Genomic DNA, 57,671 nt, shown 5'->3' with positions numbered 1-57,671 from the left:
CGGCGTGCGAAGTTCATGACTGATGTTGGTAAAGAATACCAAACGGGAATTAGTTAATTCCATAACTTCATCATTCAAGCGCTTTAGCTCATCATTTTTCTGTCCCAATTCGCCATTAACCCTTTTCAGTTCATCGTTCGTATTTGCCAGTTTTTCGTTCAACTTTACTTTAACAACATAACCTCTGAATATCAGCGCTGCACCAGCAATACAGATAAAAAGAAACAGACATAAGCCTATCAGCATGACTTGCTGAGAATTATAATCAGCAAGATACTGATCGACTTGCTTATGCAAAGTTTTCAGATTCCGAGCCTGACGCTCAGCATCTCTTGCTTCCATCAAAGTAAGCTCTGCATTAGCCTTGGTGATGATGGAAGTACTCAAGAAATTATCGCGTTTGTAAGGTTGATGCTTTAATATCTTCATTGCTAAGGCAATAACCTCATCGCCTTTAGTAGGATAAAGATAGGAAGCATCAAACACTCCATCACGCACGAGTTCCAGGCCCCCACCCTCGGTTGCCATACCATCCACACCGGTATATTTATAATTGCGGTTTACGCCCATCTGCTTAGCAGCCACGTATGCACCCCAAGCCAAGCGGTCGTTATGAGCAAAGACGAAATCAAAATCCTGCGTCTTTTTCAGTATTTTCTTCATTGCACGAATACCGCTTTCCTCCTTCCAATCTCCACCAGCAGAAGCTACTACTTGAACATCCGGATAGGATTTAAGCGCATCCATAAAACCACGATGACGCTCCAAAGCAGGGGAAGACCCTTCAAGTCCGCAAATCTCAACAACACGTCCCTTACCCTGCAGTTGCTGAGCTATATATTTGCCCATAGAGTTACCTATCTTATAATTGTCACAACCTATGAAAGCTGTATATTTATCAGTATTGGACATACGGTCATACAAAATCACAGGGATTCCCTTGTCATAGGCACGCTCAACAGCCTTGGAAATGGCACTCATCTGATTAGGAGAAATAATCAGCAAATCTACACCTTCATCTACAAACTGGTTGACCTGCTTGTTCTGCAACACATTATCATCATTCGAAGAAGCAAGTTTCACAATAATAGAATCATTGAGGTATTCTCCCATTTTCAACTCATCATTGAGTTTATCGCGCCAAATATCCTCAGAGCATTGGGATACTCCGATGACATATTTCTTTGGATGCTTCACGCAGCCAACAGTAAGTAAACAGCCAACAAATCCAATTAATACAATTATTATAAAATGGAATAGTCTGGTATTATAACACTTCATAAACTTTGAAATTTAAATAACCATATTGCAGTTTATCCCTCAAAAGGCATTTTTACTAATATTGAAATTCGTGACAAATATACGATTATTTTTTGAAATATCAAACAAGAATGCAATATTTTTTAATAATTTTCAAAATTAGAGCCTATAAACCTGGTTTGGAGAAAAAGAAAAAAGGAAGATAAAAAGCGGTATAATCCAAAATCCAATGAAGATACCAACACCTTAAACTACAAGAATAAACATTTCATATTCAGATATATACAACAGTTATCAACAATAAATAGAAAGATGTGGATAACTTTATAAAACCTTGTGGATAAAATCGGGAAAGTTTTGAGCATAAAAAAACACTAACTTTTCAGTTAGTGTTTTTTTTGTAGCGGGGGTGGGACCCGAACCCACGACCTCCGGATTATGAATCCGACGCTCTAACCAGCTGAGCTATCCCGCCATCACAGCAAATCGTTTTCTCGATTGCGGGTGCAAAGGTAATACATTATTTTGAATTGAACAAATTTTTCTGCATTTTTTTTCGAAAAAAGTGCATTTTTTTATTTTCACCCTATTTGCAGCCTATTTTACACCTTAATAAATATATAAAATCTGCAAAAATGAAGGATATTCTATTTTTTTGTGTTACCTTTGCAGACTGAAAATGAATAAACGGAATATACCGACTTGTTCAATAGACATAAATAAGATGCTTCGAATTAAAAAATTAGACATATTTATCGCCAAACAGTTTGGCTTACTCTTCATAGGAACATTTTTCATCTGCCAGTTTGTGCTGATGATGCAATTCTTGTGGAGATACATTGACGAACTCATCGGAAAAGGACTGACCATGGAAGTGATGGCCCAATTTTTCTGGTATATGGGATTAATGCTTGTTCCCCAAGCATTACCACTTGCTATTCTTCTTTCCTCACTGATCACGTTTGGTAATCTCGGTGAAAGTTCAGAGCTTACAGCCATCAAGGCTGCGGGTATTTCCCTGATGCAATCCTTCCGGTCTCTGATCATCATCACCATCATCATCATGTTTGGTTCCTTCTACTTCCAAAACAACATTGGTCCAAGGTCCAACATGAAACTTACCCAACTCCTCATCTCCATGAAACAGAAGAGTCCGGAACTGGAAATCCCGGAAGGCATTTTCTATGATGGTATTCCAAACTGCAACCTGTATGTGCAGAAGAAAGATATCAAAACCGGTAAGCTCTATGGAGTAATGATCTACCGCATGACAGACAGCTACGAAGATGCCGCCATCATTCTTGCCGACTCTGCCATGCTCCAGAGTACTGCCGAAAAGAAGCACCTCCTGCTCACCCTCTGGAGCGGCGAATGGTTTGAGAACATGCAAAGTAGCGAAATGGCGAACAGTGCTTCCGTGCCATACCGAAGAGAGTCGTTTATCAGCAAAAGAATTGTCCTGGACTTCGATGCTGATTTCAATATGACAGACGCAGCATCACTATCCAACAACGCCAAGGGCAAGAGTTTGGAACAGATTTATCATACCATCGACTCGCTGAATGCGAGATATGACTCTGTAGGAAGAAGCTATCTGGCAGATGCAAGTGTCAGATATTACCGAATCCCATCTGTCAGCAAAGCAGACTCTGCCAATGCCATCAAGAAGGCCGAAGCAAAGGGATATGAGATAGATACCCTATTCAACAGACTCCCGCAAGACCAGAAGATCAGAGTTATCAACAGCGCTTTGTCGGATATCCGTCAAGCATCGAGCGACCTGGATTTCAAGAGCATGATGACCGGTGATGCAGATCAGATTATCAGATTACACAAAATCGAAGCCATCAGCAAGTTCATGCTAGCCCTATCGTGCCTGATATTCTTCTTCATCGGCGCACCACTCGGTGCCATCATCCGAAAAGGAGGACTCGGTTTTCCTGTCGTGATATCCGTACTGATTTTCATCATCTACTTCATCTTGGATAATTCCGGATACAGAATGGCAAGAAGCGGAATGTGGGCCATCTGGTTTGGTAAGGGTTTGGCATCAGCGGTCATGATTCCACTGGCTATCTTCGTCACCAGGAAAGCCACCAACGACTCTGCCGTGTTCAATATCGATGCCTATAAGGAATTCTTTGCAAAACTGCTGGGCATCCGACTGAAACGCCACATTTTCGGCAAGGAAGTCATCATCAACAACCCGGATTACACGGCAGATGCAGAAAAACTGGAAAAGATTACAGAAGATATATATATATATAATAAGGTGCAGCACCTCAAAAGACTGCCTAATTTCATCAATGTATTCTTCAGATATCAGCCTGACCACGAGATAGAACGCATCAGCGAGGAGTTGGAGAACGTGATAGAAGACCTGACAAATACAAAGAACAAGTTCATTCTGCACGATTTGAACAAATATCCGATTCTGACCACCAAGGCACATACAAGACCATTCGAAAGGAAATGGCTGAATATCGCTGCGGCTATCATCGTACCACTCGGCATCGTATTATACCTGCGTATGTGGAGATTCAGAATGCGTCTGTACAGAGACCTGCGTATCATCTCTCAGACCAACACCGATATCATCGGCAGAATAAAAGATATACAAACACGTAATAATCAAAATGTAACTATAAAATAAAGTATCAAAATGGCAGATTTAAGATTAAACAACATTGAAGATGCTGTAAAAGACTTCAAAGAAGGAAAATTCGTAATTGTTGTAGATGATGAAGATCGCGAGAACGAAGGCGATCTCATTATTGCAGCAGAGAAGATAGATGCAGAAAAGGTAAACTTCATGCTCAAACACGCAAGAGGCGTACTTTGCGCTCCTATCACCATCAGCAGATGTGATGAATTGGACCTTCCTCATCAGGTATCTGATAACACCTCTATGTTGGGCACTCCTTTTACGGTAACGATTGACAAACTGGAAGGATGCACCACTGGTGTTTCTGCACACGACAGAGCTGAGACCATCAAGGCGTTGGCTGATCCAAACTCCACCGCTCAGACATTCGGACGTCCGGGTCACATCAACCCACTCTATGCACAAGATAATGGCGTACTCCGTCGCAGTGGTCATACCGAGGCAGCTATCGACCTTTGCAGAATGGCAGGTCTCTACCCTGCAGGTGCGCTCATGGAAATCATGAATGAGGACGGAACGATGGCTCGCCTTCCAGAACTCCTTGAATTTGCCAAGGAATGGGGCTTGAAAGTCATCTCTATCAAAGATATGATTACCTACCGACTGAAGAAGGAATCACTCATCGAAGTGGGCGAAGAAGTTGACATGCCTACAGAATATGGTCATTTCCGACTGATTCCTTTCCGTCAGGCCAGCAACGGACTGGAACACATGGCTCTCATCAAGGGCGAATGGAATGAAGATGAACCTATTCTGGTACGTGTTCATTCTTCATGTGCTACAGGCGACATCTTGGGAAGCATGCGCTGCGACTGCGGACAGCAGTTGCACAGAGCTATGGAAATGATAGAAAAAGAAGGAAAAGGTGTAGTCATATACATGCAACAGGAAGGTAGAGGCATCGGTCTGATGAACAAGATTGCTGCATACAAGTTGCAGGAAGAAGGCTATGACACAGTGGATGCCAACACACATCTCGGCTTCAAGCCAGATGAGCGCGACTATGGATGCGGTGCACAGATGCTGCGCCAGTTGGGAGTTCACAAGATGCGTTTGCTCACTAACAACCCAGTCAAGCGAGTTGGCCTGGAAGCTTATGGTCTCGAAATTGTAGAAAATGTACCTATCGAAGTTGTACCTAATAAATACAACGAACGGTATCTCAAGACCAAAAGAGACAGGATGGGTCATACCTTGCACCTTTAAAAAGAGAGAAAAAAGAAAAAAGATGTTATTATTTTATTGCAAAAATAGAATTAATGACACTTTTTCTTCTCTAAAAGAAATAAAATGATTAATTTTGCAGTCAAAACATTAATATAAATTGAATTATGGCACAATTATCTGATCGTCTAAACAGATTGGCACCTTCAGCAACGCTGGCGATGTCACAGAAGAGTAGTGAAATGAAAGCTCAAGGAATTGATGTAATCAACATGAGCGTAGGAGAACCAGACTTCAACACTCCGGAGAATATCAAAGAGGCAGCAAAGAAAGCTATTGATGATAACTTCTCCAGATATTCACCAGTTCCTGGCTATCCAGATTTGCGAAAAGCGATTGTTGCCAAACTAAAAAATGAGAACGGACTTGACTATACCGTCAATGAAGTAATCGTAGGCACAGGTGGCAAGCAGGGTATCTGCAACGTAATCCTCGCACTTGTCAACCCAGGCGATGAAGTGATTATCCCTGCACCATACTGGGTAAGTTATCCACAGATGGCAAAGTTGGCAGGCGGTGTACCTGTCATCGTCAACGCAGGTTTCGACCAGGACTTCAAGATGACTCCAGAGCAATTGGAGGCAGCAATCACTCCTAAGACCAAGATGCTTATCCTCTGCTCACCAAGCAACCCAACAGGTAGCGTCTATTCTAAGGAAGAGTTAGCAGCATTAGCTGATGTCCTCAGAAAGCATCCAGATGTATTCGTACTTGCAGATGAAATCTACGAGCACATCAACTACATCGGCAAGCATCACAGCATTGCCCAGGAACCAGGTCTCAAGGAGCAGGTCATCATCGCAAACGGTGTATCAAAAGCATACGCTATGACAGGATGGAGAATCGGTTTCCTGGCAGGTCCAGAGTGGATTATCAAGGGCTGCAACAAATTGCAGGGACAATATACAAGCGGTACATGCTCTGTTAGCCAGAAAGCAGCAGAAGCAGCCTACACACTCGACCAGAGTGCAGTAGAAGAAATGCGTCAGGCATTCGAGCGCCGCAGAGACCTGATTGTCAAACTCGCCAAGGAAGTTCCTGGCTTGGAAGTCAACATTCCTCAAGGAGCCTTCTATCTCTTCCCAAAATGCAACTCTTACTTTGGCAAGAGCAATGGAGACAAGACCATCAACAACTCAACAGACTTCGCCATGTACCTCTTGGAGGAAGCCCATGTAGCGACAGTAGGTGGTGATGCCTTCGGTGATCCTGATTGCTTCAGAATGAGCTACGCAACAAGCGACGAGAACATCAAGGAAGCAATCCGCAGAATCAAAGAAGCCCTGAGCAAACTCAAGTAAAAAAGAGCCTCCCCCAAAAGAGGCTTTTTATATCGGAATGCTTTAAGGGTAAAAATTTGACGAGAAAAGGATAAAAGACGAGAAAAAGTAAAAATTAACGAGATATTTTGACCAAATATAAGAAATATCTCGTTAAAACTTCTTAATTACGTTCGTAGTTCTTATTTAATTATTATCTTTGCCAAAGGATTGACCAAAAACGATAACCTGAAAGTGTCAACAACACCAAAAGGCAACAAAAACATATAAAAAGAAACAATAAATAAATTTATTAACTAATAATTTAAAAAGTAAAATTATGGCAACTACAAAACAAGCAGCCCCAGCTAAAAAGTCTGAGGGCTTTCAGGGAGTAAGAGGCGCATTCTGGATCATCGTGGTATGTGCTATCATCGCATTCACATTGTTCTTCACATGGTTCGGAAACGACATGCACTTCCAGGATCCAGGTGTACAGGATCACCCAGCAGACATTTGGGGTACAATCTACAAAGGTGGTGTTATCGTACCTGTTATCCACACTTTATTGCTCACTGTATTGGCAATGACAATCGAGCGTTGGTTGGCTCTTAAGACCGCTACTGGTACAGGTGCACTTCCTAAGTTCGTTGCAAACATCAAGACAGCTTTGAACGCAAACGACTTCGCTAAGGCTGAGCAGCTCTGCAACAAGCAGCGCGGTACTGTAGCTAACGTTGTTATGGCTTCTTTGAACGCTTACAAGTCAATGGAGTCTGGCGCTAATGCATCTTTGAAGAAGGCACAGAAGGTAGCTAAGATTCAGCAGGCTCACGAGGAGGCAACACAGTTGGAGATGCCTACTTTGACAATGAACTTGCCTATCATCGCTACAATCGTAACACTTGGTACATTGACCGGTCTTCTCGGTACTGTAACCGGTATGATCAAGTCATTCCAGGCCATGGGTGAAGGTGGTGGCGCTGACTCAGCAGCACTTTCTGTAGGTATTTCTGAGGCTTTGATCAACACCGCATTCGGTATCTTGACTTCATGGTGTGCCGTTGTATCTTACAACACATTCACCAACAAGGTAGATAAGTTGACATACGCACTCGACGAGGTAGGTTACTCAATTGCTCAGACATACGAAGCTAACCACGCAGACGAGGCTTAATTTTTGCTAACCCTTTAAAATTTTATCGCTATGGGTAAAGTAAAAATTAAGAAGAGTGACGTCTGGATCGACATGACGCCTATGTCAGACGTTATGACCCTGTTGCTTACCTTCTTCATGCTCACCTCTACTTTCGTAAAGAATGAGCCTGTCAAGGTAAATACTCCAGGATCTGTGTCTGAGATTAAGGTGCCTGAGAACGGCGTTCTGACCATCTTGGTAAGTCCTGAAAAGGACGCTGCTGGTAGACCTACCGGCGAAGGCCAAGTATTTATGAGTATTGACAATACTGATCAACTGGGAAGCACTTTGAGTTCAATGACAAGCAACTTCGGTGTTGAATTGACTCCAAAGATGCAAGAGACATTCAAGAGTGAGGGTACATTCGGTGTTCCAATGGGCGACTTGAAGACATACCTCTCATTGAACGCTTCTAAGCGTCCTGAGTATCTCCAGAAGAAAGGTATTCCTCTCGACAGTATCAATGGTGGTATGAGTGAGTTCCAGCAGTGGGTACAAGCAGCTCGTACAGTAAACGAAGAAATCAAGATTGCCCTCAAGGCAGATGCTTCTACACCATACAAGACAGTTAAGAGAGTGATGAACGAACTCCAGGATATGGACGAGAGTCATTACTATATGATTACACAGTTAAAACAACAGGGGGACGAATAAATGGCAAAGAAAGAAAGCAAACAAAAGAAAATGAATGTCCGCGTTGACTTTACGCCAATGGTGGATATGCTCATGCTTCTTATCACGTTCTTCATGCTGTGTACTTCCTTGAGCAAACCTCAGACAATGGAGCTGACTATGCCAAGTAATGATGAGAACCAGGATCAAAACAACCAGAACGAAGCTAAGGAGTCTGGTACTGTAACACTCTACGTTACAGCAGACAACAAGATTTATTATGGTGCAGGTATCCCTAAGTACGATGATCCTAACTGGATTAAGGAAACTACATGGGGTAGCAATGGTATCCGTAAAGTCTTGCGCGAGCATACTACTGGTGAGGGTTTGCGTCCTGTGGAGCAAATCATGGTAGCTGTAAAGACATTGAACGCTGAACGTGCAAAGAACCCAGCCATGCCAGATAGCGTATATCAGAAGAAGTTGAGCAAGATTAAGGGTGGTGAGTTGGATGGTCGCAAGATCGAGACTCTTACTATCGTCATCAAGCCTACTGATAACGCATCATATAAGAATATGGTTGACGCACTCGATGAAATGCAGATTTTGAACATTGGTACGTATGTCATCGACAAAATTAGCCCAGACGATGAGAAACTTCTCAAGTCAAAAGGCGTGAAGATGTAAGATGAATACTAACAATTAAAACAAGAAAGAAATGGCAAAAATTGATCTTTACGATCCTAAATGGGTCGATATGGTTTTCGCCGGAAAGAACAAGGAGTATGGTGCATACCAGCTCCGTAAGGGTACTTCCGGTCGAAACATCAAGTCTCTTCTGATCTTGGTCATTGCTGCAGCTCTCGTAGGCGGATTCTTGGCTTGGAAAGTTATCGAACAGAAACAAGCAGAAGAACAGCAAGCTTATATGGAAGCTATGGAGTTGGCTAAACTCCAGAAGCAGGCTGAAAAGGAAAAGAAGAAGCCTGAGAAAGTACAGCCTAAGGTTGAAATGAAAAAAGAGATTCCTGTGGCTCGTGAAACTCAGAAGTTTACTGCACCTGTCATCAAGAAGGATGAACTCGTAAAAGAGGAAAACCAGGTTAAGCAGATGGATCAACTCGACGCTAAGGTAGCTGTCGGTACAAAGGACGAGGAAGGTGTGAAAGACCGTAACATCGAGGCTGTGAGAAGTGATATCGCAGTCGCTACTCCACCACCTCCACCACCAGCACCAAAGCCTGAGGTTTCTAACAAGGTCTTCGACGTTGTAGAGGAGATGCCTTCATTCCCTGGTGGTCAGGGTGCCTTGATGTCCTTCCTCAACAGCAACATCAAATACCCAGTTGTAGCTCAGGAAAACGGCGTACAGGGTCGTGTTATCGTTGGTTTCGTCGTTGAAAGAGACGGTTCTATCACAGATGTGAAGGTTATGCGTTCAGTTGACCCTTCACTCGACCGTGAGGCTCAGCGAGTTGTTAAGGCAATGCCTAGATGGAAACCAGGTAAGCAGAACGGTTCTGCTGTACGTGTAAAATATACCGTACCTGTTGTATTTAGATTGCAGTAATATATTTGCAGTAAATTTGAATATGAAAAAGACATCTTATATTTTTATAGGATTAACTATTATGTTGTCTTTGGCTTTCTTCGGCTCTTGTGGCCAGAAGAAAGCCAAAGATGGCAGAACAGATACACCAACTTCAGGTACAATCCAGTTTGTAGCTGACGAAAGTTTAAGTCCTATCATCGAAGAAGAAAGAAGCCAGTTTGAGTTTGAATATCCTAAGGCTCACCTTAAACCCCTCTATTCTGATGAGGTTACAGGACTCCAAATGATAAAGGATTTCAAAACCACTCTCTTGTTTACCACAAGAGCGCTGAAAGATAGTGAAATCGCTTATCTCAAATCTAAAAGTAATGTTATTCCTTCCGTCTTCCCTATCGGATATGATGGTTTGGCATTTATTGTAAACAAGAACAATAATGATACTTGTATTACCGTAAATGACATTAAGCGCATATTGACTGGTAAGGCTAATAAATGGAGTGACGTAGTCCCTGGTTCTAAGAGAGGAGACATAGAAGTAGTTTTCGATAATACTCGTTCTGCTACTACCAACTATGTTGTTGACTCTGTTCTCCATGGAGAAAAATTTGGTGCTAAAATCATGGCTGCTCAAACCAGTAAGCAGGTCATCGATTTTGTTGATAAAAATCCAAATGCTATCGGTGTGATTGGATCTAACTGGTTAAACGACAGAAGAGATTCCACAAACACCACATTCAAAAAGAATATTCATGTAATGCGAGTTTCTGTAAAGGATAAAGCCACACCAAGCAACAGTTGGCAACCTTATCAGGCATACTTGCTCGATGGAAGATATCCATTCGTTAGAACACTATATGCTATAGTTGTCGATCCTCATAAGGCTTTGCCATGGAGCTTCGCCAATTATATAACCAACCCTCGTGGACAACTCATAGTATTCAAAACAGGATTACTGCCTTATAGAGGAGATATCACCTATAAGAAAGTAAACATAAAAAACTAAAAATCGTGTAGAGGCGTTAAAATAAATAAGATTGAATAAACGAAAGCGACAGGCAAACGTCAACTACATAAAATAAGGACAGAATTAAAGTTTAGAATTATGAAAGCAATTAAATATTTAATAGCAGGAGCACTGATAATGGGATTATCAGCTCCAGCAATGGCTCAGGAGGTTAATTACAAGGACATGCTGAAGCCTATCGAGACAACATTGAAGTCTGGTAACTCTGCTACTAAAGAATTTGAAAAGGAGATCAAAGAGTATCAGAAAGAGTTCAAGAAAGATCCTAAGGCATTAATCGCATTGGGTAATATCCTCGCAATGCATAAGGACTATGATAAGGCTAACTTGGTTGCTGACGCAGTCATTGCAAAATTCAAGAACTATGGTGATGCATATATCTTGAAGGGTGATATCTACGCTATGCAGGATAACGGTGGTGAAGCTGCTACCTGGTACAACCAGTGTATGACAATGGATCCTAAGAATCCTCAGGGATACATTAGCTATTCTAACGTATATCGTAAGATTGACCCAGCTGCCAGTGCAGAAGCTTTGAACAAACTGAGAGAAATCAACCCAGACTACCCTATTGAGGCAGAAGCTGGTCACAATTTCTTCAGCGCAGGTAACTACGAGAAGGCATACGACTATTTCTCTAAGGCAAAGCCATCTACATTGGAAGAGTACCTCTACTATGAGTATGCATTCACAGCATATGTCCTCGATAAGAAAGAGGAGAGTTTGAACCTCTGCCAGGCTGGTATTCAGAAATTCCCTAAGGATGCTGCTATGCAGGTTTTGGCTATGCGCGCTGCTGTTGATTTGAGAAAGTATGATGTAGCTCTTGAGCACTCAAACATCGTTATGAATACAGACTCTATCAAGAAGAATTCAAGCATCATCAGCTACTATGGTTTGGCTTTAGCTGGTAACAAGCAATACAACGAAGCTATCGCTCAGTACCAGAAGGCATTGGAGATGAAGGCTGAGGATCCAAAACCATTATTGTATATCTCTGAGGCATACAAGGAAATGGGCAATGAGGACAAGGCTTTGGAATACAACCAGCAATACATGGATAAGAATCCTGATGCTGCTCCAACAGACTTCATGAAGCTTGCTGAGATTTATATCAACAAGGCTAAGAAGGCTGCAGAAAACAAGGATGCTGCTAAGAAGGTTGAGAATATCGACAAGGCTATCGGCGTGTATGCTAAGTTGGCAGAGAAGTATCCTACACTGAAGGCATTTGCTAAGTTGCAGGAGGGTAATACTGCTTTCCAGAACGAGTTGGACGACAAAGCTATTCCTGCTTACCAGGAAGTAATTACAGAACTTGAGGCTAAGCAGTGTGATGCAGACGAAATCGGCTACTTGAAGCAGGCTTATCAGTACATGGGCTTCATCTACAACTATGACAAGCAGGACTTTAATCTCGCTAAGCCATATTGGGAGAAACTCTTGAAATTGGATCCAGACAACAAGTATGCTAAGGACGCTATTGAGAAGGGTTTGAAAGCTGCTGAATAAAAATAAAAACATACATACAAAAAAGGATGAACTGAGATGCAGTTCATCCTTTTTTTGCATCTTTAAAAGAAATCACAAACATCAAGAAAGAAACCATCCAAAACACAGTACGTATTCATCGGTAGCCTCTTACTTAAAACATCAACAGATTGGCGTCTAATATAGAAAAATCAGCAAGAAAATCCTGATGCGAATCACCGTACCCTAACGAAGCGCATCATTAGCACCTAAGAAAGCGCATCGTTAACACCTAAGAAAGCACATCATTAGACCTCAATAAAACGCATCATGAGAATGACCAAAAACGAGCCCAGTAAAAAGGCAATATAAAGGATAAAAAAGAGCGACTCATAGAGCCGCTCTCAAGTTTTATGTAACTAAAGTATCATCCTTAAAAATTAAGGAAGACTGATTGCCTCGTTAGGACAAACATCAGCACAAGTACCGCACTCAGTGCAGATATCTGGGTTGATAGAATACTTGTCGCCCTCAGAAATAGCACCTGATGGACACTCGTCAATACATGTACCGCATGCGATACAATCGTCACCAATTACGTAAGCCATAATAATAATGTTTTATAATGTTAATAATGTTTTTAAGCATCATATGCAACAGCCGATTTTCGACTGCCGTGTCGGCTATACCAACAATTAATGATGCAAAGATAGGAAATATTTTTCATACTACCTACAATTAGGTACTACTTTTTTTGTAATTTATACGATGTCGAAATAAACTTAAACACAATAAGATGAAAAGAATAACGTTATAAAAGTATATGAGAAGAATAATACTTAGCATCATGATGGGGCTTATTGCCACAATAGCAATAGCCCAGGAAAGGACGGTAGAGAATCGTCCTTATACAGACCTGCGCCCATTTCATTTTGGAGTAATGGTGGGTACTCACCTGCAAGACCTGGAATTCATCAACGCAGGACCTGTCACCTATACAGATGAGAATGGAGCGGAAGTCAACTCCAACGTTACCATCGATCAAGACAGATGGGACCCAGGATTTACGGTCGGAGTATTAGGAGAATTCAGATTGAGCACCCATTTCCAATTTAGAATAGCTCCTGCCATGTATTTTGGAACAAGACACCTTACCTTCCACAATATCATGCAAGACGCCAATGAAGACGGAAACACAAAACAGGAAGATAAAAAACAAGAACTGAAGACGGCATACATCTCCTCTGCCTTCGACATCATCTTCTCTGCTCCAAGATTCAACAATCATCGCCCTTATATCATGGCAGGTATCAATCCGATGATGAACCTCAGCGGTAATAAAAGCGACTACATCCAATTAAAGAAAACAGATATTTTTCTTGAACTTGGACTTGGTTGCGACTTTTATCTTCCATTCTTCAAACTGCGACCTGAATTGAAATTCATGTATGGACTCATGAATATATACGATAAAGATCATGTGAAGAACGTGAAAGATAAAAGTATGCTACCATATACTTTGGCAGCCAAGGAAGCCCATAGTAAAATGATAGCATTGACATTCTATTTCGAGTAGCCTACTCTACCACTTCCCAAGAGAAGACACAGCCATTCTTCATACCGGCATCAGCGCCCTGGAAATCAGCAGAATAAGGACTTCCGTCGGTAGGATGCTTGCCTATATACCGCTGGGTCTTCAGTGAAAGAAGCATACAGCGGTTGTAAAGCATATCCTGCCATACAAACTCCTCTGCATGAGAGGCATCAGAAGTAAGACGCACATCGCCCGACAAGCCAGCACCTGCGATATATACATATCGTCCATCTGCAGTTTTCAGCGCAATCTTGCCCTGTCCACGGTCTTCGATGATGAATTTCACGCCATTGCTCATCTCCTTTTTATTCCTGGAGCTGTGCATCAGTCCATGACTGGTAGCATTCATCAGGTTACCATCAGCAAGATTAAAGAGTCGGATGGTCTTTCCGATAGGCAGATTAGCAGTTCTGTCAGCCATCGGTTCCTCCACCTTGAAGTCATCAAAATCAGCCATGCCGCCGTTCACTCCCGCCTTGTTAAAGGCATACAGCGCTACACGCACACCCTGAAAGGTCTTCAACTGATAAGGAGAAAGCATCTGCTCTCCGATATTCTCCCAAGTCTTTCCATCAAGAGAGTAGGAATATTGCAGCAGACTCTTATCATAATCACCCCAAAGGCGCAACCATACCACCTTGTTCTTGGCAATCGGCTTCAGCACCTCCTTGTTGGTATTCTGGTCGTAGCATCTCAGGCTTAATCCCTTTTCTGTCTTCATCACGCCCAATGAAGCGTATGGCGTATTCATAGCACCGAGTCCAGCCTCATCCCCCATCTTCAGTCGGGATGCATCCAGCTTGACAGATGTATAAGAAACAGGACCGATGGCACGTTGCGTCAACGAATTCTTTGCCCAGAGCAGTTGCTTGGCAGGCATAGAATGCAATCTGAGCCATCCTTTTCGCTCCTTGTTCAGCGACCACATCTTGTCGTTCGGATTATGATTCCACTGCCAAACCGGCTTGAAGGTCTTGCCAGAGAAATCATCACATCTTTCGTATGGTGCCTGAGGTGTCTTCACCACATCATTCGGCTTGAACCAGGTGCGAGGCGAGCGGCCCAGGTTTTTCTCCAATCCGAAGTAAGGCCAGCCATCCACCCATGTGACAGGCGAAAGGCATACCGTTCTGCCCACGGCATTGAAATCCAGCATCGATAGGCCCCACCATTTGCCATCAGGAGCCTGGACGATGCCCCCCTGATGAATGGTAGCACACCCCAGATTCACCCCATTCGGTCTGTTGTTATTAAATTGATATCCATCTTCAGGAAGCGGCCTACCGATACCCATGTTACCTACGCTCCATCCAGCAGCATAACCATACGATTCGCGTTCGCTGATCACACAGGTTTCGTAAGGCCCCCAGATACTCTTGCTTCGGGCACACTGCATGCGCCCCATCGGTGAATAATCGGCAGAGAGGATATAGTACATACCATTGATTTTATACACATGATGTCCCTCACCCATCGCATTGCCTTCAGGAATCACCACCTTGCTGCTGCCCTCTACCGGACCACTCAAATCGGGCTTCAACTCCGTAACAGTCACGTTTCCATACTTATGCACGGCATAAATCTTACCATCCTCATCGAAGAGCACAGAGAGGTCGTAGATATCGCCATTAACTTTATGATGCGTCCAAGGACCCTTGGCACTATCCGAAATATACACCTGCAAACCATGTCCGTTGATATTGGAGAAGATATAGAACTTTCCGTTGTGATAGCGGATGGCAGGCGCCCAGATACCCTGTCCGTAAGCCTCCTTGCCATTGCGGAGATTGAAATCATCAGAATCATCGAATCGGTCGAAGCAATAAGAAGAGAATTCCCAGTTCACCAAATCCTTGGAATGCAGCACCACCAGTCCCGGAACACTGTGCATCGTGGTACCCGCCAGATAGTAATCCTCCCCCACTCTGATAATATCAGGGTCAGAAAACTCATCATAAAACAAAGGGTTGGTAAAGGTACCATTCCCATTATCAGCCGACCAAGACTTCCTCTCCAAAGTCTGTATCAGAACATTCTTGGCTACAGATTTTTTCTGCGCTGACGCTTCAAAAGAACCGCCTAAAAGAGCGATGCAACAGGTTGCAAATAATAATTTCTTCATTCTCATTTATAGGTCTAAAAGATTATTATAAAAAATATTGCCACAAAAGTACGAATAATTATCCAACCAGAGGTGGACAAAATGATACTTTTATGGCAACAAATGTGATTTTAGGACATTATTTAATCAGATAAGCCTTTCCAGGTTCTGTTTCCAAGTCATATTCATATACGTCAGGAATAGGAACCTTCACTCCTTCTGCTATCTGATGCTGTTCCATTACAGGCTTCACTTCTGCAGATGCAAAAAGGATATTGGGACATGTTCCTTCTGCCTTCTTCAGCTTTTTCGCCTTCAGCGGTACGTATGAGCGGAGACGCAGCACGCCTCCGATGGTGGAACGAATCTTCGCCTTCATCAGTCTGCCATTCTTCCAGTCCATATCCACCACAAAGCCGCCACGGGCACGAAGTCCCTTTACGCTTCCCTCGTTCCAGGCATCAGGCAATGCCGGCAAGAGATGCACGGCTCCGTCATGACTCTGCAGGAGCATCTCTGCGATGCCGGCTGTTACTCCGAAGTTGCCGTCTATCTGGAATGGTGGATGGGCATCGAAGAGATTCGGATAGGTTCTGCCATCAGGATATTCCTTTGCCTGCGCATCAGATGGCAACAGACGAAACATATTGCTGATGATTCTGAAAGCATGATTGCCATCAAGCATGCGTGCCCAGAAATTTGTCTTCCAACCCAGACTCCAGCCCGTAGCCTGGTCGCCACGATGCTTCAGAGTGGTGGCTGCGGCATGGAACAGTTCCGGATGAGAAAAAGGAGAAATCTGATTGGATGGATACAATCCATAGAGATGCGAGATATGGCGATGCTCATTCTTCGGATCATCCGCATCCACAAGCCACTCCTGCAACTGTCCGTACTTTCCTATCTGCATTGGCGGAATCTGAGAAATCAACTGCTGCATCGCCTTGCGTTCAGCTTCATCAACCCCCAATATTTCAGAAGCCTTCACGGCACTGGTTAAGGCATCGAAGGCTATCTGGTTATCCATTGTACATCCCGCCGTTACGGCAGTTTTCTTTCCTTTAGGTCCCTGTTCCGGACTCACCGACGGCACGGTTACCTTCCATTCGGTGCCCGGCAGCTTCTGCATATAGTCGAGATAGAACTCCGCTGCCCCTTTTATCACTGGATACCACTGCTTTAGGAAATCTTTATCGCCTGTATAAAGATAATGCTGCCATAGATGAGTGGTTAGCCAAGCGCCACCATTCGGGAACATGCCCCACTGCGCACCATCTACCGGGCCTGCTATACGCCAGATATCAGTATTATGATGTGCCATCCAGCCACGGCAGCCATACATTTCTCTAGCCGTCTTGGCTCCCGTCTCACTCAAATCCTTAATCAAGGAAAACAAAGGACCAGTGGTATTACCGAGATTAGCAACCTCTGCAGGCCAATAATTCATCTCGGTGTTAATGTTGATGGTATATTTACTATCCCAAGGCGCATTCCTGTTATTATTCCAGACACCCTGTAGGTTAGCCGCCTGTCCTCCTGGCTGAGAAGAGGAAATCAGGAGATAGCGACCATAGTTATACATCAGCGCCACCATTGCCATATCCTTGCTGCCAGCAAATTTCTCCAGACGTTGGTTGGTAGGCAGCGAAGCATTGGAATCAGTTGGCAGAGTCAAGGAAGAAGTACCAAACTGTTTCTGATAGGCCTCCACATGTCGTTTCTCTAACTGGGCATAGCTCATCAGTTTCACCTTATTTATATAGTCGGCATTACGCTGAGCGGCATTGCCCGATACATCGTGATAGTTCACAAAGTTGGTAGCTGCGCTCACGATGATGGTAGCCTCAGTGCCATCCGTCTTCACATCAGCTACGCATTCGGCGGTAAGAGCAGCCTTGATACCCTCCTGGTCTTGTCCCTTCACCGTCAGTACAACCCCTGTAGGCGTTTTCTGAGTCTGATGTTCAAAAGGCGAATTCAGAGAAACATCGATATTCAAAGCCCCCTTTCTACTCGCCTTGATGTGGCAAACTATGATGCCATCCGCCAGCGAAGCAAAGGTGGTACGGGTATATCTTACGCCATCCATCACGAAAGAAGTCGTGGCAATCGCCCTCTTCAAATCCAGGTTGCGCACAAACTGCTCAGCCTTTCCTTGATTCTTCATTCTGATATGCAGATTTGCCATCGGCAGGAAGCGCATGCCATGAGGCCCTGGGATGAAGGTCTGGTTGATGAGAGCCGCCGCCGCCTCTTCCCTACCATTGAAGATGAGTTCCCTCACCTTTGGCAGAGTCTCCAAAGATTTCGTACTATTGTTGTTATGGGGACCACCACTCCAGAATGTTTCCTCATTCAACTGGATATTCTCATCCGTGGTTCCGCCATATACCATACCTCCCAAATGAGAATTTCCTATAGGTAAAGCCTCCAACCAATGTTGGGCAGGAGCGTTATACCAAAGTCGAGTACTATTATCTATGCAACTTGTCTTAGCCATCATCTCTATCGGAAACAATAGTCCCAAGACCCAAGCCCCCAAAATCATCTTATTTCTGTTCATAAAATCAGCATTGATTAGTAATTAAAAACGGCACAAAGATAAGGAAACTTTTTGATTTTCCATCACTTTGTGCCGTCAAAATTAAAAATATCTCAAACTTTAAACCTATTTTCTTTTAGAATACTCAAAAGAATCTACATCTATATATCCTCCAGTAGCCTTTGTTGCATAGTTATAGATGGCAATACGGGTTCCCATAAAGAGACGTCGATAATCATATTGCATCTTGAAATCCTTGATGGCAGGAATCCAGGTCTTTCCATCTATACTATACAATAAGGTGGCGAGATCCTGATGAAGACGGAAATCGCAGCTCATCTTCAGATAGATAATGCTTGATTTCGTTGCCTTATCCTGCTTCAGATTCAAAGGCTGGCGATACACCTCCTCACGCTTCACATCGGTCACAGCCTTTTCCTTTTCAGTCAAAGCTACACTCTCCTTGGTACCCACCACAAAGAGCTTCTTGCCTTCCTTTACGATAGAAAGCAGGGCTGCATCACCTTGAAAGGCTGACAAGCCAGCCACATCGCCATCTTTCATCTTGCTCACATCCATCTTGATGATTCCCTCGCAGGTTGGTCCTTCGGTACGTGTACTGATGGTATTGGGAGCCAGGAAGATGTTAGGAACAATGCGGGAAGTCTTCAGACGGAGCCAGCCCTTGCGCTCTGTGAGCGACCAGGCATTATCCACAGGATTGTGGTTCCACTGCCACTGCAGTTCCAGTTTATCCTTCGAGAAATCGTCGCTATACACGAGTCCCTTGCCGTCGTAGCCCAGCACAGGCTTCTGCATCTTGGCAGGAATATTGCCCTTCTCATCGGTCAGCATAGGCCATCCATTCTTCCAGGTACATGGCTCCAGCGTGAGCACTCTGCCCACACCACCACGGTCTTGGAATACGATGCCATACCAGTTGCCATCCTGATCATCTACAATTGTACCTTGTCCCACGCCGTTGAATCCGGCAAACTCCGTTTCCAGAATCACCTTCTTTTCATAAGGGCCCTGAATGTGATCTGCACGATAACAAACCTCACGACGAGGATGTCCCTGTGGCCACGAAATCATCAGGAGATAATACTTGCCATTGTGTTTAATCATGCGGGAGCCTTCGAGCAAACCCGTTTCATCAGCATCACGCTCAAAGAGTTTACGATGGCTACCCGGCACCACTTCCGTAAGGTCTGAATTCAGCTGCACCATCTCTCCCGTTCCATAAACCACGTATGCCTTATCATCGTCATCGAAGAAGAGAGCGGCATCATGGAAATGCTGCAAACGGCTGTGGATAGTCCATTTGCCCTCGATATCATCGGCGGTGCAGATATAAGTCTCTCCACCAGGATTATCGTTCGGAGCAAAGAGCGCATAGAACTTGCCACGATGATACTGCAGCGAAGTGGCCCACTGACCACGACCATACACCGTACCCTCCTTCATGTCATACTTAGGCGAATCGGTAAGTTTAGGGAAGATATAGTTCACGGTTTCCCAGTTCACCAGATCCTTCGATTTCATGATAGGCGCACCCGGCATCAGATGCATGGTGGTGCTTACCATATAGAAGCTGTCACCCACACGGATTACATCCACATCAGGCACATCAGCCCAAACCACAGGATTGGCGAAATTCTTCTCAAACTTCCACCAGTCAAAATTGAAGAGTTTGCTTCCCTTCAATCCCTTGAACACGAAGTATATATCATGCTTTCCTGTCACTTTCTTTAGCATTTGTGCCGAGAAAGTCTTCCACTTTTCCCAGCCACCAGTCTTGCTGACATCTATCTTTGCCACCAGTTCACCATCCTTTTTATCGAGATGAACCTCCAGCGAACCTCCAAGCGAAGAGCACGCCGCTGAGATGGCAAATGCATCCGGACTCTCATTTCCGAAATCCACCTCACGTACCTTGATATAATCACCTGTATGAATTTCAGAAATATAAACACCCGTGTCATCGGTCTGCTCCGACTTCACTCCCTTAGAGAAAGCGATGGTTTCAGCCTCCTGACGCTTGTAAGGATTGAGGGTTGCGATAGGAGCCACTCCTTCCTGAGTATGGTGGATAATTGGGAATGTGCCGTCGGCATTATATTTGAATTCTTCCACAGCCACGCTGCGTCCGAATCCGCCACCCAGTTTACCCGTATGATAGAAGAAATAAGACTTGCCCTTGAAGTCGGTCACACCGCAATGGTTAGTAAAGGAACCCGTATCTTCCAATGGCATGATTTCGCCCTTATACTTCCATGGTCCGAAAGGCTTCTTGCTCATGGAATAAGCGATATGCTCAGGCACTCCACCTGCAGCATAGAGCATATAATAGTTCTTGCCACGCTTCATGAACCAAGGTCCCTCTGTGTAGCAATCTTTATATTTTCGGGTAGAATCACGCTTCTCCACGTCAGGCGAACCGAATTCCTCCTCAGTCATCACGATTCTGCCCACTTCACGCTTTTCATCAACAGCTGCCTTAGCATCTATACCACCCTTGAAGCTGATCATATCTTTATTCAGTTTGGCATAGTAAAGATGCGGATTACCCCAATAGAGATAAGCCTGACCATCCTCGTCCATCCAGACGGTAGGGTCGATATTGTCCCAACTTCCATTATCGAAAAGCGGTTTGCCCAGCGCATCCTTGAACGGACCGGTAGGAGAATCAGCCACAGCTACGCCGATAGCCATTCCACCCGTCAGTTTAGAGTGCGCACAGATATACCAGTAATACTTACCATTACGTTCGATAGTCTGTGCTGCCCAGGCACGGTCGTCTGCCCAGGAAAAAGAACTGAGGTCGAGCGGAGAACCATGGTCTGTCCAGTTCACCATATCCTTGGTGGAATACACACGCCATTCGTTCATCCAGAAGAAGTCAGCCTTATCTTCATCATGACCGGTATATACATAGAGACGGTCTCCGACAACCAGAGGTGCCGGGTCGGTAGTTAACTGTGTTTGTACGATTGGGTTCTGTGCATAGGCAGCTCCCTGCATGGCAAGCAGCCATGCGCTTATCAGTAACGGCTTTCTGAGAGCCAAGATTTTCGTTGTATTCATCATTATGATTGTTTTTTCGTTTAATGCTGCAAAATTACGAAAAAACAATCATAATGACTTTATAGAATGTTTCAAAAACTTTATTAAGTTTATCTTACTACACAAACTCTATTGGTGATTGATGCACTTGTCTCATTCTTGAGTTGAATATATGCTAACATATACTTTTCTACAATTAATGCTTTACAAGTCTCACACCATAAATCTGTCCAACTTGCTTGCCCTTATGAGCCACAAACTTCACTCTTATTTCCTTCTTGCCCTTAACAAACTCTGAAGGAATGGCATAATCAACGGTCTTAAACTGTGTGGTGCGCCAGCGATGACTGTTGTTCACGCTGCAAAGCAACTTGTCGTTGACATAAATATCAAACTCACTTGTACGCCATTCATCCTGTCCCCAGAACTTGAGCTGAAGGCTAAGATTAGTCTCTCCCTTGGTCTGCATCAGATAGCTGAAGAAATGCCCATCCCTTGCATCACGGAAAAAGACGCCCTCAGTATTACCACGCTCAGTAACATCAGCCTCCATGTTATGATCAGTCTCAGGCTGCTGTTCTCCAGGGTTCACCTTATCCACAGTTCTAGCCTCCAAAGCCTGACGGGCTTTTTCCTCATCAGCCAACTTCTGCATATAAGCCTTGTAATCATTCTCGCCTAATGCCAACCAATACATCATATATCGAGAATCATGAATCTCGAAGAAAGGCTGCAGTTCACCATCAATGGCATTCTCCATTCGGGTGGCAAGTTTAAAGTGCAAAGGCTTGCCAGGAACTGGCTTCAGGTTTTTGGCAATGTCGTCGAGATGTTTCGGCAACAGAATAGGAGCCTCATCAAGAGCCAGTTTCTTTCCACCGGCATACTGTCCGAAACGGCTGTCATCGGCAATGAGTCCACGCATATCCTCCGTTCCCGTCTTCATGCCGAGCAGGATAGGACCATACATGATTGCCACATACTGAGGCACATTGATCATCGGTTTGATGTAAGCGTGCATAGGCATAGAAATCTTTACCTGGTCACCCTTCTTCCATTTGCGCTTCATGCAGACAAATCCATTCTCCTCATAGCTATCGGCATCAAAACCAACACCCTTCACGGTGAAGTTTTCACACCAAGATGGCTTACGGACTTTCAGGATGAAAGTTCCCTTACCCTTGGCTACTTCTACGACTGATGACTCAGCATACGGGAAGGCAGTCTGCTGACGAATCACCATCTTTCTATCCTTCCAATTCAACTCGGAAGCCACGAAGAGATTCACATACAGAGCATCATCCTCCGCCTTTACACCCTTATCGTGCGTCCAGACAAACTGTCCATACTTTCCGTGGTCTTCCATACCTGTTCCCACGCAGCACCACATCGCCTCATTAGGAGCAGAATAGTTGCGATAATGGCGAGGACGGGCGGGAGTGAAATAGACATAGCCGCCATGCTGCGGATGCTGGGCAGAGAGGATATGGTTGAACATCGCAGTCTCGTAAAAGTCGCCATACATGCCATTAGGCTTCACTCGGTTCAGATCCTCGGTAAGTTTCAGCATATTATAAGTATTGCAAGACTCCGGTCCATCGATGTCGTTGATATAGTCGATGCAATTTTCCTTAGTCGGGAAGTGCTCACGCCTGCTGTTACCTCCCAAAGCCAGCGAACGCTGACGTGTCACAATTTCCCAGAAATACTCGCTGGCATTGTGATATTGCACATCATGAGCCAACTCAGCGATGCGCTGATAGCCGATAACCTTTGGAATCTGCGTATTGGCATGCATATTGTCAAGACAGTCCTTGCCGTTTTCCAGAGGAACAAGCAACATTCTGTGGGAGAAGCGTCGGGCACAATCCAGATATTTCTGCTCACCGGTAATAGCGTATGCATCAGCAAGCACCTCGTTCATGCCTCCATGCTCGTTGCCGAGCATTTTCTCCATCTGTTCGTCGTTCAGATCACGCGTAATGTCCACAGCCCAATCGCAGAACTTCAGAAACAGATTCTTTGCCTGTTCATTGCCGCAATAGAGCCATGCATCACGAAGACCTGCATACATCTTATGAATGTTATAGAAAGGTGCCCATGTTCCGAAGTAAGGTCCGAAATCTCCTTTACTGAAAGCTGTCCACATCTTGGCACTATTCGGAACACCACCGATATAGTTATGGCACCAGGCTTCATGGCGCTGATTGTTGGCATCAAGCACCAGTTGGAGTTCGGATATCATATATTCCATGCGCTTGCGGCACTCCTCATTGCCTGTGGCCGCATTGATGGCAAGGGCCGACAGATAATGTCCGCCCACATGTCCGTCCAGTCCATCCCAGTTGGGATAAGAAGGTTTGCGAGGTTGCAAGCCTGCCTCCTTGCGATAAGGGGCCAGCATACGGTCGCAATCATATTTCAGGAGCACCTGCACGTTCAAGTCGCGAGCATGCTTCAATGGTCCGTCCAGAAGGGTGATGTCGCCCAGCGGGAACTCATCCTTATAAAGTTTATCTTGCGCCACAACACCCAAGGCAGGCGCAATGCTCAACAGAGCTATCATCAGTTGTTTCTTCATAATTTGATATTATTTTAAATTCTTAATAAAAGTGTATATGCGGACAATTACATTTAGCTTATGGCTTTCAATGAAAAAACACTTCTTTTAATGTTTTTTCTTACTCACTAAATTTCCACCAATCCAGGAAGAAGAGGTTCTGCTTCTGGATGTCGCCTCCCTTGAAGACGAAGTAGAGGTCGTGTACACCCTTTACCTTCTTCACCCAGGTAGAGAAGGTTTTGTATTCGTCCTTGGTGTTGCTGATATCCACCTTGCCGATGCACTGGCCGTTTACCCCATCAAGACGGATTTCGATGCTGCCGCCCAACATGTGGCAAGAGGCAGAAACCTCAAACTTACTTGCACCCTTCTTGAAGTCAACACCCTTCACGAGGATATACTTTTCCTCATCAACATTCGTAACCACCTGGTTCCATTTGTTCTTCTGCGCCCACTGATTCTTTGGCTGCGTCTTCAATCCATAGCCCCAAGCCATCGTCTCAGCTTCCACCTGGCGATAAGGGTTGAACCATTCTATCTGCTCCAACTTGCAATCCTGGAAGTATGGCAACTCCTGGATGGTTCCGTCAGGATTGTAAGTCATCTCGGCTGCAGATACCGAACGCTGCTCGGCATGACGCCCCGTCTTCAAACGGAAGATGTCATAATTCAAGCCGAAGCAATAGCTCTTGCCCTTATAGTCGATGATGCCCGGATGATTGCCACGAGTGCGAGGCGTATGGTTCATGATATGTCCCTTATATTCCCATGGTCCGAGCGGATTCTTGCTCATCGCATAACCGATGCCCTCAGGACAGCAGGTAGAAGCATAAGCCAGATAATAATTGCCATTGCGCTTCCAGAGCCAAGGACCTTCCTGATAATCCTGAATCTTCGGGAAGTGCATGATGGAATCAGAATAAGAAATCATGTCCTCGTTCAGTTTCACTGCCTTCAACTCCGGGTTGCCCCAATACATGTAAGCCTGGTTATCATCATCAATCCATACGGTAGGGTCGATGTCGAACCAGTCGCCCTCCCATGCCAGAGGCTTTCCGAGAGGATCCTTGAAAGGTCCGAATGGACTATCTGCTACCAGCACTCCGATGCCATGACCGTGGATAGGGCAATACATATACCATTTGCCATTGCGCTCGATGACCTGCTCTGCCCAGGCACCATTCTCGCCCTTGAACCACTTGAAGTCTTTCAATGAAGCCACGGCACCACGGTCTTGCCAGTTTACCATATCCGTTGAGGTATAGAGCAGCCAGTCTTTCATCAGGAACCCCTCAGCCCCATCCTCATCGTGGGTGGTATAGAGATAAACCGTATCGTTGTGCACATAAGGTGCAGGATCGGCCGTATACTTGGTCTGGATGATTGGCAAGTTGATGTTCTGTGCTGTTGCAACAGTTCCCATGCCAGCCAAAAGCAGGGATAAAATCATTCTGTATCTAGTCATTTTATGATTTAAATTAATTATTAGTTGATTAAATTGTTGTTTGTGGATGCAAAGATAAGCCAAAAAGTAGAATTCTACTTTTTCACATGTTTCAAATACTTAATATGATGTAACACATAAGAAAAAGGTGCGTCATAAAATGATGCCACACCCTCTTTTGTTTTTAGCCTTTACATTATATTATATAGCAAAAAGCAATCTTGCCATTATGGATATAGATACCCTTGGTTGGGTGTTCTACCCGCTGACCCTGAAGCGTGTACCAGCCGGAGTTCTGTCTGGTCTCCTGACCGCTGATATTCTCAGCACTCTCAACCTACTACTCCCCAAACTTCCACCAATCCAATACGATCGTCTTATCTTCATCTATCATAAAGTTCATACCAATCTTTTCCACGGTTTTGCCTCTTAGGGCAAAAGCATCAGCATAATGTTTGTTGTTGATTTGGTCAAGAGCCTCTTGTGCCGACTTATTAAATTTCAGTTCTATCACATAGATGGTATCCTTTGTTTCCATCGTAATGTCTGTTCTTATACCGAGACTTAAAATCTCTTTTATGAAATATAGGAGTAGAAAAAGAATACTGAAAAAAGAAAGTCGCTGATTATTAGTCCAATACATGATTTTTAACAGTTTTTTCTTTTTCAGACCTTTTTTTTTATGCCATTACTTTATATAATATTTACTATCAAATCGAGTGCCCTCTTTTTCTATCTCCTTCCCAACCATAGAATAGAGCATCTTTCGAATCTCTTTCATATCTATATCAGGAATGCGCTCTGCTATATCAGATATTTTACTCAAAGGATGCACACGGAGATCTTCCATAATTAGTGCCTTAAGAACATGTGGTTCTATAGTCTTCAAACTAGTAACAATGTTAGATTTTGCATTTTTCAGCAAAGTTGTATTGATTTGGAAAAATGATCCTTTCTTGACGCCACCTTTCGTTATCAGATTGCTTTTGTCTAAGTTATCGATATAGCTTCTCAATCGTTCTTCTGCAGATAGCTGGAGGATTTTAGATAAATCAGTTGCGGCAATGCGTTTCTCTCTGGCTATGATGCCGAAAGCTATCTTGTTCTTTTGGGAAAGCTGATAATTATGGTCAACATAATCCATCAGGCGAACAACTTCTTTATCCGTAATCTCTGCACTTTGATATACCGTGACAGTGTTGAATGTTGATTCTATCTCTGGTTGTTTCTTTGCTTCAACGGCATCCAACTCATAAATCAAGTCATAGCCAGAGCCCTCACCTTCCATCAATCCAAGTGCAGTCAGTATCTCAATCATATTCGGATTACGTCTGTGCTTAGTATGAAGGATGTTGTCTTTGGTTACACCCAAAGGGAGACCACCAGGATTGGAGATGCTGATATAACCTGGATATACCTTGATTGTGATGTCGTTAGAGATGGTTCTTGAACTATGAGCCAAACTGTTAACAAGCAACTCTCTGATTAAGTTCTCGTTATAATAGCGTACTGTCTTACGGAAGAGTCCATTAGGCATCTCATAGCTATAGGTCAACTCTACAGCCTTGTCCATAATATCTTCCAAAAGTTCTTTCGGATTACGTGTATTGTCACGCCATTCCAATTTGTTGGTTTTGTTCTCCAAGTCATCATATACGATATATTGCACAGTGATAGGATAGCAAATACGGCTACGCTGTTTGGCTGTACCAATCCATAAGACACCAAGATTAGTCATCTTGTTGCCGTCAAGAAGATGGTACTGTTCGCCAATTTCCATATCGTCGAGCTGCTTGATATGCTGCTTCACTCTATCAGATTGGCGTATATCATTAGCGAATTTAGAGAGATTCGTCTTATTCTCATCTTCCAATTCAAATCGTGTTGGCACAAGTTCCCATTGGAAAGCTCCTTTCTCTTCTCCTACACGTTGAATATCTTCACTACGCACAGGCTCGCATTTGTCTGCGACACGGATGTACATTTTGCCATCAGAAGTGGTGGCATATGAATGGAGTGAAGGGAATACTGTGATGGCAAAGTACTGGCTGCCAGTTTCGTCAGCACATACGTCGCCTACAGCAAGACCTACATTGAAACAGAGTCCACGCAATCTTGTAACGGCACTATTTGCCTCTTCTTGCGGTATGACTTGATTGGGAGCAGGCTTCTTTGTCTTGTCCTCCACGCCAATCATAATCTGTCCTCCTTGCGCATTGGCTAAAGCTACACAAGTAGTAGAGAGTTCCTTGAATCCTTTCTCTCCAGTTCGAATCTTTTGCAGACTCTTGTATTCTATCTTTTGTTGCTCTGTATTCATGTTTACTTGTTAATCTTTAAACAGCTACAAAGATAAGCAAAAATCCCGAAACCGCCAAGCGATTTCGGGATTTATTATGTATTCAACTATGTCCCCAATACCTTGAAGGGGATTTTATCAGTATTCTTACTATCTGTTCAGTTCCTTGATGATTTTCTCCAGATTGTCAAGCTGGCGGGCATCCACTTTCACATCTACCAGATTTCCTTTCTTGTCGAAGAGGCGATAGGATGGATAAGAGTGAACGTTGAGATAGTTCTCGATGGCACGCTGCTGAGCCGCTGGCAAGTTATAGTGGGCGATATTGTCGCCAACCAGATTATTCAGTCTGATGATATTTTTCCATGACTCTTCAGGACTGTTGTTTGCCATGTATAGATACACCACATCGTATGGCGCCAACCGTTCGAACTCTTCCTTCGAATGGGCAAGAGCCATCTTGCAAGGGGCACACCAGGTTCCCCAGACATCCAGCAATACAAGCTTTCCCTTATAAGGCTCCAATATATGGCGAAGAAGTTTCTCACCATCGCTCATATCCTGCGGAGCTGTCTTGATACTAACTGTAATATCCTTGTTCTGCAAAGACAGGTACTTTCGGTGTTCTGCCAATACTTTTTCCCTGAGAACTTCAGAACTGATGCCATGTTCAGTCAGGTCAAGTCCATAACTATTGAGTGGCATGGCTAGTCTTTCCAACATCTCAAGAAGGGATTTGGAGATGATGACATCTTTCTGCTGCTGGCTGCACCCCATGCTATCAGCTATATGCTGGGCATAATATACTTCGAGGAGAGGAGTCTCATCCTTAAGCATCTTGGCAATATCTTCTCTTTCAAGGATTGCCGTAGCACGCTTGGCAAGGACTGAGTTGGAAAAAGCATTTACTATTTCCTCCTGCTCCTTGGCATCTGTCGTCTGATATTGCTTGATAGTTATGGCATCCAGATTCTTAGCCCATTGTTCCACCGTAGCAATTTCTGAATCGGTTATCGCAATATCCCCCAGAGCCTTGTGCTTTCTCAACAGTTCCGGATAAGAATTGGTGGATAAGAATCCATAGGTCCTTCCCATGGGGGTACTGTACTTTAACCTTCTTTCCTGGCCGATGAGATCAATAGTCAGCATATTATAGTCACGAAACTGAGTATAAGGCTGCGGAATCTCCTTCCATATTTTTTCCACTTGGCTCACATATTCCTGAGGGAAAATATGGTCTTTTACGTGATATGCTCCTTGTAAGATTGATGATGCATAATTACAGAGAAGATATCGGGCAGTATAGTCCTGATAACATTTGGAGATAGATGCCGATTCTCCTATCAGTTTTCGTAAGTTCCCTTCAGCCTCCTTATATCTGGTTTCAAGAATCTGCATCATCTCCTGGGCTGGAACCTTATTTTCATACTTACCTGGATATTCTGCGTTAATCATTGGGATAGGATGGGCCAGCAGTTCGTTTTGCAAGCGGCATTTTTTGCCCATAAAGATGGAATGTCCAGACTTGAAGTCATAGAGCAGATAATAGGTCTCACCTGGCTCCAATACCGTGTTGATATAAGTATGTTTCCAGTCCATGAAAACCTCGGTAGAGTTGATGAGAGGCACTTTGATCTCAAATCTGCCAAGAGAATCGAGCTTGCTATAATTGCTCACTTCCTTGAATGTGTAAAAGAGGTCATAATACTGCACACTATACTCCTGCCCTCTATCCCAAAATTCCTTAGGCATATTTCTGAGCCATCCCACAACAATAGCCGTATCGGGCTTGTTATGAGTATCCTTCAGACTTGTGGTCTCATCTTTCTGCGGATAATCCGGAAGGGTGGAAGTGGTAATGAGCGAATATTCGGCTTTCTTGCCGTTGATGGTCATCGTGCGCTTGCCATGTTGAGGTTTGTCGATGTTGACAGCCAGGTCGCTCTTGCCATCGGTAAGGATGAAAGAGTACTTGTCGCCCTTCTGATTCTTCTGCTTGTATTGCCAGTAACGGCAGTCGTAGATGGCGAAATCTTCATAGAATCCTATCTCCCAATCGCCGGTCGCATCGTTGCGCCAAAGCGAGGAGAAGAGCTGTTTGATGCGGGTATCGATATTCTCGATGCCAAATATCTTGAAGTTCTTCTTGCCGTCACCTTCCAGGAAGTCAAACTTTCGGGTCTTCTTGGGGAGCGGTGCGAAGTGGAAGACCACATCCTCCTTGCCTGAGCTAGGCGTATAGTGTTCTTCGTCAAGTTTCAGTCCATCACAGCTCTTGACGAGATATTTCTTGCCATCAGCAAGGAGATAGGTTTCCTTCACAAACTTTACCCAATAGTGTGGGGGAAAAGTGATGTGCATGAACACTCGTGTTTCATCATCTGCGAATTCCACACGATAGATGTTGAGTTGAGATTGAAAAGGATCATAAAATAGCTGATTCGATTCAGCTACCGGCTGTTCCCAGACAATAGGTTTCTTGCCATTCCCTGCCCAGCAAGTACAGAGCCAGATGGCTGCAATAAGTACACAAAGGATTCTTTTCATAATTCGATTATTTTATTGGATTGATACTATTGAAAGCAGTATATATTAATTAGTATACCGTTACTTAATATTCAATAGAAACATCCAGTTTCTTCAAGTCCTTATCAGCCGAACTGCTGCCGTAATAAACCTCATACTTTCCTGCCTTGGCACGGACGGTATTGGTTGCAGCATCGAAGAGTTCGAAGTTTCTGCTATCCAGCGTAATGACAGCCTCAGCAGTCTTTCCAGCCTTCACCTCCACTCTCTCGAAAGCCTTCAAGCTCTTCAATGGTCCTTCGGTATCGGCAGGATCCTTCACATACACCTGCACCACCTCGGTTCCATCCTTCTTTCCTACATTGCTTACCGGCACCTTCAGCGTAATCTTCTCACCCTTCTTCAGGATAGAGTTAGAAAGTGTAGCATCGCCCATACGGAAAGAAGTGTAGCTTAAGCCATAACCGAATGGGAAGAGTGCATCGTTCATATAACGATAGGTTCTGCCCTTCATGCTGTAATCCTTGAAATCAGGCAACTGCTCTGAATTCTTATAGAACGTAATAGGCAACTTGCCGGCAGGATTATACTCTCCGAAGAGTACACGAGCCACAGCCTCTCCACCTTCCTGACCAGGATACCAGGCCTGGAGAATGGCATCGCAACTCTCTGTCTCTGGAGTCAAGGCGATAGCCGAACCCGAACAGTTGACAAAGACAACCTTTTTGCCCGCCTCCTTCAAAGCCTTCAGGAAATTGCGCTGAACCTTAGGCAATTCGATGTTGGTGCGGTCACCACCCTTGAAGCCAGAAATCTCGATAGGCATTTCTTCACCTTCCAACTGTGGAGAGATACCACCTACGAAGACAACGGTCTCGCAATCCTTCAACTGCTTGAGCGAAGCCTTATAGTCGATAGGATTCTCATGACCGATATTGATCTTCATATTGGCATTATAGTTAGGCATCTCAGCATATCGTATTTCTATCTTATACTCCTTACCTTTCTCGCCATCAAACTCAATACGAGATTGCGCAGTACGCCAATCGCTCTTCTCTGACTTTTTCTCACCATTCAGATAAACCTCATAATGACCGCAGGCAGCCACATCGAGCAATACCTTGGCGTTCTGCTTAGGACGGAATACGGTTTCATACTTGGCAGAAAATCCTGTGAGCTTCACGTTTGGAGCAAAGGCATGCTGACCATAGGTAGTTACCTGCACAGGATTCTTTTCCTGGGTGATGGTAACAGGCTTACCTTCCATTTCACGATTGTTCCAGAAAGTGCCCTTAAAGCCCATCTTGCCATCCATGCTACACTGGTCGAAGTAAGAATCCAAAGTCTGGTCGTTCACCAGGTCGCACCCTTTAAAGGTGACGACCTGATTTTTCTTCAAACGACTCTTGATACCATCCAGGATGGTAATTGTCTGTCGTGGAGTACCATTATAGTTTCCCCACATCATCGGTTCGTTATCCACATTTGGTCCGATGAAAGCAATCTTCTTTACCTTTTTATCGAGAGGCAATACCTCATTCTTGTTTTGGAGCAGCGTCATGGTCTGCAGAGCCATATCGAGCGAGAGCTGGCGATGCGCCTTGCTGCAAAGCACCGATACAGGAATCTTCGACCATGATACTATCTTGTTGTCATCCATCTCACCCAAGTCGAAACGACCTTCGAGCAGACGAATCACATGCTTATCAACTTCTTCTTCAGTCAGGGCACCATACTTCACAGCCTCAGGCACCGATTTATATACATAATTAAATCCACATTCTACATCGGTTCCAGCCAATACACCCTTAGCTGCTGCATTTCTGGCATTGCTCGAAACCTTATGATTCTCCCAGAAATCAGTAACAGCACCACAGTCGGAAACTACCAGGTACTTGAATCCCCACTCATCCCTGAGAATCTGCTGCAAAAGGCGGGTGTTGCCGCAGCATGGTTCATCATCCCAACGCTGATAGGCACACATCACCTCACGCACCTTTGCATCCTGCACAAGCGATTTGAAGGCAGGCATATAAGTTTCCCAAAGGTCGCGCGGTGTAACATCGGTAATATTGTCTGTATGGCGAGCCCATTCCGGTCCGCTATGAATTGCATAGTGCTTGGCACAAGCCCAGAGTTTGCGGTATTTCGTATCTTCAGGTCCCTGCAATCCGCGCACCACGGCACATCCCATCCTACTGGTAAGATAAGGATCCTCGCCATAGGTTTCCTGTCCACGTCCCCAGCGAGGATCACGGAAGATATTCACGTTTGGAGTCCAGACAGACAAAGCATGGAAACGGGTTACATCTCCTCCCTTCTGCTGCAGTTCATTCCATTTGGCACGCATCTCATCAGATGTTGCATCAAAGACTCTATACACCATTCTGTCGTTAAACGAAGCTGCCATTCCGATAGGTTCCGGAAAGACGGTTACATCTCCCATGTTCGCCACACCATGTAGTGCTTCGCTCCACCACTGGAATCTCTTGATTCCCAATCGTGGGATAGCCGGCGAATCATCCAGCATCAGAGAAGCTTTCTCTTCCAAAGTGAGACGACCACATAAATCTACCGCTCTCTCATGAGCTGAGAGAGCAGGATTCTGATAAGGCAACTGCTGCGCTGAGGCATTGCCGGAGGACATAGTTACCACAAACATCAAAGCTGCGTATATAACTTTCTTGTTCATTGTAATTACTATTAAGCTATTAGTATATTAAATTGTTATTTGCGCTGCAAAGGTAAACAAAAAAGCAGAATACTATTTTATCACAAGTATCAAATACTTTCAATTATGTAACTTACATCTGTACCTTTACAGCCTTTCCGTCATATTCCACACTCTTGCTTGCCTGCATAGGCTGATCGCCCGCACCACTATTGGCACCCACCAGTACGATGTGGAATCTGCGATGCTGGAGCATTCCCTTATAGCTGCCCTTGCGTGGTGCGATGTTCAGGGTTCTGTCTGCTTCATTCCAAACAAACTTGATTTCCGAGAATTTACCTTTCTCATAGTTGTAGTTGTCGCCCTCATCCTCATAGAGCGTAAATTTACCATCAGCACCAGGATAGACACGAATTTCCAACTCATCCCAAGGCTTCTCTGAACTATACTGCACTTCAGGACCGAATGGCAGGATGGTACCTGCCTTGATGAATACAGGCATGATGTCGATAGGACAAAGGCGCTGGATATCCTGACCGCCCTCATACTGGGTGTTGCTCCAGAAATCATACCATTTATTACCCTTTGGCAAGTAAACATTCACAGGCGCAGCTGCCTTCCTTACATCAGGATAGATGGTATGGCCCTTCTTCTCCTTATCCTTCCAGGTGTATAAAGGATCGGTTACCGGTTTCACCAGGATGTTGCGGCCGAAGAGATACTCATCGTTCAGGCGGGAAGCCTTCTTGTCGTGGGCATAATCCATCACCAAGGCACGCATCATGCTTCCGTTATTCTGTACACAGTCGCTAGCCGTACTGTAGATATAAGGCAAAAGTCGATAGCGCAACTTGATGGTCTTAATTATAGCATCATAAGCCCAGTCGCCCTGCTTTCCGAATTCATACAGTTCGCTTACCATCGGCGAAGAACAGTGGTTGCGCATCAACGGCATGAAGGTACCCCACTGCATCCATCGTGTCTGCAGTTCCTGAAGGGCAGGGTTCTTTGGATTCTGTTCAAACTCCCAGTAGAAGAAACCACCCAGGTCAGTGTTCCAGAATGGGATACCACAGAGGGAGAAATTCAAGCCTGATGGAATCTGATTCTTCATCTCGTTCCAGGAAGCCACCACATCACCGCTCCAGCAGATGGTGCCATAATGCTGAATACCGAAACTGCCGCTTCGGGTCATCTGGAGCGAACGCTTTGTGTTGCCCTTCATCGCTCTTTGGTGCTCGTAGATGCTCTTGTTGTGCAACAAAGGGAAAGCGTTCTTCACTCCCAACCATGAACCATCGAAGGTCTGATAGTTCTCATCGCCCGGCTTCTCAAAATGGTCTGGCTCCGTAGAATCGGTCCACCAGGCATCGAATCCCATCTGGTAGAGATGAGTAAGATACTTCCAGTAGAGGTTGCGAGCCTTCGGATTGAAGACATCGTATGGCATCACGCCACTGTTTCTTGGCCACGTTTCAAAAGGAAGGAGGGCATTCATCTTTTTCAGTTCACGATACTGCTCTGTCCAAGGACCGAAACTTGCCCAGATGGAAATCATCAGATGGGCATCGTTCTTATGAACATACTTCACCATCTCTTCCGGACTCTTCAAGCGGGGTTCTCCCTGCGCCTTCATCTGCTTCATATCTGTAGGAAGATACTTGGCATAGGCTGGGTCGCCGACCTTATTTATATAATATGGATTCTGGAACTTCATCGCATTCCAATTGGAGTCGCATCCCCAATACTGCCAGTCCTGCACAATGGCATCGGTAGGAATCTTCAGTTCGCGATACTTATCCAATACGCCAGCCAGTTCATCGCTGGTCTTATAGCGTTCACGGCATTGCCAGAAGCCCATCGCCCATTTCGGGAACATCGTAGCCTGTCCGGTCAGTTCACGGATGCTGGCGATGACTCCATCCTGCGTACCATCCTTGTACATGAAATAGTAGTCGGCACAGGTTCCCACTTCGCTGGTAAAGGAAGTGCATGATGGCTGGTTGCTATTATTCTTGGCAGCTACTACATCATTGAAATAGGTTTTTCCCGCATTGTCCCAGTAAAGACCGTAGCCTTTCTCGCTGGTGAAATAAGGGATGGCGATATAAGTATTGTTGTTCCAGAGTACGATGTTCTGACGGCCACGCTGATTCATATAAACATCGCGCAACTGTCCCAGGCCATAGATGGCCTCGTCATCAGCAAGACGGAAGTCCTGCTCTATGCGGTACTTGCCCTTGTTGGCTTCATCCTTGCGGGCTTCCAGACGGGTCTTCGTATCGGTAAGCAACAGTTTTCCATCCTTCGAAAGGAAGCGGATTTCGCCAGTCTGCTGATTCAGTTCAACGGAAATAAAACTAGAATTGATTTTTACAATATCACCATTTTCCTGTATTTGAACGCCCTTCATCTGTTGAGGTTTTAAAACAACAGAATAGCTTTTCTTCTGAACAGGAGCACCAACACCAGCATCAGATTTCAAGATGCGGACGATGGATGGAGAATAGAATTCGATGGTTACATTCTGCTGAGCCACCTGACGGGTGATAGACTTGGCAGCCACACCTTTCTGGGTGCCTGCCACCTTTACGCTCTTGGCGCTGAGTTCACTTGGAACGCCAACTACTGCGAAGCCCAAAAGGGCAATGAGAGATAAATTCTTTAGCATACTTTTGTTTATTTTATTAGAGGGTTTATGATTGGGACGCTTCTCGATTGTCAAATCATCATGAATTTATTGTTGCCTGAAATTCCATTTAGAATTATCGCTGTTGAAATCGAAAGGAGCCAGACCTGGGGTACAGTCGCCGAGTGAAACCAATGCCAGTTTTTCTTCTGTGCCTGGCACTGCCTTAGGCATGATGCGATAGGTACCATCGGTGAGCTGCTCGATGCGCCAAAGCTGGGCATCTTCACCAGTAAACTCAGGTTTGGCAATGACATCATGCTGAGCGGTTGCGGTAAGATAGCGAGTAGTGCCTTCTATGCAGATCTTATAATAAGGACCACCCAGATAACCACCCTTTCCGGCAGGCATGATACTCCACTTCTGATGAGGACGGAACATGTAATCGTTCATTCTTACCTTCACCTCGTCCTTAGGCCATTCTGCCTCTACCTCCTTCAAGGTCTGAGGTTCGATATTCTTCAGAGGCTTGGTCGGCTTGATCCAGAAAGGTTCGATATCACGTTGCATTCTCACGAAATCTACGGCAATCTCCAGGGCATAGCCTCTTCGTTCCGATTCTATCTCGTAAGTTCCGGCATGAAATTCTTCGCCAGCCACAGGCCAGTCGTTCTTCCACAACAAAGGACGGATAGCCAATACGCTTCGTCCTCCCTGTCTGAAATCAGACTCATAGTGGAACGACATCTTTTCTACACCTTCTCCCTCAATATAGCGTCCGAAGTGACCGGGACCCGTCTTCAGATTATTGGCAGCAATCACCATCTTTCCACCGCCCTGCAACATCTCTCTGCCCACATTATCTACGTATGGACCGGTTATCTTTCGCGAACGTCCCACCACGATATTGTAGGTAGAATTAGGACCATCGCAACAGGTGCCATGAGTGCCAAGAAGATAATACCAGCCGTTGCGGTAAATCAAATCAGTAGCTTCGCAGTCGATGGCGATATTGACGGGTTCGTTGCCTTCCATCCGCTTACCAGTCTTCGGATCAAGTTCTACCAGACGGATAAATCCAAAATAGGTACCATAGCTGAGCCAAAGTCTGCCGGTAGTAGGGTCGAGCAACAAGCCCGCATCAATGGCATCACAGTCTTCATCATCCAAAGAAGAAGCTACCACCACCGGTTCAGTATATTTGAAATCAGGCGATTTCGGATCGAGCGTTTTGTTCCACATCGTCAGGACATCACCGCGATGACTGCCTCCCAATCCACCACCCGTAGCACTGTAGGCTACAAGATAACGGTCGCCAATCTTCAACACATCAGGAGCCGCTCCTCTGCCGGGACGAACAGCACCACCCTGCCAGGTCCAGCCATCCTCCGACCAGATTCCACCTTCACCCGTTCCAAAGGTATAATACTTTCCATCACACAGGGCAATGGTAGAAGGATCATGAATGAAAGGTTCGCCAACCTGGGCTTCTGCCTCGTAAGCAGATGAAGACAACAAGGCAACCAAAGCAGCGGCATAAAGTTTCTGCTGAGCAGCAACCGGGCAAAAATATCTGAAAAATATATTGTTCTGTTTCATAACTTTCTTTATTGATTGCACTACTTCACTTGAATAGACAGGTTTCTGACTGGCTTGCCTTGTCCGTCGATGATTCGGACACAGAAGTCACTCATGCCAGGGCCATTGATAACTGCACCACGAAGGATATTTCTACCTTTCTTCAAAGTAAGTTTCTTAGAAACCACATCATCGCGAACCATCCTTCGGTCGCCTTCGAGCATCACCGCCTCCTCACCATTGAGCCACCACATGGAAGCTCCATTCGAGCCAACAGACAAGCGGACGTTTTTCATCTCCTCAGGGCAATCGATAATGGTAACCGCCCAGAACAAGACACCATACTTGGGCTTCTTAAACGAAGTAGCGAAACGGAAGAGCTTCACATTAAACAGTTTACTATCCAGCGCATGCCATTTCAGCTTTTCCTTTCCCACCTTCACAACGGCTCCATCCTTAGGAACTATTTCCATCTGTTTAGGGAAATACTGCGTATGGAATATCTCCTTCAGATAAGAATCAGTAAAAACGACATTGCTCTTGACCGGCACAGAGATTGGCTCCAAGAGCAACCATCTCTGAATAAAGCCAGCCGCATTAGGCATGACTGCCAGCTTTCCGACTGGTCCGAAATAAGGATTGATGTCTGCAGGTAAATTCCTATTTTGGGCATCCGCAGAGGAATGCCCAAAAAGGAATACACATAAACAAAACAATCTAACTATTTTATTAAAAAAGTTGTTCATAGACTATTCTTTTTATTTTTGAGGTTCGATAATCTGATAACGGCCACTCAGATGCATGAAGGCGAAGAGGCGCAACAGTCCGTCGTAATAGCCATCGAAGAAACCTTCCTTGTCTGGCTTATGCTTGGCATTCCAGAAATGACTGACGAATTCCCTGCCCTTCACATGATTGCTGACCAATGAAGCCGCAGCCGCAGTGGCAACAAAACCTATGGAATGGCGGAGTGCCTTGGGAGCCGTACCTGCCGGCAGAATATCTTCTACCATCGTTCCATCTACATTATACTGATCCAGGAAAGAATCTATACCCTGACTATACAGGAAGTTCTGTAGCGTATTGGCATATTTCTGCTGCCACTCCTTATCCTTACAAGCCCAGGAATAATCGAGCGCTATGTTCATAGGCACTCGCCACGAATCGTAGCGGAATGCATCACCCAACAACCGACCGGTCTTCATCAGACTGCCATCATAGTTGCAATAATCCGGGTTCAAGCCCGTCTTTTCATTGATGCACTTATGCAGGAACTCACGACTCTTATCAGCACACTCCTTCCAGAACTGAGAACGTCCATCGTTAGCCCATTTAGCCCAAACCTCGTAAAAGGCAGGGAGATGGTAAGAAGGATCGGTAAACTTTCCACCCCAATGATCGGGCGTAAAGGTGATGAGCTGATGTTCGAGATTGATAAGCGGAGCTGTGCGATCCATTCCCACCTTCTGCATGCTGCTATCCAGAATATTCTGCGCTTCCTTCAGATAGTTGATGCCCGTATCATTGCCCCATCGGTTGGATGCAAAGATGAGCGAAGTTACGAAATAGAGTTCACCATCCGATGCGGCTCCCTGCGCATTTCTCGTTCCATCAGTCTTGCAACTCCATGCGAAATAGCCCTTATAAGGTCCTTCCTGATGCTGCATGTATTTCTTGCTCCATCGCCAGAGACGGTCGAAGATGTCCTTCTTGTCAAACTGCACGGCAGCCATCATTCCATACGACATGCCCTCGGTTCTCACATCACTGTTCTTTATATCGCTGACATATCCCATGGAATCGCCCACCTCGAAATAAACCTTGTTCTTACCGTAGAACACATCATTGAACACTTCGTTCACCTTCTTGTCAATATCAGCCTGCTTATAGCCCATTTCGGCAAAGAGATTGCGATACTGGTGAGTTTCAAAAGCTCCCTTTTCCCAAGGCAACGCATCAAAGCCCAGCCAGTCAACCTCAACATCGGCTCCACTCTGCAAGGATACATGGAGAGCATGAACGCCCTGAGGAGCATGGAGCACCTGGGCACGGACATTCTTCCAGGCTGCCGACTTCGGAATCTTCACCTTAGCGATGATATTGCCCTTCTTGCCATCGGCTCTGACTACGAGCACACCGCCCTTAACCGACTTGGCACGAACGGTGATTTCTTCCACCTTCTCATTACCGAAATCCACCTTATTATATATAAGAGCTGTATTCGATTTAGAGAAGAGAGTCTTCCAGCCGGCAAAACAATTGTTTTTATCCAGATATTCAATACCAATACCCTTGCTTTGCAGCGCAGAATAACGGTCAATCTGAATATGCGAACGTGCCTTCGTCAATCCCACACCTCTTAGCGTAGGTATCACCTTCTGTATCGTTCCGTCAGGATTGAAGTTCAGAGAGTCGATTCGCACCGAGCGGTTCTTGTCGAACTTTGGGGAATAATCATTATGATGATAGAACAGATACCACTGTCCCTGATATTCCACGATGCTATGATGATTGGTCCAGCACTTCGTAGGCGACTCATCCATGATGATGCCCTTGAATGTGAAAGGTCCCATCGGATGGTCAGCCATGGCATAAGCCAGCGTTTCGGTTCCATCCTTTTCACGTACCCAAGGGAAGGTGAAATAATACTTGCCGTTACGCTCGAAGGCAAATGGTCCTTCCTTGAATCCCTCAGGCAACCCCTCTACCAGTTTGGGTTCCGAGGCAAGTTCCGTCATGTTTGGTTTCAGCTTAGCCATGTGCAAACCAGCTCCCGCCCAGTAGATATAAGCCTGTCCGTCCTTATCTATCAGCACACAAGGATCTATGCCGTGCACACCCTCTATGGGTTTCCACATCGGCATAAATGGTCCTTCCGGATGGTCGGCAACCGCCACACCTATTCCGAATCCCTTCTCCTCCCCCTTGGGAGCAGCAGGGAAATAGAAGTAATACTTTCCGTCTTTCTCCACACAATCTGGAGCCCACATCGTATAGCTTCCATCCTGTACCCAAGGTACTTTGTCCTGCGAAACGATGACACCATGATCCTGCCACTCCGTAAGATTGGAAGAAGAGAAAACGTGATAATCTGCCATGCAGAACCATTCCTTCAGTTTCTCGATAGGACTCGGAATGTCATGAGAAGGATAAAGATATACCTTCCCGTTGAATACGCGAGCCGTAGGATCAGCAGAATACTGTCCGCTGATAATCGGGTTCTGAGCCGAAGCCCCTGTCGATAACGCCAGCATCAAGGCACACATCCATGTTTTCATACGCAAATTCCTTTAAAGAAGAAAAAAGGGGGTGCTTCTTTTCAAAACACCCCCTAATTATCAAACTAACCTATAGTTCTTTTAACTTAAAACGTTTTATTTACAAAACAACTTCATGATTACCAACCAGGATTCTGCTGCAGGTTAGGATTCTTATCCAACACGGTCTGTGGATAAGGGAAGAACTCATGCTTGCCCTTCTTGAAACCTACCTTGAAATTAGTCTCAGGAGTGTTGGTCGTATAGAAACGGCTGTTTGCTTCTGATCCATACTCCCAAGTTACATCCTGGTCGTCTGCCTTTGGAGCTCTGAAAACCTTATCAAACAAATGTGGCACGACTGTACCAGCCTTAGTCAAACGATCAATGGCCTTTGTATCATTCCATCGCATGATATCGAACCAACGACAGCCTTCAAGCCAAAGTTCATATGATTTTTCTTTCTTCAACACATCCATATCAACAGTTTCACTGATTGTCTTGGAACCAGCACGTTTCTGAATCATATTGATATATTTCTTAGCTTCAGCCTGATCGCCTGTCTGAAGACAAGCCTCTGCATAATTGAGCAAAACCTCAGCGTAACGCATGACAAGATAATTATTCAAGCGAATGTTATCACCATATTTCTTGCCATCAGTATCAGAAGCTCTCATTATTTGCTTGAACGCCAACCAGGTAGAGTTGCCGTAGAGTCCCTGAGTAGGGTCATTGATGCCAATTTTGTTACTGGTTTTCTTCTGCTCGTCAGTCATATTATCGATTTCATCCTTGCCGTAAGACATATGATAAACCGCATCATCAATATGCTTTAAAGTAGCCTTCAAGCGATAAGAGTCACCATCATTTTTATAGAACTCGTCACCAAACCACTGAGGCACGCCAAGGCCACCCCAGCCATCAGCGCCGCCACAGTAAACCTTGTTAGGAGAAACAACAAAGTGATCAGCACGCCAATCCCAATAGTTGGTCTCCATCCAGCTAGAACGCTGAATCATACCACTCCAATCGGTCTTACCTGCATTATACTCGAAGTTGACTTCAAATACCTTCTCCTCGTTGGCATCACCCTCGATATGGAAGTTGTCAGCATATTTCTCACCAGGAACAAGGTCATACTTGCCCGAGTCTATAACCTTTTTAAGGGCAATTTTAGCCTTGTCATACTGTTCGGCAAACAAATAAGCCTTTCCGGCAAGAGCATATGCAAAGCCCTTGGTTACCTTCACAGCTCCATCCTTGTCATCCTTACTTTTACGCTCATCCAAATCGTTGGCAGCATTCTCACATTCCTGCGCAATCCACTCTATCAACTGTTGGTGAGTCATCTTATGATCAGGATCCTTATCACAATTAAAAGGCTGTGCAGAAGCATCCAGAACATGAGTTACCAATGGTGGAGTACCCCAAAGATTAGCCAACAGGAAATAATCATAAGCACGAAGCACACGAGCCTCTGCAGCGCAACGTTTCTGCACAGCGGTAGTAGCATCGGCAAAGTGATCGAGTACAAGGTTACAGGTATATACAGAGAGATAGAGACCTGTGTACATATACTTTGGCACCTCAGCCTCAGCATCATAATAGAACTGATTGAGCATGATACCAAACGTATTATCACCAGAGTTGGCACCTGCTGCCAACACATCGTCTCCACACTCATTGACTATCAGTTTCAATGGAGTATAAATACTTGGGCCACCACCATCGTGGTTACGTCCCATCACATTACACATAAAGCCTTCGTATGCAGCAACGAGGGCAGCCTCTGCATCAGCATCGGTCTTATAGAAGTTCTCGGTAGGTATTACACCCTTCTGCTCAATGTCTAGCTGATCCTCACAAGACGTAGTGAGCGTCATTGTTCCTGTGGCAGCAAGAGCCAATATTGTTGAAAATAATATTTTCTTCATTTCTTTTCGTTTTAAAAGGTTAGAATGTTACATTGATACCAAATACCACCTTCTTGGAAGTTGGATAAGTACCATTATCAAAACCACGAGAGGCACCACTGTTCATGGAAGCGGTCTCCGGATCAGCACCAGGATACTTGGTGATGGTGAAGAAATCATCCAGTGAGCAATATACACGAAGATTGCTGATACCTGCCACGCTAGTGATAGTCTTTGGCAATGTATAGCCCAACTGAATCTGCTTGATCTTGAAATACGAGCCACTGAACACAGCTGCATCAGAACTGAAGAACTTCCAGTCGGTAGCAACCTTTTTCATATCAGGATATTTAGCATTGGTACGGTCTGCTCTCCAAGAATCCTTCCAGTAGGTATCAATTCCATTAATCAACGGACGGTCTGCAGAAACCATCAAGTTGTAAATCTTGTTGCCAGCAGCGCCTGTTCCAAATACGGTGAGGTCAAAGCCCTTATATTCTGCATTAAGAGTAATACCATAAGTAAACTTAGGAATAGCTGAGCCCAAATCCTGCTTATCTTCATCGGTTGGAGCTGAAGTTGTTTCGCCATTCTTATTATAATAGAGAGCACTACCATCTTCGGCTACACCTGCATACTTGTAACCACGGAAATACCATACCTGATGGCCAGCCTCGAATGTAGGCTTAAGCTGGTTATTGAATCCATCAATACCTATTTCGGTCAAACGGCTTATAAGGTTAGAAACCTCCTTCACCTCATTCTTCAGAGTTGAACCATTTACGGTCACACTATACTTGAAGTCCTTGATGTTGTCTCTCCAACCCAACTCGAAATCAAGACCAGAGTTAAGTACCTTACCTGTATTAACAACACTCTTGTTTACACCAATCTCTGGAAGAGGAGTAATCTGAATCAAGAGGTCTTTGGTAGTCTTGCGATACCAGTCAACACCCAAGGTAAGACGGTCGTTAAGGAAACGAGCATCAAGACCTAAGTCCACCTGCTCAGATGTCTCCCACGTCAAGTCAGGATTGGCAAGACCAGTTGGCTTGGAACCATAGGCAAGCTTACCATCACCGATAGATGGATTATACTGATAGAAGCTCTGGTTGAGTGCAATAGGAGAAGAATATGGATAACCGCTCAGGATATTGACGTTACCATTGCGACCCCATGATGCACGGAGCTTCAGGAAGGAAACGGCATCACGGTCGATATGATCCTTGAAGAACTTCTCGTTGCTGATAGACCATCCCGCAGAGAAAGATGGGAAGTTACCCCAACGAGCCTTCTTGGAAAGCTTCGATGTATCGAAGGCATCACGACGGAAGTTGAGCTGCAGGAAGTAACGGTTGTCATAGCTATAGCTCAAACGTCCGAAGTAAGATAACTCTGTTGCATCTGAAGGAGCGTTACCTACATCTTGGCTGCATCAGCCAACAAGTAGTCGATGTAACGGAAGTTTGGCTCATAATATGAGAGTATGTTACCTCCTGTAGAACTGATGGAACTATTATCCCAATGATTCTTGGTAAACGACATACCTGCCATCGCACCCACTGTATGCTTGCCGAATGTATTCATATAGTTGGCAAAGTTCTCCCACTGATAGTACAAACCATTATTGGTATTCGCTGCAATGGTATAGTTTTCACTATGTGCCATAGATGATAACCAATATGGAGTCTCGTAGTTATGATAGTTACTCTGAGTGATACGATAACCTAAGCGAGAAGTAAATGTAAAGCCCTTGAATGGCTTGATATTGGCAGCAACGGTACCACGTACATTGATACCAGAATTCCATGTGTCATGACGGTCGCGCTGATAGAGAGGGTTACCAGTAGCATCATCTACATATTTAGAAGTACCATAGAAGTCATTGTTATGGCTTGGATCTCTAGGAACTGGGCCACCGGCTTCTACCTGTGCCTTCATGCCAGGAGCCAAATCCTCCACATTACTGATATAAGGTGGAGTCAAAGGATCGATAGAAACCACAGAGTTCAGCAATGAACCATAACCTTTAGTTACACCTTTGGTCTTCCACTTTTCAAAAGATGTATTAGTAGTCACGTTCAACCACTTATAGATATCATAGTCGGCATTGATCTGACCAGTGAAACGCTTATAAGTATCCTTGCTACCTTTAACGATACCATCATTGTTCAGGATATTCAGGCTGGCGAGGAAACGTCCCTTACCGTTACTTGCCTGCAAGGTGAGACTATGCTGGTGAGCCAAGGAATTCTCAAACACCTCGTCATACCAGTTGGTATTCTGTCCATTATAACCGTTTTTCTGGAGCAAGGCATCATCAATATCACCCAAGTACTTATGATACTCAATATACTCAGGAGCATCAAAGATATCAGCCCTCTTTCCCAACGACTGGATGGTGAACTTGCTACTGTAAGAGATCTGAGCCTTACCGCCATTGGCAGCACCCGTCTTGGTAGTAATGATAACGACACCATTACCAGCCTGTGCACCATAGATGGCAGCAGAAGCGGCATCCTTCAATACCTCAATGCTCTCGATCATAGATGGATCCAGGTACTGGATGTTATCCACCTTCAGACCATCAACAATGAGCAATGGACTGATATTTCCACTGTTTGAAGAATAACCACGCACACGGATATCGGCAGCCTCACCCGGACCACCCGAGTTGATAATCTGTACACCGGCAGCCTTACCCTGGAGGGCAGCACCGGCATCGGTAGCTGACAAGCCCTTGATGTCATCGCTCTTGATAGATGCAACTGCACCTGTCAGGTCGCTCTTCTTCTGAACGCCATAACCGATGACAACGACATCATTCAGAACTTTAGCATCATCCTTCAAGGTAATGGTAAGCGTTTTACCAGCCTGAGCTTTCACGGTCTTAGGCTCCATACCCACATAGGTAATAGTCAATGTTGCATCAGGTGCAGCATCAATGCTAAACTTACCATCCAAATCAGTAATCACACCCAGCTTGCTGCCTGCAGCTTTCACTGTAGCACCAATGACAGGTTCACCACTTGGATCTGTAACTACTCCTTTTACAATACTCTGAGCCGACATTCCTGCTGGGAATAAACAGAGAAAGGATAGCAATGCTAACGGCTTTTCAATCTTTTTTAAGTTCCTCGTAAGAGAATAGATTAAAATTGTTATTTTATTAGTTCATGATTGTACGTGTTCAGTAAAAACTTACTTTTTGCAAAGCACGCTGCAAAATTAATAATAATTTCGTTAAATGACTTTCTTTTATGTTACAATTACTTTGCGAAACATAAAAAAAAGCAAAAAGAAACATAAGATATTAGAAATATAACAAAAAGAAATCCCGAAACTGCCAGGCAGTGTCGGGATTTCTTTTATATTACCTTATTGATTTCCTGTCTTGTTACTTGAACAGATGTGGCACAAATTCCTTCAGACAGCGGCGCCAGGTGAGCCACTCATGATGAGTACCAGGTGAAACATAGACATCAAGCTTGATGCCCAGGTCCTTCAATTCCTTCGCCATCTTCTCCGTGCCGAAGTTCTCTTCTGAACCGCAGCCCATGAACATATAGTTTATCTGGCTGTTGAACTTTGCTGCATCGGCAAAAACGCCGTTGAAGCAGGTCTTGACATCCACACCGAAAAGTGCACCGCTGAAAGTTCCCAAGGCTGAGAACTTATCCAAGTTCGGCAACACGGTGTTGAAAGTCTGGCAACCGCCCCACGACAAGCCAGCCATCGCACGATGCTCTCTGTCGGTATAGGTGCGGAACTTTTGGTCTACCATCGGAATCAGATCTTTGATGATGACATCGTAGAAAGATTCTCCATAATGCTTGCGCTCCTCATCTACATCCTTGCCAGGACGTGGCACGAAAGGCTGCTTTACATCGCCGCTCTCCATCACCACAATCATAGGCTCTGCCTTCCCTTCGGCAATGAGATTGTCCATGATGTGCTGCATATAGCCCTGATGGCTCCAGCCCGTCTCGTCCTCTCCCATTCCGTGCTGCAGATAGAGCACAGGATAGCGCTTGTTCTGATTGGTTTCATATTCTGCAGGGGTATAAACCATGGCTCTGCGGAACTTGCCCTGAGATGCAGCATAGTAAGATACCGAACGAACCTGACCCTGTGCCACTCCCTGCTGAGGACGATAGTAGTTGCCTTCGGCTCCCTCAGGAACCTCCAGACCACTCGCCTCCCGGCAGCAGCCGAAATAAGTTTCGCTTGCAGGATCTACTACCTGTACACCATCCACGTTCAGGAAATAATAGTGGAAGCCCACTACCAATGGGTCTGAAACACCATACCAGTCGCCGTCGAAATCCTTCTTCATCGGATACTTCTTTCCGCAGATATCAAAGATAACCTGCTTTGCTTCCGGTGCATGGAGCTTGACGTAGGCACGGCGGTCTTTATCCACACGTGGATAATTGGCATCCGGAATGATGCCGAGCAGCGAGAGCATCATGTTGGCATAACGCTTACCCATGGTGCGATAGCTTTCGGCAATGAAATGCAGACCATCGCCACGCTGCGGACATCCCTTGGAAGAGATGACGTGGGCAGTAGGGATGGTCTTGGCGATATCATCCACAATGGCGATATGCTTCCAGCAGATTCCGCCCTGGTCTTGCCGAACAGTCTCACCCACAAGCAGCGGCACATCCTCAGCCTTCAGGTGCAACTCTTTCAGAATATCGTTATACACGGTCTTCACACGGTTAGGCCAGTTGACATCACCATTGTTGGTTTCTCCCTGATGCAGCAGGATTCCCTTGATGACACCCTGCTTCTGGGCTATCTTGGCAAGCTCGATAAGTCGGGCGTATGGATTGCCGTTATACTGGGAAGCGAAGTTCTTCATCCAGTCGGGCTGCTTCTTCAGGTACGCCTTGCAGGTGCGCTTGTCGAAGAGGTCAATGCTGGCACCGCCCACAGCCACGGTGATGGTTCCCACCTTGATGCTGTCGGGCAGATTGTCAACCATCTTTCTTCCGAAATAATCTACAGGAGTAAGGCCAGTGGTTGGTCTTGCCTGCGGAGGGACTGCGGTATGCCACTGTCCCTTTTTCCATCCAGCCTTTTCATCATCCACGGCATACATTGCCATGAATCTTGGATTCACACCTGTTCGGTCGATGTCTTCGATATTGGCATTTCCCTCCATGTTCGACTGTCCGAAGCAGAGATAAATCTGAAAGTTTGGGTCGGGCTTATCCTGCGCCTTCGCCCCGTTTTTCTGTGCCATCATCGTCATCGGGAGGCACATCATCAGCATTGATGCCACGAATGATAATTTATTCATTTCGTTCAGTTTTTTATTTATAATTGTTTATTCTTTAATCAAGATTTTCTTACCACCATGGATATAGATACCCTTGGTAGGACGAATAACCTTCACACCTTGAAGAGTGTAGTATGCCTTATCCGCAGATTTCATCATGGTTGCCACAGCTGGCTTCTCGATGCCTGTTGATGCATAGGCTTCGTTGGCAAGAAAATAGCTTGGACCATTCCAGTTGGTGCTCCAGCCCTGAATATTGCGGGCTGAGAAATCGGCGTTGGCTATCAGATTCTCTGATGTTCCTTCCTTCACCAACACCATGTCGTCAATATCGAGTGTACCACCGTATTTGCCAAATACAAACTGGAAGGTATCCAAGGTGAAGTTGGCTGTGAAATCCCAGGTCAGCGTCTTCCAGTCGCCAGCCTCTACATGATAGGCTGCCAGATACTGCACATCATCACTTCCACCCCACTGGTTCTTGTGGTCGCTTGCATTCCAGATAGGCCAGAATCCCAGTTCAGCGCAATCTGCTGAAGTTCTCATCTTCATGGTCAGCGTATACTTGGCACCCTTCTCCAAAGCCTTTGGCAAGGTGTAGATAGCCTGACGGTCCCAGAGGTTCTCGCCCACAGTACTCTCGTAACGGATGAAATAGTTGCGGTTTTCCACAGGTACCGAAGGCTGGTTCAACTGATGATGCTTGAAGAAGTTCCAGAGTTCCTTGGTAGAGTTCACACCGTTTGCTTCGTTGGAATGCCAGTGGCCCTTGCCGTCGATGGCAATCAGGTTCACCTCTACTCCATCGTTCACATTATTATATATAGTACGTGTAGCTTTGGGACCTGTGCTGCCGGCAGGATAAGGACGGATTACCTGCGGATTGCTTACATCGCAACCTTCGTAGGCAGCCCACTTCTTTACATATTCCTCAATGCTAGGATAACCGCCAGCCATGTGAGAAGGATCGCCCGTATATTTGAACACATCATCAGCGGTTCCGTGAATATGCATGATAGGCACCTTGCGGTTAGCTTTAGGCTGCTTACCGATATCCACACCGCTCACTGGTCCGAAAGCGGCAATTTTATCGCCAAGAGTTTCCAGGCAATGATAACCCAGCCAGCTACCCATAGAGAAACCCGAGAGATAGATGCGGTTCTTATCCACATTGTGCTTCAGCTCCATATCCTTCATGATAGCCTCCACAAACTTCACATCACCCGTACCGCCGGTATCCCACATTCTGTTATTACCCAGCGGATAGGTAACAATAAAACCCTCGGTATCGGCCAGCGCATTCCATTGCGTCTGTTTCTGCTGATACTCTGGGTCTTGATTCATACCATGAAGAGAAATCACCAAGGCTGGTGATTTCTCTACATTCTTTGGTACATAAGTGAGGGTCTTGCGAATAGAAGTCCCCACTTTCACCTCTTCCCAGGTCTGTGCCGCCATCTGGAGGCACAAAACCATGAGGAGAGATGCGAGCATTGAAAGTCGCTTCATCTGTTACTTGATAACCATCTTTTTACCATTCTTGATCACGATACCCTTGTAACCCTTGGCTACCTGCTGACCAGCGAGGTTGAAGCACTTGCCATCCTGAGCAACCTTCAGATTCTCTACCTTAGAAATGCCGGTAGTTGTATCAACCAACCAGGCACCGAGCACAGAAACCTTTGCTGGATTATTTTCTGGGTCGATATACTGGATACCCACGGTCTTGATGGCTACACCTTCCTTGGTGGTGAAAGTAATCTCATCGCTGCCGTTGAATGAAGGCCACTCAGATGTCTTATCCTCGTAATCTACACACATCTGAACATTTGGAGTTGGCTCAGCCAGTTTCACCTTGACTGTAACATTGCTCTTGCCATCCAAGCCATTGATAGCAAGCTGCTGGTACAGTTTATCAAAAGAAACTACACCCTTATAAGTTGCGGTGTTATCAGTACCAGCCCAACCTGTGAAGGTGGCATCAATTTTCTTTTCAGTAGCGTCGGCACCCACCAGAGTCAGCTTCTTCACCTTCAGGTTCACTTCCTCTTCATCGGTATGCTGCACGCTTACACCTACGATGTAAGGATGCTCCTGGTCGAAAGAAAGCTCAAACTTCTTGGTAGTTCCATCGCCCACAGCACGACCATAAGCAGGAGTTGGATCGCCTTCAGCATCAGCAGAAGCCTTCCAAGTATAGTTTACCTGGCAGTTGGCAGGAAGCGGCTCTTCGAACTCGAGGATATACTTAGGATAATCTGCAGAGTTGACGTTGCAGGCAAACTCTGCTGCACCCCACTGCTTGGAGATAGTGAAGTCATAAACATCAGCATCGCCGGCAAAACCGGCATTCCAGCCACCACCCAAAACAAGAGGAGTCTCTGTCTGAGCATTCACACTTACAGCCATGAAAGCTGCTACAATCAAAGTAAATAACTTTTTCATAAGCTTTACAATTTGTTATTAAGTTAATAAATCATGTTATAAGATTGAGTTGTTTCTCTAATCTGATGGCAAAAGTAACAGAAAAGGCTGAAAAAGACTCTGCGTGGTATAACAAATACTTTGTGAGAAGTACCAAATAGGTTTGATAGCCAACATTATAACGAAAATGATACACCATCAAACCTATTTGAAGAGGAAATCACAACAAAGGAGTCATATAAATCGGTAAGAGGAGCGTTTGTCCATCTTTCTTCAAATCCTTTGTATACAAGAGATATCTCTTATCTATTCGATCAGAATATTTAGCACAAAACTCGTCTAGTGACTTATGAGTATTATATCCTGAGGATTTCACCTCTATCGGATAAATTTTCTTTCCTCTTGAAAGAAGGAAATCCACTTCATAACTTTTATGGCTAGTGGCATGAGGGAAAGTATAATAATAAAGTTTATTGCCAGAAGCTACTAACATCTGCGCTACAAGATTCTCATATACATATCCCATATCACTACTCAGCTTATCACTCAAAAGCTTTTCATAAATAATATTTTCAGTATGATCTTTGTCCCAAAAGGCGAGAGTCACAAAAAGCCCCGTATCTGCCGTAAACATTTTATAGAAATTACCATCACTATGAAGAGCCAGACCTACATTCGGATCATTGGCATGATAGGCAAAATTTACAACCATACTATCCTTCATCTCCTCCAATATACCCATTATGTTCTTACGTTCAGAATCATCCAACACACTAGCTACTTGGTATCTAGATGCATTATTATTCAGCTGAGCAGGTATATTAGCAAAAAGTTTAGCTGCTCGTCCACTATTGTCGATCTTTCTAAAATCATCCAAATAGAGTTCCAAAATTTCCCTTTTCACAGCATCCGTCTTACTAAGATTATTCGTTTCAAGATATTCTTTTACAGCTTGTGGCATTCCACCAACAAGCATATAAAGGCGAAGCCGACGCATAGTTTCTCTATGAGCAGCTTCCAAAGGGATCCGTGAATCAAAAAATTGTTTGAGCAAGGGCATCGTAACTTTATCCCCTAAAGCCCAGCAAAATTCCTCAAAGTCCATTGGATACATTTCCAAACGCGTCTCTTCACTTGGGATGATAATATTAGCTACATTCTTTTTTATACTAATTAGAGAACCCGTCTCTATATAATCGTATCTACCATCAGCCACTAGATGTTTAATAGCTTGGCGAGCCTTAGGACAAAGTTGCACTTCATCAAAAATAATCACAGACTTTCGCTTCTCCAAGACCACCTGATAAATAGACTGAAGGCGAAGAAAGATAAAATCTAAATTCATTAAATCTTCAAAAAGATCTGTAACAGCCTTTGAAGCCATAGAGAAATCAATCAATATATAGCTTTTGTACTCTCGCTCAGCAAAAGTACGCACTATAGTAGATTTTCCTATGCGTCTTGCTCCCTTGATAAGAAGCGCAGACTTCCCCTGACGCTCTTGCTTCCAAGCAAGCATCTTATCATATATTTTTCTTTCAAACACAATATTTGCCATAACATTTTGATTTTGAGTGCAAAGATACAAAATATTCCAGATTCCCCAAATGTTTTTGCCCAAAATGTTCCAGATTCCCCAAATGTTTTTGCCCAAAATGTTCCAGATTCCCCAAATGTTTTTACCCAAAATATTCCAGATTCCCCAAATGTTAAAAAAACGCAAAAAGGTTGACCGTGTCATCACAACACAGCCAACCTTAACGACTAACATTTTTTTCGGTTAATCTTTGTATGATAAAACCTAAAACTAATGTCTTTTAGAGTAATTACTTGGCTTCCTTCCAATATTCAGGAGCGCCAAGACCAGCAGCGAAACCTGCATAGGTATGCTTGCGAAGATATTTGAGATCCCAGAGACCTGTAGGCTCACCCTTGCGCCAACCTGAATCCTTAGGAGAATCTGTAGCACACCACTGAGTGATACCATACTGCTGAGCAGCAGGAATAATCTCGAAGTACTTCTGGAGAACGAAGGTGTAGAGGTCACGCATTTCCTTGTGTTGTTCCTCGGTCATCTGATCATAAGTTACAGAATTGCCAGCGGCATCAACATAACCCATATCAAGTTCAGAAATCTTGCAAAGCTTGCCACTTTTAGCCATCAACTCCAACATCTTGACGATATGATCTTTCTTAGTTTTCTGAGTGTTAGGATCAGCATAGCAAGAGATATGCATCTGAGATGCGATACCATCAATCTTGGTCACGCCATCAGCCTCCCAATCCTTGATCCACTGAATCAAACTTCTCAACTTGCCATTGTCGTCCCAATCGCTCTCCAAGTTATAATCATTGATGAAGAGTTTCAATTTCTCAGGGTCACCATTATGGGCGGCAAAACTCTTGCGAGCATCAGCCACGGCTGTGCGAACATAGTCGATGTCGCCGAGATAATCCTGCCAGTAGAAATTGTTCTTTGCATCGTCAGCTGAAACGTTGCCTCGTTTAGCAGACTGCAAGTCGTACTTGCCATCACCATCTTTATCGGCACCAGAAAGGGCCTCGTTCACAACATCCCAAGATGTAACATAACCATCAGTAGCCTCCATCATACCATCAATCCACTTGCCCATTGCCCAAGTTAAGGTATCCTTCTTCTCCTCTTCAGTGAGAGGAATGGAGTTCATCTTCGTCACCTTGCAGATACTCAATCCATGAACATCCAAGGTAGCATCAGCAGTCTGAGGCTTCAAGATGAAATCATACTTGCCACCCTCAACCTCAGGAAGGTTCAACTTGATATTGTTGCGACCTGCCTTAACAGGTACATTCACTGTCAGCTGCTGATCCGAACCACCCCATCCATTCTGAGCGGTCAACTGTACGCCTGAAGCATCAGCAGATGAAGTCAAGTCGAGATAAGCGACATAGTTGCCTGCATCCAAATGATTGTTGCTTCCAGGGCTGATGAAGAACTGTGACCAAGTGCCTGTTGGTACAAAGTGAATGGCACCATTTACTACAGGAGGCTCACATCCCATTGCATAGAATGGGAAAGGACCATCAGTATAGCTCTGGCTGCAAACTTCCTTCTCAACCTCCATCACAGGAGCCTCTGAATGAGAGATGGTAACAGACTTCCAGTAAATCTTACCTACGAAGTCACCATGCTGGAAGAAGAGACCATTGCTAGCCATCGTAGGAGTCACATTGAACTCAATCTTCTGATAACCCTTGCCTACAGGAATGGAGAAGTTCTTGGAGAATCCCCCACCCCAGTCACCAAGCTTAAAGCGGATATTGGCATCTTCTTTGCCTTCAGCCTTACACTCGATGGTCATCTTATACTCCTTGCCTTCGGTCAACGTAATACCATTGACCAACCAATATTGAAGATTATACCAAGGATCTACAGCCTTTGGATTGGTGATAACCATCGCTCCATCCTTGTTCCACTCAGTAGTAACAGTAGCAGGAGCGCCCGTCCAACTATACCTAGAAAGCGTAGAGCAGTCGAGTTCATAATCCACCTTATCTACCTTTTGGCTAGGATCCACCTTGATTTCCTTATCGGCAATCAAAGAGTTGAGGTACTTGTTGTTCTGCTGAGAGTGCCAAGCGAGCGTATGACCATAGATGGTCAAACCTGCATCCTTGGCATTGGCAACAAAGGAACTGACATTATCAAAGTTCATCACACCCTTGTTGTCCACACAAGAAGCATACTTCATAGCATTGCCGGCGGTCATCTCGTCGAAGTTGCTACCAGCCAAGCAATACACGACACCCTGTTCGGCAAAGTCTGATGCGGAGAGTGCAATTCCCAACTTAAAGTCGGGATTGCACTTACCTGCACTTTTCATATCTTCAACATACTTCTTCAATGGTTCGTAATTGTTGAGATACTGATATTCTTTCAAGTCCTTGGTCATATCCGTCCTATATTCTGAGAACTTGTCATCAGCACAAGAACTCAAAGCCAAGACAGCCAACAACCCTAGGCTCATCTTTAATTTATTCTTATTCATGATAAAATCTAATTAGAATGATACCCATCCAGCATCTTACTGCTGAACATATTTAGTATTGAAGGTGACGATACCGTTGATGTCGCCACGAGTCTGAGCGACAAACTGGTCGCTGGTCTCCATCGTGATGCCACAACCGAAATCAACCTTGTAGTTGAGAGTGAGCAAGTCACGATCCTTGTTACCCCAAGCCAACTTGGCTGCCTTCTTCTCAAACTTGCCAGAACCTGTGGCTGTCATGCCCTCGGTATCAGAAGATACAGTGACATTGCCATCATTGTCAAAAGTAAGTTTCAAGTTGCAGGTGTATTTCACAATCTTATCGCTGCCATCTTCATTTTTACCTTCCACCTTGCTCACTGAGACAGGGAAGAGAGCCTCTGTCAAGCTCTTGGTGGTAATCTGGCAAACCTCATCCTTCTCGATGGAAGCACCTTGACGAGTTTCCTCCTTGGTCTGACCATTCTCGGTAATCTTATCAGTACCACGACGGAGATAGAAGCCCTCCCAAGGGTTCATGTACTTTACCTTGTAGAGTACATAATCCTGAGGAGTTTTTGACCAAGCCTCCAAGTTTGTTCTAGAAGGAGTCTCACCATCTACCATAGGCTTACCACTCAGGATAGAGTCAGCTCCCACCTGCTCCAAGATACGAACAGGAATCACATAAGAACCCTTGACGCACTCTGGGTCTGCGAAGAACGCATCCTCCAACTTCACCTTCAGTCTGCCGAGCATCTCACCATTATAGTTGATGGTATTGCCATCCAAGGTGTAGTAGTTGGTAGGCATTGGCTTCACTGGAGTCACGCCGTCCTCGAAGAAGAGGTTGTCACAGAGAGACTCATCGACAGCCACCTTCAAGGTGATGTTCTTGCCATTACGAGCACCACCCATTGTGGAGACGATACGGATGATATGGTTGTTATCGTCTGTGGTGTTGAGGGTCTCAGCATCACCCAAGACCACGGTGCGGTCTAGGAACTGATGGGCGAAATATACATTGACACCACCCTCGTAATCAGGGAAGTCTGCATCACCGTTCTCGCAAGAGGAGAAACCGAGTGCCAAGATTCCCATGACAGCCATAGCTAAGATTTTCTTCACTTTCATAATTAATCTTATTTAATATTAGTCGTTGTTCTTTACATTCCAGCCCTTGTTCTGCTTCAAGTTACTCCACTTGAGCATCTCACTTTGTGGGATAGGACCATAATACATATAATCGCTATAATTTCTTGTCTCTACATCGATTTCTTCGAATGTAGGAATACCATCTACCTCGGTTACGTTGACACCCTTGGCTGTCTCGGCAATGTTAGCCTTCCAACGGCGGAGATCCCAGAAGCGGTGATTCTCGAAGCAGAGTTCGATACGACGCTCATTGCGAATCAACTCACGCATCTTTGCCTGATCTTCTGCACATTCATCGAGGTAGCCAGTATCGGTGATGCCAGCACGTTGGCGGATAGCCTTGATGACATCGTAAGCAGAATAGTTGTGAGTACCTTTACCCTTTGGTCCCCAAGCCTCGTTGGCTGCCTCAGCGTAATCCAAGAAAATCTCGGTGTAACGGATGTAGGCATTGTAGTGAGGCTGTGCATTGAGGTTGTTAGGGTCTGCGCTACAGTCGTCACGAAGCAACTTCTTCAGATAGTAACCTGTACGAGTAGAGGTACTAATCTTATTGAGACCGTCATTGGTTTCTCCAGTTGCTGTCGTGTTGATGGTCTTGCCCTTGTACTCTGAACCATTGTGGATGATATAGAGGTCGAGACGTGGGTCACGATTGCTATAAGGATCAATGTCATCAAAGTCACTATTCTCCTCATCTGTGATAGGATAACCATTCGCCATAGGGAAGGCATCCACCAAGTTCTGAGTTGGATTGATGCGACCCTTTCCGTAGAGTGTAGGAGGGAAATTGTTCTTCTCTTGGATAACACCGAGGTCATAATCTTCCTTACCCTCATTGACATTACTACGCCAAATGATTTCAGCAGGAACAGCACCCGACTTCAACTTCTTGATTTCATCCTTATTCGTGTACCAGGTGTTACCGTTGGCAGCCATACCTGAGACACCACCGATGCGGTCGAGAACCGTGGCTGCAGCGTCGGCAGCATTGGCAGGTGTAACATCACTGCCACCCTTGTAAGCCTCGCTAGATGCCATCAAGGCAACCTGCGCACGGATAGCCTCTGCGATACGACCACTGATACGACCAGCCAAGTGCTCACCGAACACACGGTCATAGACGCTCAAAGAAGCACCCAACTCCTTATAGTAAGCAGGAACCTCAGACTCTGAGTGCTGCTTGTAGTCGAGAGGCAACAACTTGATAGCCTCATCCAAGTCGGAGTTAATTTGGTCGATGCACTGTTGGAAGGTAGCACGAGACTGATTGAAGTCGGTGTTGGCATCTTCCACAGTGGTTGACAATGGCACACCCAAGAGTTCACCATCCTCAGACCAACCAGCATGAGCCTGAACGAGATAATAAAGATTCAAAGCTCTCAAAGCATAAGCCTCACCCTTACGGCTCTCAGCGAACACCTTGGCAGCAATAGGATCATCTGCCCATTTCACGTTGTCAGCGATAGCAAGAAATTGGTTCAGGTACTGGATAACAGAACGGCGACCATTCCATTGGCTCATTGGGTCGTTGTTAGCAGCCCAAGCACCTTGCGCCATTTTCGAGTAAGTGCTAGCCAAATCATTGGTCACTGCATCATCGGTGGCAATGTCCGTCTCGCTCGAATTGGAATATGGCAGATGAGAATAGGCATAGCCCAAGAGACCTTGTGCAAATGTAGGCTCCTTAAGCATCGCCTCTACACCTCGGTTATTCTCCTCGGCAGGCTCAAACAAGTCGGAGCAAGATGCCAACGACAAGGAGAGCGCAGCCAATAATATAATATTCTTAATTTTCATCTTAATTCGTTTTTATGAGTTATTAGAATGATGCCTTGACACCTATATTATAATAACGTGTCTGAGGAGCTTGACCTACTGACATCTCCAACCACTTGCGGTTGCCAGAGATAGTCAACAGATTGGAACCACTGACAAAGGCTGAAAGAGACTTCACCCAAGTCTTCTGGAACAAGCGACTTGGCAAGTCATATGTAACCTGAACCTTAGCCAAACGGAACGCATCGGTCTTGTACAACCAAAAATCAGAGGTCTGATAGTTGTTGGTTGACTTAGAAGCCAAGCGTGGATAGAGAGCTGTCGTAGCGTTCTCTGGTGTCCAAGCATCACGTGCAATCTCAGAGTACTTCACGTCACCCTCTGTCTTGAAGTAGTCACCCAAAGACAACTTAGATGCGTATGCCCCGAAGTTGGCAGTTCCCAAGGCGAAGAAGGTGAATCCCTTCCACTTGGCGGTGAAGTTGATACCCATTGTGAATGGAGAACCATACCAGCCACCCTTGCCGAGATATACCATATCGTTGGAGTCGATGACGTTGTCACCATTCTGG

The 57,671-nt window shown here is 45.0% G+C and carries 36 protein-coding genes and 1 tRNA gene (2 of these 37 cut by a window edge); 10 read left to right on the top strand and 27 right to left on the bottom strand.

The window, feature by feature from the left end; genetic code table 11:
• Together KUA50_RS14880 and KUA50_RS14875 are read right to left on the bottom strand one after the other, a co-directional pair.
• Positions 1-1,197: the 5' end (the start) of a substrate-binding domain-containing protein gene (locus tag KUA50_RS14880; protein WP_318346050.1), read on the bottom strand. 1,608 nt of this gene lie to the left of the window's left edge; 1,197 of the gene's 2,805 nt are visible here — the first part of the coding sequence; it begins with the start codon at positions 1,195-1,197; its stop codon lies off the left edge, out of view.
• Positions 1,198-1,661: 464 nt separating this feature from the next.
• Positions 1,662-1,735 (bottom strand) — tRNA-Met (locus KUA50_RS14875).
• A gap of 249 nt (positions 1,736-1,984) precedes the next feature.
• Here KUA50_RS14875 and KUA50_RS14870 point away from each other — a divergent pair.
• The 9 genes from KUA50_RS14870 to KUA50_RS14830 all read left to right on the top strand — a co-directional run bounded on the left by KUA50_RS14870 (position 1,985) and on the right by KUA50_RS14830 (position 12,306).
• On the top strand, positions 1,985-3,913 hold the full coding sequence (locus tag KUA50_RS14870; RefSeq protein ID WP_218456415.1) for an LptF/LptG family permease: 1,929 nt from the start codon (positions 1,985-1,987) through the stop codon (positions 3,911-3,913).
• Positions 3,914-3,922: 9 nt separating this feature from the next.
• A complete protein-coding gene (locus tag KUA50_RS14865) occupies positions 3,923-5,131 on the top strand; it encodes a bifunctional 3,4-dihydroxy-2-butanone-4-phosphate synthase/GTP cyclohydrolase II (protein ID WP_218456416.1) in 1,209 nt (402 codons plus the stop codon).
• Between the two features lie 125 nt (positions 5,132-5,256).
• Complete coding sequence (locus KUA50_RS14860) at positions 5,257-6,450, top strand: pyridoxal phosphate-dependent aminotransferase (RefSeq protein ID WP_022110636.1); 1,194 nt, start codon at positions 5,257-5,259, stop codon at positions 6,448-6,450.
• 298 nt (positions 6,451-6,748) lie between these two features.
• On the top strand, positions 6,749-7,585 hold the full coding sequence (locus KUA50_RS14855; protein ID WP_118116616.1) for a MotA/TolQ/ExbB proton channel family protein: 837 nt from the start codon (positions 6,749-6,751) through the stop codon (positions 7,583-7,585).
• A 30-nt stretch (positions 7,586-7,615) separates the two neighbouring features.
• On the top strand, positions 7,616-8,260 hold the full coding sequence (locus tag KUA50_RS14850) for an ExbD/TolR family protein (RefSeq protein ID WP_118116618.1): 645 nt from the start codon (positions 7,616-7,618) through the stop codon (positions 8,258-8,260).
• Positions 8,261-8,905 (top strand): ExbD/TolR family protein, encoded by a 645-nt coding sequence (locus KUA50_RS14845; RefSeq protein WP_218456417.1) that lies wholly within the window; start codon positions 8,261-8,263, stop codon positions 8,903-8,905.
• A gap of 31 nt (positions 8,906-8,936) precedes the next feature.
• On the top strand, positions 8,937-9,788 hold the full coding sequence (locus KUA50_RS14840; protein ID WP_218456418.1) for an energy transducer TonB: 852 nt from the start codon (positions 8,937-8,939) through the stop codon (positions 9,786-9,788).
• A gap of 22 nt (positions 9,789-9,810) precedes the next feature.
• Positions 9,811-10,773 (top strand): PstS family phosphate ABC transporter substrate-binding protein, encoded by a 963-nt coding sequence (locus KUA50_RS14835; RefSeq protein ID WP_022110625.1) that lies wholly within the window; start codon positions 9,811-9,813, stop codon positions 10,771-10,773.
• Positions 10,774-10,872: 99 nt separating this feature from the next.
• Positions 10,873-12,306 carry a tetratricopeptide repeat protein gene (locus KUA50_RS14830; protein WP_218456419.1) on the top strand — a complete coding sequence of 478 codons (1,434 nt, stop codon included), beginning with the start codon at positions 10,873-10,875 and terminating at the stop codon, positions 12,304-12,306.
• Positions 12,307-12,704: 398 nt separating this feature from the next.
• Here the strand turns inward: KUA50_RS14830 and KUA50_RS14825 are convergent, their stop codons facing one another.
• The gene (locus KUA50_RS14825; RefSeq protein ID WP_022110627.1) at positions 12,705-12,872 is read right to left on the bottom strand and encodes a DUF362 domain-containing protein; all 168 of its coding nucleotides are present in this window, start codon (positions 12,870-12,872) and stop codon (positions 12,705-12,707) included.
• A 215-nt stretch (positions 12,873-13,087) separates the two neighbouring features.
• Here KUA50_RS14825 and KUA50_RS14820 point away from each other — a divergent pair, with 215 nt between their 5' ends.
• Positions 13,088-13,840, top strand: coding sequence for a porin family protein (locus KUA50_RS14820; protein ID WP_218456420.1), 753 nt, complete (start codon positions 13,088-13,090; stop codon positions 13,838-13,840).
• Between the two features lies 1 nt (position 13,841).
• Here the strand turns inward: KUA50_RS14820 and KUA50_RS14815 are convergent, their stop codons facing one another.
• From KUA50_RS14815 to KUA50_RS14700, 24 genes are all read right to left on the bottom strand, one after another.
• Positions 13,842-15,980, bottom strand: coding sequence for a family 43 glycosylhydrolase (locus tag KUA50_RS14815; protein ID WP_218456421.1), 2,139 nt, complete (start codon positions 15,978-15,980; stop codon positions 13,842-13,844).
• Between the two features lie 118 nt (positions 15,981-16,098).
• The gene (locus KUA50_RS14810) at positions 16,099-18,462 is read right to left on the bottom strand and encodes a glycosyl hydrolase family 95 catalytic domain-containing protein (protein ID WP_256624187.1); all 2,364 of its coding nucleotides are present in this window, start codon (positions 18,460-18,462) and stop codon (positions 16,099-16,101) included.
• Positions 18,463-18,627: 165 nt separating this feature from the next.
• Entirely contained in the window at positions 18,628-21,591 is a 2,964-nt protein-coding gene (locus KUA50_RS14805; protein ID WP_413777436.1) for a family 43 glycosylhydrolase, read from the bottom strand.
• Between the two features lie 172 nt (positions 21,592-21,763).
• On the bottom strand, positions 21,764-24,148 hold the full coding sequence (locus KUA50_RS14800) for a beta-L-arabinofuranosidase domain-containing protein (protein ID WP_218456423.1): 2,385 nt from the start codon (positions 24,146-24,148) through the stop codon (positions 21,764-21,766).
• Positions 24,149-24,248: 100 nt separating this feature from the next.
• Complete coding sequence (locus KUA50_RS14795) at positions 24,249-25,580, bottom strand: glycoside hydrolase family 43 protein (protein ID WP_413777469.1); 1,332 nt, start codon at positions 25,578-25,580, stop codon at positions 24,249-24,251.
• A gap of 334 nt (positions 25,581-25,914) precedes the next feature.
• Entirely contained in the window at positions 25,915-26,217 is a 303-nt protein-coding gene (locus KUA50_RS14790) for a PD-(D/E)XK nuclease domain-containing protein (RefSeq protein WP_256624180.1), read from the bottom strand.
• A gap of 45 nt (positions 26,218-26,262) precedes the next feature.
• Entirely contained in the window at positions 26,263-27,894 is a 1,632-nt protein-coding gene (locus KUA50_RS14785) for an ATP-binding protein (protein WP_118150838.1), read from the bottom strand.
• Positions 27,895-28,023: 129 nt separating this feature from the next.
• A complete protein-coding gene (locus KUA50_RS14780; protein ID WP_218456425.1) occupies positions 28,024-30,420 on the bottom strand; it encodes a TlpA family protein disulfide reductase in 2,397 nt (798 codons plus the stop codon).
• Positions 30,421-30,484: 64 nt separating this feature from the next.
• Positions 30,485-33,091 (bottom strand): xylan 1,4-beta-xylosidase, encoded by a 2,607-nt coding sequence (gene xyl3A / locus KUA50_RS14775; protein ID WP_218456426.1) that lies wholly within the window; start codon positions 33,089-33,091, stop codon positions 30,485-30,487.
• 112 nt (positions 33,092-33,203) lie between these two features.
• Positions 33,204-35,741: a TIM-barrel domain-containing protein gene (locus KUA50_RS14770; RefSeq protein ID WP_218456427.1), complete on the bottom strand. Its 2,538-nt coding sequence runs from the start codon at positions 35,739-35,741 to the stop codon at positions 33,204-33,206.
• Between the two features lie 66 nt (positions 35,742-35,807).
• Positions 35,808-37,298, bottom strand: a complete 1,491-nt coding sequence (locus tag KUA50_RS14765) for a family 43 glycosylhydrolase (protein WP_218456428.1) — start codon at positions 37,296-37,298, stop codon at positions 35,808-35,810.
• A gap of 20 nt (positions 37,299-37,318) precedes the next feature.
• A complete protein-coding gene (locus KUA50_RS14760; RefSeq protein WP_218456429.1) occupies positions 37,319-38,023 on the bottom strand; it encodes an acetylxylan esterase in 705 nt (234 codons plus the stop codon).
• 12 nt (positions 38,024-38,035) lie between these two features.
• Positions 38,036-40,555, bottom strand: a complete 2,520-nt coding sequence (locus KUA50_RS14755; protein WP_218456430.1) for a glycosyl hydrolase family 8 — start codon at positions 40,553-40,555, stop codon at positions 38,036-38,038.
• A 119-nt stretch (positions 40,556-40,674) separates the two neighbouring features.
• Positions 40,675-42,468 (bottom strand): RagB/SusD family nutrient uptake outer membrane protein, encoded by a 1,794-nt coding sequence (locus KUA50_RS14750; protein WP_218456431.1) that lies wholly within the window; start codon positions 42,466-42,468, stop codon positions 40,675-40,677.
• 19 nt (positions 42,469-42,487) lie between these two features.
• Positions 42,488-43,822 carry a TonB-dependent receptor gene (locus tag KUA50_RS14745; RefSeq protein WP_256624182.1) on the bottom strand — a complete coding sequence of 445 codons (1,335 nt, stop codon included), beginning with the start codon at positions 43,820-43,822 and terminating at the stop codon, positions 42,488-42,490.
• 44 nt (positions 43,823-43,866) lie between these two features.
• Complete coding sequence (locus tag KUA50_RS14740; RefSeq protein ID WP_256624183.1) at positions 43,867-45,519, bottom strand: SusC/RagA family TonB-linked outer membrane protein; 1,653 nt, start codon at positions 45,517-45,519, stop codon at positions 43,867-43,869.
• 325 nt (positions 45,520-45,844) lie between these two features.
• On the bottom strand, positions 45,845-47,719 hold the full coding sequence (locus KUA50_RS14735; RefSeq protein WP_218456468.1) for a sialate O-acetylesterase: 1,875 nt from the start codon (positions 47,717-47,719) through the stop codon (positions 45,845-45,847).
• 63 nt (positions 47,720-47,782) lie between these two features.
• Complete coding sequence (locus KUA50_RS14730; protein WP_218456432.1) at positions 47,783-49,243, bottom strand: alpha/beta hydrolase family esterase; 1,461 nt, start codon at positions 49,241-49,243, stop codon at positions 47,783-47,785.
• Between the two features lie 3 nt (positions 49,244-49,246).
• The gene (locus KUA50_RS14725; protein ID WP_218456433.1) at positions 49,247-50,179 is read right to left on the bottom strand and encodes a hypothetical protein; all 933 of its coding nucleotides are present in this window, start codon (positions 50,177-50,179) and stop codon (positions 49,247-49,249) included.
• 199 nt (positions 50,180-50,378) lie between these two features.
• Positions 50,379-51,716 carry an ATP-binding protein gene (locus tag KUA50_RS14720; RefSeq protein ID WP_218414395.1) on the bottom strand — a complete coding sequence of 446 codons (1,338 nt, stop codon included), beginning with the start codon at positions 51,714-51,716 and terminating at the stop codon, positions 50,379-50,381.
• A gap of 268 nt (positions 51,717-51,984) precedes the next feature.
• Positions 51,985-54,186, bottom strand: coding sequence for an endo-1,4-beta-xylanase (locus KUA50_RS14715; protein WP_218456434.1), 2,202 nt, complete (start codon positions 54,184-54,186; stop codon positions 51,985-51,987).
• Between the two features lie 36 nt (positions 54,187-54,222).
• Positions 54,223-55,299, bottom strand: coding sequence for a DUF5627 domain-containing protein (locus tag KUA50_RS14710; protein ID WP_218456435.1), 1,077 nt, complete (start codon positions 55,297-55,299; stop codon positions 54,223-54,225).
• An 18-nt stretch (positions 55,300-55,317) separates the two neighbouring features.
• Positions 55,318-57,120, bottom strand: a complete 1,803-nt coding sequence (locus KUA50_RS14705) for a RagB/SusD family nutrient uptake outer membrane protein (RefSeq protein WP_218456436.1) — start codon at positions 57,118-57,120, stop codon at positions 55,318-55,320.
• 22 nt (positions 57,121-57,142) lie between these two features.
• Positions 57,143-57,671: the 3' portion of a SusC/RagA family TonB-linked outer membrane protein gene (locus KUA50_RS14700; protein ID WP_218456437.1), read on the bottom strand. 2,339 nt of this gene lie beyond the right edge of the window; only the last 529 of its 2,868 coding nucleotides appear in the window; the start codon falls outside the window, past its right edge; it ends in the stop codon at positions 57,143-57,145.

The organism is Segatella hominis (assembly GCF_019249725.2).
Lineage (GTDB): Bacteria > Bacteroidota > Bacteroidia > Bacteroidales > Bacteroidaceae > Prevotella.
This window is presented reverse-complemented; position numbering and strand designations above follow the sequence as displayed.

Excerpts from the sequence above, each read along its gene's own strand:
- KUA50_RS14870 (WP_218456415.1), top strand. The coding sequence starts at position 1,985 with ATGCTTCGAATTAAAAAATTAGACATATTTATCGCCAAACAGTTTGGC.
- KUA50_RS14865 (WP_218456416.1), top strand. The coding sequence starts at position 3,923 with ATGGCAGATTTAAGATTAAACAACATTGAAGATGCTGTAAAAGACTTC.
- KUA50_RS14860 (WP_022110636.1), top strand. The coding sequence starts at position 5,257 with ATGGCACAATTATCTGATCGTCTAAACAGATTGGCACCTTCAGCAACG.
- KUA50_RS14855 (WP_118116616.1), top strand. The coding sequence starts at position 6,749 with ATGGCAACTACAAAACAAGCAGCCCCAGCTAAAAAGTCTGAGGGCTTT.
- KUA50_RS14850 (WP_118116618.1), top strand. The coding sequence starts at position 7,616 with ATGGGTAAAGTAAAAATTAAGAAGAGTGACGTCTGGATCGACATGACG.
- KUA50_RS14845 (WP_218456417.1), top strand. The coding sequence starts at position 8,261 with ATGGCAAAGAAAGAAAGCAAACAAAAGAAAATGAATGTCCGCGTTGAC.
- KUA50_RS14840 (WP_218456418.1), top strand. The coding sequence starts at position 8,937 with ATGGCAAAAATTGATCTTTACGATCCTAAATGGGTCGATATGGTTTTC.
- KUA50_RS14835 (WP_022110625.1), top strand. The coding sequence starts at position 9,811 with ATGAAAAAGACATCTTATATTTTTATAGGATTAACTATTATGTTGTCT.
- KUA50_RS14830 (WP_218456419.1), top strand. The coding sequence starts at position 10,873 with ATGAAAGCAATTAAATATTTAATAGCAGGAGCACTGATAATGGGATTA.
- KUA50_RS14825 (WP_022110627.1), bottom strand. The coding sequence starts at position 12,872 with ATGGCTTACGTAATTGGTGACGATTGTATCGCATGCGGTACATGTATT.
- KUA50_RS14820 (WP_218456420.1), top strand. The coding sequence starts at position 13,088 with ATGAGAAGAATAATACTTAGCATCATGATGGGGCTTATTGCCACAATA.
- KUA50_RS14815 (WP_218456421.1), bottom strand. The coding sequence starts at position 15,980 with ATGAAGAAATTATTATTTGCAACCTGTTGCATCGCTCTTTTAGGCGGT.
- KUA50_RS14810 (WP_256624187.1), bottom strand. The coding sequence starts at position 18,462 with ATGATGGCTAAGACAAGTTGCATAGATAATAGTACTCGACTTTGGTAT.
- KUA50_RS14805 (WP_413777436.1), bottom strand. The coding sequence starts at position 21,591 with ATGATGAATACAACGAAAATCTTGGCTCTCAGAAAGCCGTTACTGATA.
- KUA50_RS14800 (WP_218456423.1), bottom strand. The coding sequence starts at position 24,148 with ATGAAGAAACAACTGATGATAGCTCTGTTGAGCATTGCGCCTGCCTTG.
- KUA50_RS14795 (WP_413777469.1), bottom strand. The coding sequence starts at position 25,580 with ATGATTTTATCCCTGCTTTTGGCTGGCATGGGAACTGTTGCAACAGCA.
- KUA50_RS14790 (WP_256624180.1), bottom strand. The coding sequence starts at position 26,217 with ATGTATTGGACTAATAATCAGCGACTTTCTTTTTTCAGTATTCTTTTT.
- KUA50_RS14785 (WP_118150838.1), bottom strand. The coding sequence starts at position 27,894 with ATGAATACAGAGCAACAAAAGATAGAATACAAGAGTCTGCAAAAGATT.
- KUA50_RS14780 (WP_218456425.1), bottom strand. The coding sequence starts at position 30,420 with ATGAAAAGAATCCTTTGTGTACTTATTGCAGCCATCTGGCTCTGTACT.
- xyl3A (WP_218456426.1), bottom strand. The coding sequence starts at position 33,091 with ATGAACAAGAAAGTTATATACGCAGCTTTGATGTTTGTGGTAACTATG.
- KUA50_RS14770 (WP_218456427.1), bottom strand. The coding sequence starts at position 35,741 with ATGCTAAAGAATTTATCTCTCATTGCCCTTTTGGGCTTCGCAGTAGTT.
- KUA50_RS14765 (WP_218456428.1), bottom strand. The coding sequence starts at position 37,298 with ATGAAACAGAACAATATATTTTTCAGATATTTTTGCCCGGTTGCTGCT.
- KUA50_RS14760 (WP_218456429.1), bottom strand. The coding sequence starts at position 38,023 with ATGAACAACTTTTTTAATAAAATAGTTAGATTGTTTTGTTTATGTGTA.
- KUA50_RS14755 (WP_218456430.1), bottom strand. The coding sequence starts at position 40,555 with ATGAAAACATGGATGTGTGCCTTGATGCTGGCGTTATCGACAGGGGCT.
- KUA50_RS14750 (WP_218456431.1), bottom strand. The coding sequence starts at position 42,468 with ATGAAGAAAATATTATTTTCAACAATATTGGCTCTTGCTGCCACAGGA.
- KUA50_RS14740 (WP_256624183.1), bottom strand. The coding sequence starts at position 45,519 with ATGTCGGCTCAGAGTATTGTAAAAGGAGTAGTTACAGATCCAAGTGGT.
- KUA50_RS14735 (WP_218456468.1), bottom strand. The coding sequence starts at position 47,719 with ATGTGCCTCCCGATGACGATGATGGCACAGAAAAACGGGGCGAAGGCG.
- KUA50_RS14730 (WP_218456432.1), bottom strand. The coding sequence starts at position 49,243 with ATGAAGCGACTTTCAATGCTCGCATCTCTCCTCATGGTTTTGTGCCTC.
- KUA50_RS14725 (WP_218456433.1), bottom strand. The coding sequence starts at position 50,179 with ATGAAAAAGTTATTTACTTTGATTGTAGCAGCTTTCATGGCTGTAAGT.
- KUA50_RS14720 (WP_218414395.1), bottom strand. The coding sequence starts at position 51,716 with ATGGCAAATATTGTGTTTGAAAGAAAAATATATGATAAGATGCTTGCT.
- KUA50_RS14715 (WP_218456434.1), bottom strand. The coding sequence starts at position 54,186 with ATGAATAAGAATAAATTAAAGATGAGCCTAGGGTTGTTGGCTGTCTTG.
- KUA50_RS14710 (WP_218456435.1), bottom strand. The coding sequence starts at position 55,299 with ATGAAAGTGAAGAAAATCTTAGCTATGGCTGTCATGGGAATCTTGGCA.
- KUA50_RS14705 (WP_218456436.1), bottom strand. The coding sequence starts at position 57,120 with ATGAAAATTAAGAATATTATATTATTGGCTGCGCTCTCCTTGTCGTTG.